Annotated in this window: 53 protein-coding genes and 2 pseudogenes (2 of these 55 running past the window's edge); 20 read left to right on the top strand and 35 right to left on the bottom strand. The window is 60.0% G+C overall.

Going from position 1 to position 56641, the window contains the following annotated elements; all coding sequences use genetic code 11:
- Positions 1-565 carry the 3' portion of a universal stress protein gene (locus PSAKL28_RS12700; protein WP_038610802.1) on the top strand. The gene continues 335 nt to the left of window position 1, outside the view, so only the last 565 of its 900 coding nucleotides appear in the window; its start codon lies beyond the left edge, outside the window; it ends in the stop codon at positions 563-565.
- Positions 566-575: 10 nt separating this feature from the next.
- Here PSAKL28_RS12700 and PSAKL28_RS12695 read toward each other — a convergent pair whose 3' ends face one another.
- Positions 576-1136: a phosphoribosyltransferase family protein gene (locus PSAKL28_RS12695; protein WP_038610799.1), complete on the bottom strand. Its 561-nt coding sequence runs from the start codon at positions 1134-1136 to the stop codon at positions 576-578.
- Between the two features lie 306 nt (positions 1137-1442).
- Here PSAKL28_RS12695 and PSAKL28_RS12690 point away from each other — a divergent pair, with 306 nt between their 5' ends.
- Positions 1443-2132 (top strand): phosphoribosyltransferase, encoded by a 690-nt coding sequence (locus PSAKL28_RS12690; RefSeq protein ID WP_038610796.1) that lies wholly within the window; start codon positions 1443-1445, stop codon positions 2130-2132.
- 166 nt (positions 2133-2298) lie between these two features.
- On the opposite strand, the gene PSAKL28_RS28545 is transcribed toward PSAKL28_RS12690, so the two are convergent.
- The 7 genes and pseudogenes from PSAKL28_RS28545 to PSAKL28_RS12670 all read right to left on the bottom strand — a co-directional run bounded on the left by PSAKL28_RS28545 (position 2299) and on the right by PSAKL28_RS12670 (position 5738).
- The gene (locus PSAKL28_RS28545; protein ID WP_075226509.1) at positions 2299-2748 is read right to left on the bottom strand and encodes a YHS domain-containing protein; all 450 of its coding nucleotides are present in this window, start codon (positions 2746-2748) and stop codon (positions 2299-2301) included.
- A 3-nt stretch (positions 2749-2751) separates the two neighbouring features.
- On the bottom strand, positions 2752-3000 hold the full coding sequence (locus tag PSAKL28_RS12685) for a DUF2933 domain-containing protein (RefSeq protein WP_038610793.1): 249 nt from the start codon (positions 2998-3000) through the stop codon (positions 2752-2754).
- Positions 3001-3081: 81 nt separating this feature from the next.
- On the bottom strand, positions 3082-3531 hold the full coding sequence (locus PSAKL28_RS12680; protein ID WP_038610790.1) for a hypothetical protein: 450 nt from the start codon (positions 3529-3531) through the stop codon (positions 3082-3084).
- A 105-nt stretch (positions 3532-3636) separates the two neighbouring features.
- Positions 3637-3936, bottom strand: a complete 300-nt coding sequence (locus PSAKL28_RS28160) for a hypothetical protein (protein WP_503328006.1) — start codon at positions 3934-3936, stop codon at positions 3637-3639.
- Positions 3917-3997, bottom strand: a pseudogene (locus PSAKL28_RS28765) (hypothetical protein); the annotation flags it as partial. The pseudogene PSAKL28_RS28765 and the gene PSAKL28_RS28160, both read right to left, overlap by 20 nt.
- Positions 3998-4124: 127 nt before the next feature.
- Complete coding sequence (locus PSAKL28_RS27660; protein WP_157687024.1) at positions 4125-4304, bottom strand: hypothetical protein; 180 nt, start codon at positions 4302-4304, stop codon at positions 4125-4127.
- A 306-nt stretch (positions 4305-4610) separates the two neighbouring features.
- Positions 4611-5738 carry an IS481 family transposase gene (locus PSAKL28_RS12670; protein ID WP_038608658.1) on the bottom strand — a complete coding sequence of 376 codons (1128 nt, stop codon included), beginning with the start codon at positions 5736-5738 and terminating at the stop codon, positions 4611-4613.
- Between the two features lie 441 nt (positions 5739-6179).
- On the opposite strand from PSAKL28_RS12670, the pseudogene PSAKL28_RS28155 reads away from it, so the two are divergent.
- A pseudogene (locus PSAKL28_RS28155) lies at positions 6180-6421 on the top strand (serine--tRNA ligase); the annotation flags it as partial.
- Positions 6422-6512: 91 nt separating this feature from the next.
- Here the strand turns inward: PSAKL28_RS28155 and PSAKL28_RS12665 are convergent.
- Positions 6513-7675, bottom strand: a protein-coding gene (locus PSAKL28_RS12665) for an IS3 family transposase (protein ID WP_096335665.1) whose coding sequence is annotated in 2 segments (ribosomal slippage) — positions 6513-7420 and positions 7420-7675 — 1164 coding nt in all. Because the reading frame shifts where the segments join, the coding sequence is not laid out codon by codon here.
- Between the two features lie 136 nt (positions 7676-7811).
- Between PSAKL28_RS12665 and PSAKL28_RS12655 the strand changes: the two genes are divergently transcribed.
- Positions 7812-8888, top strand: a complete 1077-nt coding sequence (locus PSAKL28_RS12655) for an ArsO family NAD(P)H-dependent flavin-containing monooxygenase (protein WP_038610778.1) — start codon at positions 7812-7814, stop codon at positions 8886-8888.
- A gap of 24 nt (positions 8889-8912) precedes the next feature.
- Here PSAKL28_RS12655 and arsJ read toward each other — a convergent pair whose 3' ends face one another.
- The 8 genes from arsJ to PSAKL28_RS12615 are packed head-to-tail and all read right to left on the bottom strand — an operon-like array spanning position 8913 to position 14776.
- On the bottom strand, positions 8913-10145 hold the full coding sequence (gene arsJ, locus PSAKL28_RS12650; protein WP_038610775.1) for an organoarsenical effux MFS transporter ArsJ: 1233 nt from the start codon (positions 10143-10145) through the stop codon (positions 8913-8915).
- Between the two features lie 9 nt (positions 10146-10154).
- Entirely contained in the window at positions 10155-11159 is a 1005-nt protein-coding gene (locus tag PSAKL28_RS12645) for an ArsJ-associated glyceraldehyde-3-phosphate dehydrogenase (RefSeq protein ID WP_038610773.1), read from the bottom strand.
- Positions 11160-11191: 32 nt separating this feature from the next.
- Positions 11192-11695, bottom strand: coding sequence for a cyclin-dependent kinase inhibitor 3 family protein (locus PSAKL28_RS12640; RefSeq protein WP_038610770.1), 504 nt, complete (start codon positions 11693-11695; stop codon positions 11192-11194).
- An 11-nt stretch (positions 11696-11706) separates the two neighbouring features.
- The gene (gene arsH / locus PSAKL28_RS12635; RefSeq protein ID WP_038610766.1) at positions 11707-12423 is read right to left on the bottom strand and encodes an arsenical resistance protein ArsH; all 717 of its coding nucleotides are present in this window, start codon (positions 12421-12423) and stop codon (positions 11707-11709) included.
- A gap of 4 nt (positions 12424-12427) precedes the next feature.
- Positions 12428-13489, bottom strand: coding sequence for an ACR3 family arsenite efflux transporter (gene arsB, locus PSAKL28_RS12630; RefSeq protein WP_038610763.1), 1062 nt, complete (start codon positions 13487-13489; stop codon positions 12428-12430).
- An 18-nt stretch (positions 13490-13507) separates the two neighbouring features.
- The gene (locus tag PSAKL28_RS12625; RefSeq protein WP_038610760.1) at positions 13508-13978 is read right to left on the bottom strand and encodes an arsenate reductase ArsC; all 471 of its coding nucleotides are present in this window, start codon (positions 13976-13978) and stop codon (positions 13508-13510) included.
- A 19-nt stretch (positions 13979-13997) separates the two neighbouring features.
- Positions 13998-14354, bottom strand: coding sequence for a metalloregulator ArsR/SmtB family transcription factor (locus tag PSAKL28_RS12620; RefSeq protein WP_028944961.1), 357 nt, complete (start codon positions 14352-14354; stop codon positions 13998-14000).
- An 8-nt stretch (positions 14355-14362) separates the two neighbouring features.
- Positions 14363-14776, bottom strand: a complete 414-nt coding sequence (locus PSAKL28_RS12615) for an arsenate reductase ArsC (RefSeq protein WP_038610755.1) — start codon at positions 14774-14776, stop codon at positions 14363-14365.
- Between the two features lie 115 nt (positions 14777-14891).
- Here PSAKL28_RS12615 and PSAKL28_RS12610 point away from each other — a divergent pair, with 115 nt between their 5' ends.
- From PSAKL28_RS12610 to istB, 4 genes are all read left to right on the top strand, one after another.
- Positions 14892-15230, top strand: coding sequence for an ArsR/SmtB family transcription factor (locus PSAKL28_RS12610; protein WP_084589153.1), 339 nt, complete (start codon positions 14892-14894; stop codon positions 15228-15230).
- Between the two features lie 41 nt (positions 15231-15271).
- Entirely contained in the window at positions 15272-16363 is a 1092-nt protein-coding gene (locus tag PSAKL28_RS12605; RefSeq protein ID WP_051939336.1) for a flavin-containing monooxygenase, read from the top strand.
- Between the two features lie 459 nt (positions 16364-16822).
- Positions 16823-18337, top strand: a complete 1515-nt coding sequence (gene istA / locus PSAKL28_RS12600; protein ID WP_019364253.1) for an IS21-like element IS1491 family transposase — start codon at positions 16823-16825, stop codon at positions 18335-18337.
- Between the two features lie 17 nt (positions 18338-18354).
- Complete coding sequence (gene istB, locus PSAKL28_RS12595; protein WP_003290589.1) at positions 18355-19110, top strand: IS21-like element ISPpu7 family helper ATPase IstB; 756 nt, start codon at positions 18355-18357, stop codon at positions 19108-19110.
- Here the strand turns inward: istB and PSAKL28_RS12590 are convergent.
- The 4 genes from PSAKL28_RS12590 to PSAKL28_RS12575 form a co-directional block, all read right to left on the bottom strand.
- The gene (locus tag PSAKL28_RS12590; RefSeq protein ID WP_167335123.1) at positions 19107-20393 is read right to left on the bottom strand and encodes an NAD(P)-binding domain-containing protein; all 1287 of its coding nucleotides are present in this window, start codon (positions 20391-20393) and stop codon (positions 19107-19109) included. The genes istB and PSAKL28_RS12590 overlap by 4 nt on opposite strands.
- Positions 20390-20905 (bottom strand): arsinothricin resistance N-acetyltransferase ArsN1 family A, encoded by a 516-nt coding sequence (locus PSAKL28_RS12585; RefSeq protein ID WP_038610749.1) that lies wholly within the window; start codon positions 20903-20905, stop codon positions 20390-20392. Before PSAKL28_RS12585 ends, PSAKL28_RS12590 begins: the two co-directional genes overlap by 4 nt.
- A gap of 59 nt (positions 20906-20964) precedes the next feature.
- Positions 20965-21462, bottom strand: coding sequence for a MarR family winged helix-turn-helix transcriptional regulator (locus PSAKL28_RS12580; protein ID WP_038610746.1), 498 nt, complete (start codon positions 21460-21462; stop codon positions 20965-20967).
- Between the two features lie 905 nt (positions 21463-22367).
- Complete coding sequence (locus tag PSAKL28_RS12575; RefSeq protein ID WP_038610743.1) at positions 22368-22946, bottom strand: hypothetical protein; 579 nt, start codon at positions 22944-22946, stop codon at positions 22368-22370.
- A 365-nt stretch (positions 22947-23311) separates the two neighbouring features.
- Here PSAKL28_RS12575 and PSAKL28_RS12570 point away from each other — a divergent pair, with 365 nt between their 5' ends.
- From PSAKL28_RS12570 to PSAKL28_RS12520, 11 genes are all read left to right on the top strand, one after another.
- Positions 23312-24457, top strand: a complete 1146-nt coding sequence (locus PSAKL28_RS12570; RefSeq protein WP_038610740.1) for an AI-2E family transporter — start codon at positions 23312-23314, stop codon at positions 24455-24457.
- Between the two features lie 14 nt (positions 24458-24471).
- On the top strand, positions 24472-25980 hold the full coding sequence (locus PSAKL28_RS12565) for an efflux transporter outer membrane subunit (protein ID WP_038610737.1): 1509 nt from the start codon (positions 24472-24474) through the stop codon (positions 25978-25980).
- A complete protein-coding gene (locus PSAKL28_RS12560; protein ID WP_038610735.1) occupies positions 25977-27095 on the top strand; it encodes an HlyD family secretion protein in 1119 nt (372 codons plus the stop codon). Before PSAKL28_RS12565 ends, PSAKL28_RS12560 begins: the two co-directional genes overlap by 4 nt.
- Positions 27085-28137, top strand: a complete 1053-nt coding sequence (locus PSAKL28_RS12555; protein WP_038610732.1) for a DUF2955 domain-containing protein — start codon at positions 27085-27087, stop codon at positions 28135-28137. Before PSAKL28_RS12560 ends, PSAKL28_RS12555 begins: the two co-directional genes overlap by 11 nt.
- The gene (locus tag PSAKL28_RS12550) at positions 28131-28571 is read left to right on the top strand and encodes a potassium channel family protein (protein ID WP_038610729.1); all 441 of its coding nucleotides are present in this window, start codon (positions 28131-28133) and stop codon (positions 28569-28571) included. The genes PSAKL28_RS12555 and PSAKL28_RS12550 overlap by 7 nt, the downstream gene beginning before the upstream one ends.
- A 111-nt stretch (positions 28572-28682) precedes the next feature.
- Positions 28683-30263 (top strand): peptidoglycan-binding protein, encoded by a 1581-nt coding sequence (locus PSAKL28_RS12545; protein ID WP_051939334.1) that lies wholly within the window; start codon positions 28683-28685, stop codon positions 30261-30263.
- A gap of 202 nt (positions 30264-30465) precedes the next feature.
- Positions 30466-31509, top strand: coding sequence for an AraC family transcriptional regulator (locus PSAKL28_RS12540; protein ID WP_038610726.1), 1044 nt, complete (start codon positions 30466-30468; stop codon positions 31507-31509).
- A 209-nt stretch (positions 31510-31718) separates the two neighbouring features.
- Positions 31719-33062: an MFS transporter gene (locus tag PSAKL28_RS12535; RefSeq protein WP_038610723.1), complete on the top strand. Its 1344-nt coding sequence runs from the start codon at positions 31719-31721 to the stop codon at positions 33060-33062.
- A 40-nt stretch (positions 33063-33102) separates the two neighbouring features.
- The gene (locus PSAKL28_RS12530) at positions 33103-33822 is read left to right on the top strand and encodes a nitroreductase (protein ID WP_038610721.1); all 720 of its coding nucleotides are present in this window, start codon (positions 33103-33105) and stop codon (positions 33820-33822) included.
- Between the two features lie 30 nt (positions 33823-33852).
- On the top strand, positions 33853-35115 hold the full coding sequence (locus tag PSAKL28_RS12525) for an OprD family porin (RefSeq protein WP_038610718.1): 1263 nt from the start codon (positions 33853-33855) through the stop codon (positions 35113-35115).
- Between the two features lie 234 nt (positions 35116-35349).
- Positions 35350-35691, top strand: a complete 342-nt coding sequence (locus PSAKL28_RS12520) for a winged helix-turn-helix transcriptional regulator (RefSeq protein WP_257011886.1) — start codon at positions 35350-35352, stop codon at positions 35689-35691.
- 17 nt (positions 35692-35708) lie between these two features.
- On the opposite strand, the gene PSAKL28_RS12515 is transcribed toward PSAKL28_RS12520, so the two are convergent.
- The 6 genes from PSAKL28_RS12515 to peaA form a co-directional block, all read right to left on the bottom strand.
- Entirely contained in the window at positions 35709-36326 is a 618-nt protein-coding gene (locus tag PSAKL28_RS12515; RefSeq protein ID WP_038616580.1) for a hypothetical protein, read from the bottom strand.
- Between the two features lie 443 nt (positions 36327-36769).
- Positions 36770-38440 (bottom strand): AMP-binding protein, encoded by a 1671-nt coding sequence (locus PSAKL28_RS12510; protein ID WP_038610715.1) that lies wholly within the window; start codon positions 38438-38440, stop codon positions 36770-36772.
- Positions 38441-38506: 66 nt separating this feature from the next.
- Positions 38507-39631, bottom strand: coding sequence for a quinohemoprotein amine dehydrogenase subunit beta (gene peaD / locus PSAKL28_RS12505; RefSeq protein ID WP_038610712.1), 1125 nt, complete (start codon positions 39629-39631; stop codon positions 38507-38509).
- Between the two features lie 31 nt (positions 39632-39662).
- On the bottom strand, positions 39663-39986 hold the full coding sequence (gene qhpC / locus PSAKL28_RS12500; protein WP_038610709.1) for a quinohemoprotein amine dehydrogenase subunit gamma: 324 nt from the start codon (positions 39984-39986) through the stop codon (positions 39663-39665).
- Between the two features lies 1 nt (position 39987).
- On the bottom strand, positions 39988-41418 hold the full coding sequence (gene peaB / locus PSAKL28_RS12495) for a quinohemoprotein amine dehydrogenase maturation protein (protein ID WP_038610706.1): 1431 nt from the start codon (positions 41416-41418) through the stop codon (positions 39988-39990).
- Between the two features lie 73 nt (positions 41419-41491).
- Positions 41492-43060 carry a quinohemoprotein amine dehydrogenase subunit alpha gene (gene peaA, locus PSAKL28_RS12490; RefSeq protein WP_038610703.1) on the bottom strand — a complete coding sequence of 523 codons (1569 nt, stop codon included), beginning with the start codon at positions 43058-43060 and terminating at the stop codon, positions 41492-41494.
- A gap of 325 nt (positions 43061-43385) precedes the next feature.
- Between peaA and PSAKL28_RS12485 the strand changes: the two genes are divergently transcribed.
- Complete coding sequence (locus PSAKL28_RS12485; RefSeq protein WP_038610700.1) at positions 43386-44879, top strand: aldehyde dehydrogenase family protein; 1494 nt, start codon at positions 43386-43388, stop codon at positions 44877-44879.
- Between the two features lie 89 nt (positions 44880-44968).
- On the opposite strand, the gene qhpG is transcribed toward PSAKL28_RS12485, so the two are convergent.
- The 8 genes from qhpG to PSAKL28_RS12445 all read right to left on the bottom strand — a co-directional run.
- Complete coding sequence (gene qhpG, locus PSAKL28_RS12480; protein ID WP_038610697.1) at positions 44969-46261, bottom strand: flavin-dependent monooxygenase QhpG; 1293 nt, start codon at positions 46259-46261, stop codon at positions 44969-44971.
- On the bottom strand, positions 46254-46934 hold the full coding sequence (qhpE, locus tag PSAKL28_RS12475) for a subtilisin-like serine protease QhpE (protein WP_038610694.1): 681 nt from the start codon (positions 46932-46934) through the stop codon (positions 46254-46256). The genes qhpG and qhpE overlap by 8 nt, the downstream gene beginning before the upstream one ends.
- On the bottom strand, positions 46924-48657 hold the full coding sequence (locus PSAKL28_RS12470; RefSeq protein ID WP_038610692.1) for an ABC transporter ATP-binding protein: 1734 nt from the start codon (positions 48655-48657) through the stop codon (positions 46924-46926). The genes qhpE and PSAKL28_RS12470 overlap by 11 nt, the downstream gene beginning before the upstream one ends.
- A 10-nt stretch (positions 48658-48667) precedes the next feature.
- Positions 48668-50575, bottom strand: a complete 1908-nt coding sequence (locus tag PSAKL28_RS12465) for a sigma-54-dependent Fis family transcriptional regulator (RefSeq protein WP_038610689.1) — start codon at positions 50573-50575, stop codon at positions 48668-48670.
- Positions 50576-50668: 93 nt separating this feature from the next.
- A complete protein-coding gene (locus PSAKL28_RS12460; RefSeq protein ID WP_038610686.1) occupies positions 50669-53203 on the bottom strand; it encodes a fused MFS/spermidine synthase in 2535 nt (844 codons plus the stop codon).
- A 131-nt stretch (positions 53204-53334) separates the two neighbouring features.
- Positions 53335-54870, bottom strand: a complete 1536-nt coding sequence (locus PSAKL28_RS12455) for an arylsulfatase (RefSeq protein WP_371261984.1) — start codon at positions 54868-54870, stop codon at positions 53335-53337.
- A gap of 130 nt (positions 54871-55000) precedes the next feature.
- On the bottom strand, positions 55001-56002 hold the full coding sequence (locus PSAKL28_RS12450) for an HAD family hydrolase (protein WP_038610681.1): 1002 nt from the start codon (positions 56000-56002) through the stop codon (positions 55001-55003).
- 412 nt (positions 56003-56414) lie between these two features.
- Positions 56415-56641: the final stretch of a hypothetical protein gene (locus PSAKL28_RS12445; RefSeq protein ID WP_038610678.1), read on the bottom strand. 589 nt of this gene lie beyond the right edge of the window; the window shows 227 of its 816 coding nt (coding positions 590-816); its start codon lies beyond the right edge, outside the window; the stop codon is at positions 56415-56417.

Here is a 56641-nt window from a genome sequence, read left to right as displayed (position 1 = left end):
ATGCCATCCAGCATCGTTGCTCGCGCGGGCCTTCCATTCATCGCTTGACAACACTTTATTACGTCACTATGACGGGCTGATCCACTTCGTTGCGCCCAATGCTCCAGCGATGCCGCGCAATATTATGATTGCCGTGGATGTCTCTGACCCTGGGGCGGAGCAGCAAGCATTCAATCAGCGACTGATTCGCACGGCCCAGAGCCTGGCATTGCAGTGCACGGGGGAACTTAATCTTATGTCCGTGTACGACCTGCCTGCTCCACTGCTGGCCAATGCCAGTCTCGCCAAACCCTGGATCGAGCCCTTGCGCGAAGCACTACAAGCGCCGTTTGATGCCTTGGCAGACGCACATGGTATTTCCCTTTCGCATCGGTACTTTCTGCAAGGTGCCCCCGTGCCCATCATTATGGAGCAAGTCGAGGCATTGGCGATCGATGTGCTGGTCATGGGTGTGGTGCAACCCAAGCGATGGGCAAAGCTGATTGGAGATACCACGGAGCGAGTGGTTGGCCAGGCAACATGTAGCGTGCTCGCCGTAAAGCTGTCGAAGGAAGCGCTTGCTTGATACCCGTGGTTCAGTAGACGACACCATGGCGCACTATTTCTATGCAGAATTCAGCCTCATAGGGAGGGACATTGCATTCGATGATGTCCTGGGGAGCCACCTGCAGGTGAATCCCGACAATATCGGCACGGATCGGCTGATGGCATACATGCCGGTCCACCAATACCGCCGTGTGCAAACGACGCACGCCGAGTTGCGCCAGATAAGCGCAGGTACGCAGCAGCGAATGACCTTCGTACAACACGTCATCAACTACCAACGCGGTGGTATGGGCAAGATCCAGCGTATTCAGGGCGGGATTTTCGGTAAGCTGCGCATGGTCGTGGAGCACGGTCAGATCATCGGCGTATCGCTTGACTTTGACCGGGTAGAGCGGCAGGGCTGGCCCGCCGGTCAGTTGCGCTAGGTAATGCTGTAACTGCTGCGCCAGCGGCTCACCACGGCGTTGGATACCAATCAATACAGTCTGTGTGGCTGGTAGCAATGCCGCAGCCTGGCGCGCCATCACTTGCAATACGCCCGCCAGTTCATCGCTGTCATAGACCCGCAGTCGTTGGGGAAGTGGCGACATGGCAATCTCCGGTAAGGTCGATACATAGCCGATGCCGCAGCTCCTGGCCCGACGAAGGGGGCAGGGGAGCCGGCGGAGTCGCCAATAAGCATAGCGAAGAGGCTGTGTGATTTTCTGACATAAGTTAAGTAGGCAACTTCTGCTGTAAACGTGCCTTGAGAACGAGGGCCTGTCATTCCACATTTGATCAAAATCAACCCTGAACGGATGAAACGGAGCAAGCTGGATTGTAATGACAGCCCATTCAGCCTGGTAAAAGGCTGGCAAAAGCCGTATGTAAGGGCAGCATCGCCGCAGGAGATTTCAATGACGAACAGTCCTTCCCCGCAAAGCACCTTTGTGAACCGGGTCGAGGCCGGACGCCGACTAGTTGAACCACTGCTTAAATACGCAAATCGAGACGACGTGATAATCCTCGCGTTGCCGCGTGGCGGTGTACCAGTGGCGTACGAAGTTGCCTGTGCACTGAATGTTCGCTTGGACCTGATGCTGGTCCGCAAGCTAGGCCTTCCATCACAACCTGAGTTCGCGATGGGCGCTATTGCCAGTGGCGGTGTGCAGATCATGAATGAAGAAGCGCTACGCGCTCACCCGATCGATGAAGCCAGTTTCGGTGCTGTTCTCGCCCGGGAAAAACAAGAGTTACTGCGTCGCGAGCAGGTATATCGAGGTAACCGGCCATCCTTGTATCTGAAAGATCAAGTCGTGATTCTCATTGACGATGGAGTGGCAACCGGCACCTCGATGCTAGCCGCAATTCATGCGGTACGTACCCATGCGCCGTGTCGTATTGTTGTTGCTGTTCCAGTGGCCCCGCTGGAGACGGTGGAGCAACTACGGGGTGAAGTTGATGAGATGATCTGTCCGCTGACACTTCAATGGCTGGTTTCAATCGGTTATTGGTATGCGGATTTTTCGCAAACCTCAGACGATGAAGTCACGAAGCTGTTGCAACGAGCCTGGCAGAAAGAAACCTTTGGCCAGCCTGGCTTATAAAAGCATTGCGGTGCTCGAGTCCGGTTGTAGTGCTTTGGTCCGTTACTGGTTCGTAGGAGCGTCCGGAGGAAAGCTCATGCAGAGCGCTTGTGGGATGGGGTCATAATCGGCGAGTAAAAGCGGAGGCATGAATCCCCCGAACGATGGGAGCTGGTCAGCTTGGCTGCTATCGGGCTAATCGAGCTGATCGGCTGCCAGGGATCGCGCCCATCGACCCTGGGGCTAAACTGGAGCACCGAGCGCACCGCGCACGTAGAATGGCCAACCCGCCCAGAGCACCACCGGGCTGGCAATCAACAGCTCGACCCAGTTCCGCGTGGAGCCATGGGACAACGGAGCTGACGTATCTCGGGGCGCATCGCGCAGGCGTACCAGCTTTCACCTGCAGCCGTCGGGAGGCTGTTCGTCTCCTCCGGCACAGAGCGCCATACCGCTCCGGTGCCGCCTTGAACTTCGACAGGCATTTTTCACTGCAGAACCGGTGGGACTCTCCGGCGTACTGCAGCAGTTGATGGGCACTGTCACTTTTGACCGTCATCCCGCAAACGGGGCCTTTCACTTCGCCGGAGGAGATTTCGGTTCCAGGTGATGAATGTGTGTCTTCATTACCGTGCATAAGTCAGCCTCTTTCATCATCCTTGGGGGCATTGTCCTTTCCGCCATGATGGCCGTGGCCGCCGTGGTGATGGCCGAACATGTGCATCAGGGGGCACAGCAACAAGATCGCGTACGGCAACAGCTGCGAGATATGACCGTAGTGCTCACGCGCTAGGTAGAACAAGGCAATGACCAGCAACATACCCAGGGCAATGCTGGGCTTAGTGCGCCAGAAAGATGGCGGCTGATGGGATGAAGACGAAACGTTCATGAGTATTCTCCAGGGCGGAGCCCCACCTTGGCCTGGGTATGCTTGCGCCCTACAGGCCAAGGCCGGAGCCGCGCCGTGTGATTACTGGGCTGGTTTCTGAGCCGGCTGGTCCATGCGTTGCTGCATGGGCATGCCCTTCATGTCCGAGTGCGAACCCATCATGCCGGCCTGCTGATCCATCATTTGCATCATCATGTTCATCATCTTCGAATCCATCATCTTCATGTGCTGGCCCATACCTTTTCCGGCGCAGCCGTTCTGCATCATGCCCAGGCCTTCCCTCATCGCCTGCATGCCGTCATGCATGGCCGCCTGGCGCTCCTCCGGGGTCTTGGCGGCAGCAAGCCTGTCGTGAATGGCCTGCATCTTTTGCATCTGTTCGGCCATGGCCTGCTCCTGGCCCTGGGTCGGCGCCGACGTGCTCTCGGCTTTCGCCGGAGCCTGCTCGGGGTGATGTTCGTCGACAGCCACGGCAAGCAGTGGACTGCCTATCAGTAGTGCGGCGACAAGTGATTTGATTGTGATGTGCATGGCGATCTCCAGGTGTTTCAAAGGGTGAAATGAAGCGCAGCCGCACCTGGTCGTGCAGGCGCAGCAAGGCTGTGTGCCCGGTAGCCCGGGTGCACGAGTGGTGGGTCAATCGTTGAAGCGGACGAAGCTCAGGCGTGCCGGCGGCCGGGGCGGCGCAATCCGTTGCATGGCGAGTGTGCCGAAGCGCGGAGGGATGACGGCAGGCAGGAAGAGAACGGGAAGCGTGAGCAGAAGCACCCTGAGGACCTGGCCGAACGGAAGGTACCTCGGCGCCAGATTGAGCGCGGATACGCTGTCGTCACAGCATTGTAAACAGCCGCTGGCATGCAACTGGTGCGTATGCCCCTCCAGACTGGCTGAGACGTCCGTATGGGCTAGTGCGTGGTCATGCTCTGAGTAGGACAGGCAGCAATGGCTGGCCGCAACCCCGAACGCCAGTACCCACAGCACCAAGGCCATGCGTAGCAACGTGCGTTGATGGTTCCGGAACCTGGTCATCTGCTCAACCCGTAGCAAAAGTAAGCTAGACACTAGCGCTGGCAGCTTTGCGACAGTTGACCTGGATCAAAAAAAGCTACTGGCTTAGCGACAGTCTAGTTACCTGCATGGATTTCCGCTTTTGGCCGATTGATGCCTATCGCGAAGGGCAGCAATCGACAACCCATAGCTGCCGGTGAGGACCGGCAGAAAACGGCCAGAAACAGCCGTTCATTTTTATTCTCTTGATTGACCGCTTGGATTTTGAATTCTTCGGGGTAACGCGGGTTGCTCATGGCACCTCCTAATTGGCCTCAGTTTAAGGCAAAGAGGTGTCTACGAAACCCGGGGCGATTCAACCTGTCGACGTACCAGATGTTGATGAAGGGATGGGCTGCCAAGTCTATCTGGGCTAGCCGATCAGCCACAGCTAGATTCGTAGGAAAGGATCGAAGCTGATTTGGCCTCCAGTAAACGTAGGGAGGGAAAATCGGGAATGGGATGAACGGCCGAGTCATGACGAATGAGTGATGGCTCCTTTAACCTGTAGCTGTACGGACCGGAGACATGCTTTACACACGTGCGGAGACATGGTTTATACATTATCGACCAGAATCAGGCTGATTCACGTCGATGGTTCGTACCAGGTGATGGCAGAAATAGACGTTGAACAGATCTTCGCTACCAGGAAGTGAGCGTACTGCCAAAAGATAACCAGTTAGGCCCTTGGCTATCTTGAAGTAACGTTTTCGGAAGCGGAATCGACAGTGATAGGCCTTTACAAGCACGTCGTCCGGGCCGTATTCAAACTCCGATAGTTTTTCCGGAAAAGCCCAAGGGCTTACACGGTAATGCTCCATGGGCACTTCATACTCGAGGGCCTCATGAGGGCGCTGGTGGTTGTAAATCTCACGCCAGTGGTCAAAGGCATTCTGGGTCTCAGCAATGCTGCGAAAATGCCGCCCGTTGAGCACTTCAGCTTTGAGTGCACGATGGAAGCGTTCGATCTTGCCGTTAGTTTGTGGGTGGTGGGGACGACTGAAGCTGACCCTGATGCCCAGGCGAATCAACCATATGCTCAACATCGCAATTTCCCCCGGATTACGCGGCGAGCCCCACGGTGGGCCGTTATCCACATTGATCCGGGCCGGCAGCCCGTAGCGACGGAAAACTTCGGTCAATCTCTCCTGTACCGTAACTGTGCGCTCATTCGCACAGGCCTGAATCGCCAAGTTGAAGCGCGAGTGGTCATCTAGCACAGTCAGAGGGTGGCATCGACCTTCTTGAGTCGGAAAATTCCCCTTGAAGTCCATCTGCCAAAGATCATTGGGGGCATCGTGTACAAAGCGCTTCGCAAACAGCTGCACCTCCTTTTCGGGAGGCTGAATGAGTCCGTGGCGATGCAAAACATTGGTAACGGTACTCGGAGCAATACGGCAATCAAGCTTGTGACTGATCTTGCGTCCACCCCACTCAGGATGTTGCTGGCGAAGCTCTAGCACGGACGACTCCAGTGCGGGTGGCGTCTGATCAGGGCTTGTAATCGGGCGGCGGGACTTCTCCAAAAGCCCCTGACTCCCATGCGCTGCGTAGCGCTTAAGCCATTTGTATCCCGTTGGGGCGCTGATGCCAAAGCGTTGGCACAACTCTCTTCTGTTGCAGCCGGGTTGCTGGGCCAAGACAACGAACTCTTCTTTCAGGCTCATGGCGTCTCTCGTATTCCAAGGCATGATGGCTTCCCGGCAAAGTTGGCTCGCCAGGAAGTGTTAACCATGTCCCCGTACACGTGTAAACCATGTCTCCGGTCCGTACACCTGTAGCAGAAAGCTGCAGCATTGCCATGGTGGATGTCATGGTCGAATGGGGTTGAGGGTCGGATAGGGTCAACCGGAGGTTAGTGAAGGGCCATGCGCAGAGATAGGATTATGAATGGAACCCAAGCTTTTGATTTTCTGGAAAACGGGGGTTTGTGGGGATTTGACCGGAGGTATGTGGGATTGGACACGAAACTCATGAACATTTTTAACATGGCACCTAATTTAACAAGTGGGCGATGTCAGATGTTCATAAGTCGCTTGCAAGCCTATTTTTACTGGTTAAATAGTGTCGAAATAGATGTGGTTGTTCATCGTTCTATGTTCATAGACTTCGGTTTCCGCGGCCGTCTTAGCCTCGCCGATCCGACCTGCTTCCACGGCGAATCTAGCTCGCGCCGCGACACGCTTACGACGATCCAACAACACCAGTTAGCCACGGTCGGATGGTACAGGTGGTTGAGCCGTCCAGGTCGATGGAAGCCCTGGAAAGCTTGACCGCCAACGTTGAGCGTGTGCTGCAGCTGCTAGAGTCGCCATACCGCGTCCTATCCCTGTCCACCTCCAACATGCGCTTCAGCGCTATGAAACCTATGGACTGGAAATAGGTACCCGCACCCACAGCACATTTCGGTGGACACGCCGCTTTTTTGCTGATGCTAGCCGAGTATTAATGAAATGCTGTAGTGGTCAACTAGTCCCGGACACTGCGTTAAGTTTTTCCTCGGCCACCGCGGGCGCCAGCCCGCTGTTAAATTGATGTGGCCGTTGCCAGTTGTAGCGCTGCATCAAAAACCGGCCGATATCCTGCTGTGCTAGCGAAGCGCTCATGTAGCCCACGGTCGGTACCCATTCCGTTTTTAGGCTGCGGAACAACCGTTCCATCGGTGTATTGTCGTGGCAGTTGCCACGCCGACTCATGCTCTGCTTGAAGCGATAGCGCCACAGTCGCTGACGGAAACTTCGGCTGCCGTATTGGCTTCCTTGGTCGCTGTGAAACAGCACGTTCTGAGGCCGGCCACGCTGCTCATAGGCCATGTCCAAGGCCTTGATTACCAGGTCGGCATCGGGCTTCGATGAAAACGCCCAGCCCACCACGCGGCGGGCGAACAGATCGATTACAGCCGCTAAATAGTGCCAGCAACCTTGAGCCCAGATATACGTGATATCACCGCACCAGACCTCATTTGGCGCCGACACGGTGAACTCCCGATCCAGTACGTTCGGAATGTCCGGCCGTTCAACCGTCGCTTTTTTGTAGGCGTGTGAGCCGGGTTGCTTGCTGATCAGTTTCATCTCGCTCATCAGCTTGCGCACCTTGAATCGCCCAATCGCTATGCCGTTCTCGCGCATCATCAGCATGATGCTTCGGCTGCCCGCCGCGCTGCGGCTTTGAGTGAACAGCTCATTCACGCGGCTGCGCAAAACCAGCCGCTCAACGTCTGGAAATCGACGTTTGCGGCAGTACGTGTAATAGCAAGATCGGGTGACTTCAAATACCGAGCACAACAGATCAACAGGCTCCTCAGAACGAAGTTGATCAATTAACGCGAACGCTCGTGTTCCTCGGCCATCAAGAGCGCGGTGGCCTTTTTTAGGATCGATTTTTCCCGTTCCAGCCGATTGATTCGGGCTTCTAATTCCTGGATTTTTTGCTGCTCGGGCGTCAGCGCCTTGCTGGTCGGAGTGACACCGACTCGTTCTTGCTGGAGCTGGTTGACCCAGCGCCGCAGGGCTGATTCAACCAACCCAAGCGACCTGGCGGCTTCGATATGGCTGTAGCCCTGATCGAGCACCAGGCTGGCAGCTTCGCGCTTGAACTCGGGCGTAAAGGTACGGCGTTGCTTGGTCATCAGACACCTCTCTGTGGCGAGCATTCTCGCCTAAATGGGTGTCCGGTTTCATTAGACCACTACATTCCTGCTCTATGTCACACCCTCAGATTCGTGAAAAGATAGACTCCCATTACTGGTTCGTAGGAGCGTCTGGATGAAAGCTCATGCAGAGCACTTGTGGGATGTGGTCGTCATCGGCGGTGGGCAAGCGGCCCTGGCTACAGCGTATTTCTTACGTCGCACCGAGCTCTCGTTCATTATTCTTGATGCCGAGCAGGGGGGCGGAGGGGCCTGGCGTCATGGCTGGGAGTCCCTGCGATTGTTCTCTCCGGCCACTTGGAGTTCCATTCCCGGCTGGATGATGCCGTCGGTACAGGATGGCTATCCCTCTCGCGAGCATGTCATTGATTACCTGACCCAGTATGAAGCGCGTTATCAGTTCCCCATCGAACGGCCCGTGCGGGTTACCTCTGTCGAGCGCGTCGCCGGCGCGTTGCGTGTGCATTCGGAGCAGGGGCATTGGGATGCCAAAGCCGTTGTCAGTGCCACAGGAACCTGGAGCAACCCCAATATTCCCGCGTACCCCGGTGCCGAGTTGTTCCATGGCCAACAGCTGCATTCCGCCCACTATGTTGAACCTCAGGCCTTCTCGGGGAAGCGTGTGCTGGTTGTCGGGGGCGGCAACTCTGGGGCTCAGATCCTGGCTGAAGTGTCGAAAGTGGCGGACGCGACCTGGGTGACGCCAAGCGATCCGCTTTTCTTGCCTGACGATGTGGACGGCCGTGTGCTGTTCGAGAGAGCCACGGAACGCTGGAGAGCCCAGATGGAAGGGCGAGTCATTGATCAGCCTGTCGGAGGGTTGGGTGATGTCGTGATGGTGCCGCCTGTGGTCGAGGCGCGTGAACGGGACGTACTGCACGCAGTGCGTCCCTTTGTGCGCTTTACGCATGATGGAGTGGTCTGGGCCGATGGTTCGGAGACGGCAGTCGATGCGGTGATTTGGTGCACCGGATTCAAACCGGCGTTGGGGCACCTGGCCAGCCTTGGGGTAGTTACCGAGGAAGGGCGCGTGGCGGTGGAGGGGACTCACGCTGTGAACGAACCCAGGCTGTGGCTGGTGGGCTATGGCGAATGGACGGGATCGGCGTCGGCGACTTTGATCGGGGTTACCCGTACAGCCCGCAGTACAGTCGCTGAAATCGAGCAGTTACTGGTAAAGGCGGAGGCATGAGAGCCCCCGCCTGATGGTCGCTGGTCAGCTTGGCTGCTGTGGAGTCTCGCCGTGCCTGGGCAAGGCGATTGATATGAGTGCGGCAGCCAGTACAAATACGCTCGATACCCACAAGCAGGCTTCCAGGCCATAAGCTTGGAACACCCAGCCGGAAAGCAGCGTGCCGACCAGCCGTCCCAGAGCGTTGGACATGTAGTAGAAACCGACGTCCAGTGATACCCCATCCTCCTTGGCATAACTGACGATCAGGTAGCTGTGCAGCGATGAATTCACGGCGAACAGCACGCCGAACAGCATCAGCCCACCAAGTAGCACCACCTGAGCTGACCAACCTGAAGACAGGCCCATAGCGATGAGCGCGGGTAGTCCGGCTAGGGCGATAGCCCAGGAAAAGGCAGCTCGCCCGTCGGGCACATGACCGCGCTTCTTGCCGGTGATGCTGGGGGCAAACGACTGCACGATACCGTAGCCGATGATCCAGGCGGCAAGAAAGCCGCCGACCAACCAGAAGTCCCAACCAAATGTGGTGCTCAGGTAGACCGGCAGCGCTACGACGAACCAGACGTCGCGAGCGCCAAAGAGAAATAATCGTGCGGCCGAGAGGATGTTGATCGCCCGGCTTTTGGACAGCATGTCGCGGAATTTTGGTTTGGCCTTGGCCTTGCCCAGGTCTTTCTTTAGCAGCAGCAAGCTGCCTATCCAGATCAATGCCAGCACCGCCGCCATGGCCAGCACCGCCATGGAGAAGCCGAGCAGCGCGAGCAGTGCACCGCCTAGGAAGAAGCCCACGCCTTTGAGCGCGTTCTTCGAGCCGGTGAGGATGGCTACCCACTTGTAGAGGGTGCCTTGCTGGCTATCTGGCACCAAGAGCTTGATAGAACTCTTGGCACTCATCTTGTTGAGGTCCTTGGCGATGCCGGACAAGGCTTGGGCTGCCATCACCCAAGGCACCGTCAGCCAGGCCGCTGGCACCGTGAGCATCAGCAAGGCCAGGACCTGCATGCCCAAGCCGATGTTCATGGTGCGATTGAGACCCAGGCGGGCGCCGAGGTAGCCGCCCACCAGGTTGGTGATCACGCCGAACACTTCGTAGAACAGGAACAATGCCGCGATCTGCAGCGGCGTATAGCCCAGCGAATGAAAGTGCAGCACCACCAACATGCGCAATGCGCCGTCGGTGAGGGTGAAGGCCCAGTAGTTGCCGGTAACCAGCAGGTACTGACGCACTTCCGTAGACAGGGCTGACAACGCCTTCATGATCGCCGTTTACTCCGCCGTGCCGACCAGTCGGGCCAGCTCCGCTGCACGATTGGCGTAACCCCACTCGTTGTCGTACCAGGCGTAGATCTTCACCTGGGTGCCGTTGACCACCAGGGTCGACAGCGCATCGATGATCGAAGACCGCGGATCGGTGCGGTAGTCGATGGACACCAGTGGGCGTTCTTCGTAACCCAAGATGTCCTTCAGCGGGCCTTCGGCAGCCGCCTTCAGCAGCAAGTTGACCTCTTCAGCCGTAGTTTCACGCGCCACCTCGAACACGCAGTCGGTCAGCGAGGCGTTGGCCAGCGGTACGCGCACGGCGTGACCATTCAGCTTGCCGCGCAGTTCGGGGAAGATCTCGGCGATCGCTGTGGCCGAACCGGTGGTGGTCGGGATCAGGCTCATGCCTGAGGCACGGGCGCGGCGCAGGTCCTTGTGCGGGGTATCAAGGATGCTCTGGGTATTGGTCAGGTCGTGGATGGTGGTGATCGAGCCGTGGCGGATGCCCAGGTTCTCGTGGATCACTTTGACCACCGGAGCCAAGCAGTTGGTGGTGCAGGAAGCGGCGGTGACAATGCGGTGCTGAGCCGGCTCGAACAGGTGCTGGTTTACGCCCATCACCACGTTCAGCGCGCCTTTTTCCTTCACTGGGGCACAGACCACCACGCGTTTGACGCCCTGATCCAGGTAAGCCTGGAGCACGGCTACCGACTTCATCTTGCCGCTGGCCTCGATGACCAGGTCGCAGCCCGACCAGTCGGTGTCGGCGATGGTCTTGTTCGCGGTGACCTTGATGCGTTTGCCATCGATCACCACAGAGTCGCCTTCTGCACCTGCTTCGCGGTGCCAGCGTCCGTGGATCGAGTCGAAGTTGATCAGGTGGGCGTGGGTCTCAGCGTCCCCGGCCGGGTCATTGATCTGTACGAATTCGAATTCCGGCCAGTCCCAGGATGCGCGCAGCGCCAAGCGTCCGATACGGCCAAACCCATTGATGCCTACTTTGATTGCCATGTTCTTGTTCTCTAGTCGCGGATCGCGAGCGGTCAGAGGGTGTTGATGAACTGATTGATGTAGCTGACGTGTGCAGGGTTTTGAATCGCTCGCGGGCGCAGGGCCTGAACCTGAGCGATGGCCTCGTGCACAGGGACACCGCACTCGATCATCAGGCGGGCTGCGAACAAGCCGGTACGGCCCGAGCCACCCTTGCAGTGAATAGCGATCGATTTGCCAGCCATCACCAGCTCTTTCAGGCGCTCGCGATGGGTTTCCCAGGCGGCAGCAAAGGGCTCGCCGGGAGCCTGATCATCCTCCACCGGCAGGTGGAACCATTCGAGGCCCAACAGCTGGCATTCCTCAGGCAGTAGATCGACCTCGTTCTGCAGCAGCTCTTCATCCGGCATCAGGGTTACCAGTGCGCTCGCACCGGCATCGCGCAGTGTCGCTAGAGCCTGGGAGACCGACGTGTCCTTGGTGCCAGGGCACGGGGTGAAGATCAGTTGGCCGATCAACTGTGGAGTAGTCAGCACGGAATACGGGTGCAGTTGCATGCTCAAAAGCCTCAGATGGAGCGTTGATTGACGCGCTTCGACAGTTCTTCAGCGGACTCTTTACGTTCGGAATAGCGATCAACCATGTAGTCGGCACGATCACGCAGAAGCAGGGTGAACTTCACCAGCTCCTCCATCACGTCGACGACGCGGTCATAGTACGCAGAAGGCTTCATGCGGCCCGCTTCGTCGAACTCCAGATAGGCCTTCGGCACTGACGACTGGTTAGGGATAGTGAACATGCGCATCCAGCGGCCGAGCACGCGCAGCTGGTTGACCACGTTGAACGACTGCGAGCCACCGCAAACCTGCATCACCGCGAGGGTCTTGCCCTGCGTCGGGCGCACGGCCCCCATGCTCAGCGGAATCCAGTCGATCTGCGACTTGAACACACCGGTCATCGCACCGTGGCGTTCTGGCGAACACCAGACCATGCCTTCCGACCAGAGCACCAGGTCGCGCAGCTCTTTGACCATGGGGTGGTCGTCGGGTACGTCATCCGGCAGCGGCAGGCCGGACGGATTGAATATCCGCGTCTCGGCACCGAAGTGCTCTAGCAGGCGGGCTGCTTCCTCGGTCAGAAGGCGGCTGAAAGAGCGTTCTCGGGTCGATCCATACAGCAGCAGGATTCGCGGTTTGTGAGTGGACTGCTTCTCGATAGCCAGCTTTTCGGAAGACGGCAGATCGATCAGATCACTGTCGATGTTGGGGATATGGTGTTCGGTCATGATTTCACTCCTGGGACAAGGCACCAGATGGCTGATCGAACCAGCGACGCTTGAGCCACAAGGCAACGCCGACCAGGGAGATCAGTACCGGTACTTCCACCAATGGCCCGATGACGGTGGCAAACGCTACCGGCGAGGCAAGGCCGAAAGTGGCAATGGCCACGGCAATGGCCAGTTCGAAGTTGTTACTGGCAGCGGTAAATGCCAGCGCGGTGGTGCGTGGGTAGTCGGCCTCCAGCAGCTTGCCCATCCAGAAGCTGATGAAGAACATCACCACGAAGTAGATGGTCAGTGGGATGGCGATGCGCAGCACATCCAGAGGCAGTTGCAGCACCATGTCGCCTTTCAGGCTGAACATAGCGACGATGGTCAGCAGCAACGCTACGAGCGTCAGCGGGCTGATCTTCGGAATGAAGCGCTCCTCGTACCATGCGAAGCCCTTACGGCTGATCAGGATCTTGCGGGTCAGGAAGCCAGCCAGGAATGGGATACCCAGATAGATCAGTACTGATTGGGCAATTTCGATGAAGCTGGTTTCGATGATGCTACCTTCCAGGCCGAACAGCGGCGGCAGAAGGCCCAGGAAGATCCAGGCATACACGCTGAAGAACAGGATTTGGAAAATGCTGTTGAAGGCGACCAAGCCCGCAACGTACTGGTTATTGCCGCCCGCGATCTGGTTCCACACCAGCACCATGGCGATGCAGCGTGCCAAGCCGATGAGGATCAGGCCGGTCATGTACTCGGGCTTGTCGGAGAGGAATACGACAGCCAGCCCGAACATCAGCACCGGGCCAATCACCCAGTTCTGAATCAGCGACAAGGCGAGGATGCGCTTGTCTTTGAAGACCTGTGGCAGCTCCTCGTATTTCACCTTCGCCAATGGTGGGTACATCATGACGATCAGGCCAATGGCAATGGGGATGTTTGTTGAGCCAACCGACAGGCTGTTCAGCCATGCAGGCAGTCCCTGGAAGAGACTGCCGAGGCCAATGCCAAGGCCCATGGCCAAAAAGATCCAGACCGTTAGGTAGCGATCGAGGAATGAAAGGCGGCTCTTGCTCATGATGAATCTCCCTTAACGTCAGAGCGTTCCGATGCGCGCCAGCTCGGCCTTGAGCTGGGCGGCATCCAGTTGTTCGAAAGGCAATGCGAGAAATGCCGTAATGCGGCGCTTGATGTGTTCAAACGTGGCGTCGAAAGCCTCATCCAGTTCGGCGGCGCTACCTTGTAGGTCCGACGGATCGGAAAGCCCCCAATGAGCTTTTACTGCCGGCCCGAAGAACACGGGGCATGCTTCGCCAGCGGCCTTGTCGCAGACGGTGATGACAAAGTCCGGGGCTAACTCGGCGTGTGAATCACTGGACTTGCTGCTGAGACCATCGGTGGAAATACCGGCGCGCTGCAACGCGGCGATGGACAACGGATGCACCTCGCCCTTGGGCTGGCTGCCGGCGCTGAAGGCCTTCATACCGGTCGGGGCCAGGTGGTTGAACACGGCTTCGGACAGGATGCTGCGGCAGCTATTGGCGGTGCAGAGGAACAGAACTTTCATCGGCTTTTCTCGGCAGTGATCAGCAGCAGGAGGCCACGCGCTGCGGGCGGTCACCCATGGTGTCCAGTCGTTTGGAGCTGGTGCTCAGCCATTCGCGATTGGCCTCCAGCGTCGTTGCCAGGACCTCGCGTACCCAGGCGGGCAGCTCGGGATGTAGCCGGTAGTAAACCCATTGACCCTGGCGGCGGTCTTCCAGCAGGTCACACGTGCGCAATTGCGCCAGGTGGCGGGAAACCTTGGGCTGGCTTTCTTCCAGCGCACAGGTCAGTTCACAGACGCAGAGCTCTTCCTCGCGAGCAATCAGCAACATCATCCGAATGCGGGTCTCGTCGGCGAGGCATTTGAAAACCTTGGTAGGGGTCAGCGAGTCAGTCATAGCGGTTCTCAGTGTTTGGTTTTCACGAGGACGAACATCTTGATGCGCTCATGAATCTCGTGAAGCGTGTGGCGGAAGGCGTCGTGTTTTTCGCTGGTGACAGGGTCTTCGAAGCTCCATACCAGCTGCTCGCCAAATGCCGGAAGCGCTTGGCATTCCTGGGCGGCCTTGTCACAGAGGGTAATGACGTAGTCGAAGTGTTCACCGGCGAACTCGTCGATGGACTTGCTATGCAGGGCGCTGGAGTCGATGGCGAGGTGCTCAAGGGCGGCATAGGTTCGCGGGTCGACTTCGCCAGGCTGAGTACCTGCGCTGAAAGCCTCGAAGCGCACAGGGTCTGTGTGTCGGAGCAATGCTTCGGCGAGCTGGGAGCGAGCAGCGTTGGTGGTGCAAACAAACAGGACGCGGATCTTGCCAGTCATCACTAGGTACTCTGCATGTATATGGTTTTCCGAATATACGCTTTTCCGAATGTATCGCAAGCTTGCGATGATGGGTGGCTTTACATGTGCGTCTTCATGCACATATATTGCGCTCATGATGACTACCGATAATCTCCGCGCCCAAGCTATCGATGCTGCCATCGAGTCGCTGGATGAAGCCTTCTTCAAAGCTCTCTGCGAACCCTCTAGGGTCGCGGTGTTCAAGCGCGTGCTTCAGCTAGGGAGGGCGGATGTCGGCGAAATCGCCAAAGCCTTGCCGCAGGAGCGCTCCGTGATCTCAAGGCACTTACAGGTGCTGCACGACGCTCACATAGTGAAAGCCACCAAAGTGGGCAGACAGGTTTTCTATGAAGTGAATGGCGGGGCGATCGTTGAACGTTTGGAGATACTCCTCCAGCGAACCAAGGGTCTTGTTTCGCTGTGCTGCCCGTAGTTTGGCTTTTTTTCTCTTGATATATGCATGAGTGTGCACATATGAATGAATCGAGTCGTACTTTGGATGTAATTGTCATTGGGGGAGGCCAAGCAGGTTTGGCGCTTGGTTGGCACTTGCAGCAACACGGCTTGGATTTTCTCATCATCGATGAGCAGACACTCCCAGGCGGAAACTGGCGTAACTATTACGACAGCTTGCAGTTGTTCTCGCCGGCGGAATACTCAGCGCTGCCAGGACTGCCGTTTCCTGGCGACCCCAAGAGCTATCCGCTACGGGACGAGGTGGTGAGGTACCTGGAGGCCTACGCTGGCGAGTTTCGACTGCCTTTTCAGGGCGGAACCCGAGTGATGGGCGTAGCGCAGAAGGAAAAGGTATTTGAGGTTCGCTGCGACACTGGGGCGACCTTCTGCGCACGTTCTGTGGTCGTCGCATCGGGAGGATTTAGCCGTCCGTTCACGCCCAGTATTCTAGGGCTGGAGAGCTTTTCGGGGACTTGTCTGCACAGTTCGGCTTATCGAACGCCAGAGCCCTTTGCTGGCCAGCGCGTTGTAGTGGTTGGAGCTGCGAACTCAGCTGTTCAGATCGCCTATGAGCTTGCAGGCGTCGCTGAGGTAGTGCTGGCTACCCGCGAGAAAATCCGTTTCTTCCCGCAGCGAATCCTCGGGCTCGATTTTCATACCTGGCTGAAATTCACCAAGCTAGAGCAAACACGATGGTTGAGTGACCAGAGCACGCCCGTACTCGACACCGGTAAGTACCGGAAGGCTCTCAACTCCGTTCGATTCCGGCGCAGGCCAATGTTCCAGGAAGTGCTATCCGATGCTGTTGTCTGGCCGGACAGAAGCACGACCCAGGTCGATGCGCTGATCTTTGCGACGGGCTTCCAAACAAACCTGGAGTTTCTGTCACAGCTCCCAGTCGCTGACGAGCAAGGACGTGTGCTGCAGAGAAACGGCGTGGCAAATCAGGTGCCTGGCTTGTACTTCGTAGGTCTACCTAAGCAAAGAAATTTCGCCTCGGCGACACTACGGGGGGTAGGGGCCGATGCGGCTTACCTGATGCCCAGACTCCTTGAACACCTGAATGGATGGCGTTTGCCTCACCCGTCAGCTTCGCCCCGCCAGGTTTGAATTTGGGCAGGGCGAAGGAGCAGGTGCAGGGGTCTTGCCTAGGTGAGGCTTACCGGCGTGCAGCAGCTCGCCTGCTGGGCTGAAGGCGCTGTCAAAGGTTCCGTTGATCCACAGCAACTGGCCTGAGTAGCGGGTTCGGGCGCGCAGCAGCTGGAAGTTTGATCTTGCTCCTCGAACTGAAGGCTGCAGACACCGGTTTCAGGAAGTTCAAGCTCAACACGCCGTGCAGCATCCCAGTCGCCCGCAAGCCCAGCCTGCGGATTCCACGGTCATCTGGCCACCCATTCCATGAGCATCTGACCACCGATTCCACGCTGATCCGGCCACCCATTCCACGCGCATCCGGCCACTGATTCCACGGCCATCCGGCCACTCAACCGGGCAGGCAGCTACGCAGGATTTCTTCACTACCATCGACCTCTTTTTCGAAGCAGAGAGGTCGTCGTGGAGCGTTTATCCATGCGTAAGATTCGCGAAGTACTACGTCTCAAGTTCGAGGTCGGACTATCAGCTCGCCAGATTGCGGTCAGCGTGCAGGTCGGTCGTGTCACCGTCGGCGACTACCTCAATCGTTTTGCCGCCAGTGGTCTCAGTTGGCCCTGTTCGTTGTCCGATGCCGAGTTGGAGCAGCAACTGTTCCCGCCGGCCCCGGCGGTTGCCAGCGAGAAGCGGCCTTTACCCGATTGGGCATGGGTGCATGCCGAACTGCGCCGCCCCGGGGTGACCCTGGCGCTGCTCTGGCAGGAGTACCGCCTGAGCCAGCCGCAGGGCTTTCAGTACAGCTGGTTCTGTGAGCACTACCGGGCCTGGCAGGGCAAGCTGGACGTGGTGATGCGTCAGGAGCACCGCGTCGGCGAGAAGCTGTTCGTCGACTATGCCGGCCAGACGGTGCCGGTTATCGACCGCCACAGCGGCGAGATCCGCCAGGCGCAGGTGTTCGTCGCGGTGCTCGGCGCGTCCAGCTACACCTTCGCCGAAGCCACCTGGTCGCAGCAGCTGCCGGACTGGCTAGGCTCGCATACCCGTTGCTTCGCCTTCCTCGGCGGCGTGCCGGAGATCGTGGTGCCGGACAACCTGCGCAGCGCGGTGAGCAAGGCCCATCGTTACGAGCCGGACATCAACCCCAGCTACCGCGACCTTGCCGAGCACTACGGAGTGGCGGTGGTGCCGGCGCGGGCACGCAAACCGCGCGACAAGGCCAAGGCCGAAGTCGGCGTGCAGGTGGTCGAGCGTTGGATCCTCGCGGCCCTGCGCAACCGTCAGTTCTTCTCCTTGGACGAACTCAACAGCGCCATCTCCGTGTTGCTGGAGCGGCTCAACCAACGCCCGTTCAAGAAGCTGCCGGGCTCGCGCCAGACGGCCTTCGACAGCCTGGATCGTCCGGCGCTGCGCCCCCTGCCGGAGCAACCCTACGTCTACGCCGAGTGGAAGAAAGCGCGGGTGCACATCGACTACCACGTCGAGGTCGATGGGCATTACTACTCGGTGCCGTATCAACTGGTGAAGAAGCAGCTGGAGGTGCGCCTGACGGCGCGCACCGTCGAGTGTTTCCACGCCAACCAGCGAGTGGCCAGCCACCTGCGCTCAATGCACAAGGGCCGGCACAGCACGCAGGCCGAGCACATGCCCAAGAGCCATCGCGAGCATGCCGAGTGGACGCCACAACGGCTGATCCGCTGGGCCGAGCAGACCGGGCCGAACACCGCCGGCGTGATCCGGCACATCCTCGAACGGCGCATCCATCCGCAGCAGGGCTACCGGGCCTGCCTGGGCATCCTGCGCCTGGGCAAAACCCACGGCGAAGTGCGCCTGGAGTTGGCCTGCCGTCGCGCCATCAGCCTCGGCACGTGCAGCTACAAGAGCCTCGAATCGATCCTGCGCCAGGGGCTGGAGAACCTGCCGCTGGCCCAGCAGCACCTGCCCCTGCTGCCGGACGACCACGCCAACCTGCGCGGCCCCGGCTACTACCACTGAACACAAGGAATCCCACCATGCTGCCCCATCCGACCCTGGACAAGCTGCAAACCCTGCGCCTGCACGGCATGCTCAAGGCGCTGAACGAACAACTGAAAACCCCGGACATCGACAGCCTGAGCTTCGAGGAACGCCTCGGCCTGCTGGTCGACCGCGAGCTGACTGAACGCGACGACAAGCGCCTGAGCAGCCGCCTGCGCCAGGCCCGGCTCAAGCACAACGCCTGCCTCGAAGACATCGACTACCGCAGCCCGCGCGGGCTGGATAAGGCGCTGATCCTGCAACTGAGCGGCGGCCAGTGGCTACGCGACGGCCTCAACCTGATCATCGGCGGCCCCACCGGTGTCGGTAAAACCTGGCTGGCCTGCGCCCTGGCCCACCAGGCCTGCCGAGAAGGCTACAGCGTGCGTTACCTGCGCTTGCCGCGTTTGCTGGAAGAACTGGGTCTGGCCCATGGCGACGGGCGCTTCGCCAAGCTGATGAGCAGCTACGCCAAGACCGACCTGCTGATCCTCGATGACTGGGGCTTGGCCCCGTTCACCGCCGAACAGCGGCGCGACATGCTGGAGCTACTGGACGACCGCTACGGCCAGCGCTCGACCATCGTTACCAGCCAGATGCCGGTGGACAACTGGCACGAACTGATCGGCGATCCGACCCTGGCCGACGCTATCCTCGACCGCCTGGTGCACAACGCTTACCGGATCAATCTGAAGGGTGAATCAATGCGCAAACGGACGCAGAAATTGACGACGCCAGCCAACCCGGACTAACAATGCCACCCCTGCGTCGCTGCGCTCCGACTGCCCGGCCGGATGGCCGTGGAACAGGTGGCCAGATGGCCCTGGAATGCCTGGCCAGATGAGAGCGGACTGGGTGGCCGGATGGCGTGGAATCCGCACCCAGCCACGATTGAGCGGACCTGCTCATACCCGGTAATCATCAAGAAAGTCGGAGCACGACCGTAGCTCTTCATGCCCACGATAAAGATGCCTTCGTCAGGATGGGATAGCTCATCGATGCCATGGGGGCGAACGGTACCGCAGCTGTGCTCGTTCGGGTCGATCAACGGAGCCAACTGAACAGGGCTTTGAGTGGCGGGGTCAATTGCCAGTCGTAGTTCGCCTAGAAGCTGCAGATTTGGTCGGAAGCCAGTGGCCACGATGATTTCATCCACCTCTGGCAGAGGTTGGCCATTGCTGTGCACGACGAGACCCTGTTCGGTGGTGTCGACCTGGCTGATGGAAATATCCTGGTACAGCGAGATCTTTCCTTGTTCGAGCAATGCACGAATTCGCAGACCCAGGCTGCCACGTTCGGCCAATTTGTCATTGGCACCACCCCCTAGAATTTTGTCTAGTGAGTGTCCGCGGATCGCCCACGAAACCTGAGTACCGGGCAGTTGGACCAGATCCTGAAGAGCGTTGAATGCCGAGTGTCCGCCGCCGACAACCAGTACTCGGCGCCCGAGGTAACGATTGCGTGCCTTGCCACTCACATCTGGAAGGCCATAGGCAATTCGCGCTTTAGCGCTCAGCTCTCCCAATGCCGGAATGCCAGAGGCGCCCATCCAGTTGGGGGTCTCGTACGTGCCCGAGGCATCGATGACTGCGCGAGCCTGGATGTCTTGCTCGCCCTTCGGCCCCTGAACACGCACCAGGAACGGGGCAACTGCGCGGCCTTTGGTTTTCTGTACGTCGGCGCCGACTTTCGTGACAGCAGTGACACGGGTGTTCAAATGAAGTCGTTCCTTGATAACCGGCAGCGCAGCTAGCGGAAGCAGGTAGTAATCCAGCAGTTCACGTCCTGTGGGGTACGTGTCGGATTTAGGCGCTTGCCAGCCCGTTGCCGCCAGTAACTTTGCGGCCTCCTTGTCCACGTTGTACTCCCAGGGTGAGAACATACTGACGTGGCCCCATTGGCTGATGCTTTCTCCAGCCTGGCTGCCTGCTTCAAAAATGATTGGGTCCATGCCCCGAGCCAATGCGTGCGCAGCAGCCGCCAGCCCCACGGGGCCGGCGCCGATGATTACGATGGGAAGATTAGATTGGCTCATGCTCGTTCTCCTGTGTCAGGTTGGTTGGAGGGGAAGACTCGTTCAACGATGGCGCAATCCAACCAGCGGCCTTCAAGGCGGGCGTGCTTTTCGTAAACGCCGACCTTTCGGAAACCACAGGATTGGCAGAGCGCCAGGCTCGCTTCGTTGAACGTGAAAATGCGGGAGAGGACTTTCCAGAATCCACGTGCCTCTGCCTCGCTCAGTAATGCGTTTAGTAATGCTTTACCGATGCCGCGCCTCCGGGCATCACGCCGCAGATAGATCGAGAAGTCGGCGATCCCGTCATAGCAAGACCGCGCTCGATAGCTGCTCAGGTTTGCCCAGGCCACCACAGCACCGTCGAGCTCCGCGACCAGTACCGGATGGCGAGACATATCGGTAACCCAGGGCAGCACATCCTTGGCGGTACGCGGTTGGGTCTCAAAGGTGGAACTGCGGTCTTCGATCCCCTGGTTGTAAATGTCGGCGATGGTCTGAACATCACCGAGTTGAGCGAGGCGGATATGCATCTAGCTTCCTTTTCTGTTGGTAGTAACAACAATATGGGTAAAAAAAGGGGTTTCCCCCTTCATTTTTCTTTCGGTTGGACTGGGCAACAGTCGTTAGCCAAGCCACAACGGATCTCAGCGGCGCGGGTCAATTGACGCAGAAGCGTCAATGCTCCCTGCCGTACCTCGGGTGCCATGCTGCTGATCATTGCTTTCTCTTCAGCGATCAGATCAGCTCGAATTCGCTCATACAAGTCGGCGCCGGCGTCAGTGGCTTGGACGCGGACGGCCCGACGGTCTTCCGGATCTTCTACGCGAGAGACGTAACCTTTGCGCTCCAGCGTATCGACAACACGACTGGCGGTGCTCTTGTCCAAGAACATCTCTTCTGCCAACGCCTGGAGGCGTAGCGGTCCCTGCTTCACTAACGTTTCAACGGCGTAGCACTGAGTGACGGAAACGTCGTAGCAGCAGATGCGGTCGCGATCCCTGAATTGGTAGACCCGCACCAACTGGTTCACCGCTTCATAAAGGGCTTCCGCATCTTGGCTCAGATCGTCGTCAAGTTTGTTGGACATGTCTTTTCCAATTGGTTGTTACCTGCAACAATATGGGCGCTGATTGATTTCGTCAACTCTCCGACCATCAGATTGACCTACCCACGCCTGGTCGACCATCTTGGTTGTCACTAACAACTATTAAAATGGACTGCCGTGATTCGACTTGAATCGCACCTGCCCGTTAGCGTGAACCGCATACGGTTGGTGTTCGCTTTGGGCATCACCCAAATCTTGGCGTGGGGGTCGACGTTCTACCTGCCGGCAGTACTGGCTGGCCCCATTGCACGTGACATGGGCTGGTCTCTATCGTCCGTCGTAGGTGGCCTGTCCTGGGGCATGCTGGTTGCTGGCATTTGCTCACCTCTTGCCGGTCGATTGATTGATCGGCGCGGAGGGCGTGCTGTACTTGTCTTCAGCTCTTTGATGCTGAGTGCAGGGCTCTTGGTGATGTCTGTGGCAAGCACCTTGTGGCTCTACTACCTAGCTTGGTCGCTACTTGGCCTGGCCATAGCCTCCGGCGCTGGGAGAACGGGCTAGGGGAGCGATCACGGGACTGACGTTGATTGGAGGGTTTGCCAGCACCGTCGGGTGGCCCGCAGTGGCCGCCTTGGAGTCCTGGATCGGCTGGAGAGAAACCTGCTTGGTGCTGGTCGCGGTACATGTACTGGTCGGCCTGCCCACTCATTGGTTGGCAATACCGAAGCCGCACGAGATGCGTCGTGTGGGTCAGGTTCGAGATTTCCGGGCTAAGCCTCTGAGCGGAAACGGGTTCGGCGATATTTGAACCAAGGGTCGGCGATAGGTGAACGGGGATAGCGGCTTATGAACATCTATGACATAGCACCTCGTTTAACATAATATACATTATGCGAAGCTTCCTATAGAAGCCCGGGGCCGGTGGCGGGTCAGATTTTAAGCTCTGCTCACAGGGTCTCTGGCTCCAGATTGGAATCCGGTAGCTCCAGCGGCGGCATTCCATGAAAAACGATGAACACGTCTTGGCTGCCCAGCTCGCGGTACCAATCCACGACGTTATCAACCAGCTCATCCAGGATCCCGATCAGAATATCGTCGGAACCTTTCGGCGCACCATTTTCGTATCGATAACGCGCATTGGTGAAAACGTCGCGGTATCTCTCGATCCAATGCTCATGACGATCAAGGCGAACACGTTGCCTGATCGGTTCAGGGATCGCATAGAACAGCGTCAACAGATCATGCTTATTAGGTGGCCTGTCTTTCCGATAAGCCGGAATTTTCTCTGCGGCTTTCAAATGCTCGTGAGCGGCCTTGATCGCGTTGTAGTCGAGTTCATAGGTTTCATTGGCCTGGCCAAGATTGCCGCTGGGCTTTGAAACGAAGCTTTTAAGCAAGATTTCCATGCCAAGTGCAGCATTAATCTGCGCCGTATCCAGCATGTCATGTCCGCGTCTAAGGTGTTTTGCGGCCGTTAAATAACGGTAGGCGCTTTCGATCATCCAAGGTGTAAGGTGCTGCTGCATCAAAATTCTCCGTCATTTGAGCTATCCCTAGCTCATTCTTGAACGCTAGCGTGCAGGCGTGAACGTTAGAGATCACGCATGAGCTACCCTGCCCTTATTTTTATCACCAAAAGGAATAACTATGCTAAATAGTCATTTAGTTGAGTTATATGTGTTCGCTCGCGACTACGCAACCAGAAGTTGTATTCCCTACCCCTCTCGTGCCCGCACTGCCCATTTCGCGGGCTTTCCTCGAAGACACGGCTGAGCCTGCGCGGCGCAGTGGTTCATAACTTCGTTGCATCAGCTTGGATCTCCCGGCAAATCTACGTCTATGCTGCCTAAGCGTATCCCGATGCTGGTGACGAATCGCGAGGTGCTAGACAATGTTGCGCACAAACATTTCTGCAAGGGCGCTGTCCGGTGGGTTACTCGATGTTTTGATTCGCGCCGGACTGATCACGGTGCTGGTGCTGTTCTGCTTCGAGATATTCCGTCCCTTCCTCAATCTGATGCTCTGGGCAGTGATCCTGGCCATTACCCTGTACCCGCTGCACAACATGCTTAAGCGCAAGCTGGGCAACAAGGACGGTCGCACCGCTACCCTGATCGTAGTTGTCGCCCTTGCCTTGCTGATGGTACCGATTTACCTGCTGGGCACTTCGATCAGTGATTCGATCGAAGGCACCCTGGCCGTGCTCAAGTCCGACAGCCTGGAAATCCCGCTGCCGAACGAAAAGATCGCCACCCTGCCCCTCATTGGCAAACCGCTCTACACCTTCTGGATGCAGTCGGCGACCGACATGAGCAGCGTGCTGATGAAGTTGATGCCTTACATCAAGACGGTCGGCTTGACCTTGCTGGGCAAGATGGCCGGTGTTGGCGTGGGCTTTCTGCTATTCATCGGCGCCCTGATCATTGCCGGTGTGCTCATGGCCTACGGCGAAAACGGCGAACGCAGCGCCATCGCTATCGCCACCCGCCTCTCCGGCCCCAAGCGCGGCCCGCGCATCATTGAACTGTGCACCGCGACCATCCGCGCGGTCGCCCAGGGCGTGGTGGGTATCGCCTTTATCCAGATGCTGCTGGTGGGGGTCGGTTTCGTGCTCATGGGGGTGCCCGGTGCCGGGTTGCTGGCCATGCTCGCGTTGTTGATGGGGATCATGCAGTTGCCGGTGATTCTCGTGAGTTTGCCGGTAATCGCTTATGTCTTTGCCACTGAAGGCACCTCGCTTGCCACCATCGTGTTCACCATCTACAGCCTGATTGCCGGCATGGCCGACAACATCCTCAAGCCATTGATGCTGGGCCGCGGCGTCGATGTGCCTATGCCGGTGATCCTGATTGGCGCCTTGGGCGGGATGGTCAGCGGCGGTTTCATCGGCCTGTTCATCGGGCCGGTGGCACTGGCGGTCGCCTATCAACTGTTCTGGCAATGGGTCGAGGACCAACCGCAAATCGACGTGCTGGATGAACAACCGCGCGATGAGCAACCGCGACTTGAGACACCGAACGAGCATCCACCAGGCTGAGGAGAGTGCGCTTGATGTCGTGTCCTGCGCGCATGAGCCGGCTGCTGCTGTGTGGCGCCCTGAGCCTGGGCGGCTGTGTGCGCCTGGGCCCGGACTTCCAGTCACCGACCCAGGCCTGGGTCGAGCACTGGAACACTCAGGCCCTGGAACTTGCCAGCCAGCAACGTGTGCAACCCGATAGCCGCCAGTGGTGGCAAGTGTTTACCGACCCAGTGCTCGACCACCTGATCGCCGAGGCCGACGCCCACAACGCCGACCTGGAAATCGCCGGCCTGCGGGTGATGGAAGCCCGCGCGCAATTGGGCATCGCGTTAAGTAACCGCTACCCGCAATTCCAGCAGATCAGCGCCGACAGCGTCTACCTCAAGCGTCGCCAATGGGGCGGCGACAACCCGCAGGACAGCCATCTGTGGCAACACAGCGCGGGTTTCGACATCGGCTGGGAACTGGATTTCTGGGGCCGCTTCAGCCGCGCCATCGAATCGGCCGATGCAGCCTGGTTCGCCGCCCAGAGCAACTATGAAAACGTTCTGGTGCTGCTTCACGCTCAGGTGGCGCAAACCTACTACGCGCTGCGTACCGCAGAGGCGCGCCTGCTCATCGCCAAGAACAACGCCAAACTGCAGAAGCGCAGCTATGAGATCACCGAACGCCTTTTCACCAGCGGTGATAATGCCGAGCTCGATCTGCAACAGGCCAAGACCCAGTACCTGGGAACCCTGAGCACCATCCCCGATTTCGAGGCGCAGGTCGCAAGCACACGCAATGCCTTGTCCACCTTGATAGGTCGCCCGCCCGGCGCGATGCCGGAACTCCATACCAACACCGGTATGGTGCCCTTGGTCGACCGCGCCGTGCTGCAGGGGGTACCGGCCGACCTGCTGTTACGCCGCCCGGATGTTCGTACTGCAGAAGCGCAAGTCGCGGCCCAGTCAGCGCTGATCGGTGTTGCCGAGGCCGACCTTTACCCCTCCATCAGCCTGTTGGGCAGTATCGTCTGGTCCGCGAGCTCTCTGGACGGCACGTCCAACACCCTGGACCTGGTCGGCGGGCCGAGCCTGCGCTGGGACGTGTTCGACCATGGCCGGATCACCAACAACGTGCGCATCCAGGATGCCCGCCTGCAACAATTGATCGTCGTCTACCAGGACAGCGTTCGCCAGGCGGCGCGTGAGGCCGACGATGCCGCGACCGGTCTGGTCAAGGCCCTGGAGCGCGACCGTATCCTCAGCGAAGCGTCGATTGCAGCCGAGCGTTCGGTATCCCTGGCCAATGCCCAGTACCGTGAAGGCTATTCGGATTTCCAGCGGGTACTCGATGCCCAGGCTGCCCTGTTCGCCCAACAGGATAACTACCTGGTCAATCGCAACACCGCCGTCAACAGCCTGATCGCTCTGTACAAGGCCCTCGGCGGCGGTTGGTACAGTGACCGTCCGCTGCTCGATCCCGCCACCCGCCAACAGATGCAGCAACGCACCGACTGGGGCAACCTGCTCGATGAAGCGAAGGAAGGTGTCAATTGAGTGACCGCCAACAAGAACAGGAAGTAACCGCACCGCCGCCTGCGGCCGATCCGACAAAAAAAGCGGTGAATGGGGTTGCTGTGCTGATTGTCCTCAGCCTGGTCTGGTACCTGTTGGCCGACCGCTATACCCCCTACACGCAACAGGCACGGGTGCAGACATTTGTCGTTCCGGTGGCGGCGGAGGTCGCGGGCAGGGTCACCAAAGTCAACGTGCGCAACAATCAGGACGTCAAGGCCGGCGAAGTGCTGTTCGAAGTGAACCCGCAGCAATACCAGATCGCTGTCGACCGCGCGCGTGCCGACTTGCAGACCACCCGCAAGCAGATCGGCGCCAACACCGCAGGCATCGACTCGAAGATGGCGTCCCTGAAAGCCGCCCAGGCCAACGAGGTCATGTCGCGCAAGGACCTGCAACGCCTCGAGCGCCTGTACAAGGAAGACCCTGGAACCATCTCCCTGCGGCGGCTGGAAATTTCCCGCTCCACCCTCGATGCAGCCGTCGCCAACGTTGCTGCAGCGCGGGCAGAAGTAGAACGCGCCCGTGAAACCCAAGGTGGCAGCGACGAAAATAATGCCCAGTTGCTCAGCGCCATCGCCAATGTAGACAAGGCCGAACTGGACCTGGCCAACAGTACGGTTCGTGCCCGCTCGGCCGGCCTGGTCACCGACCTGCGCACCGATGTCGGCCAGTTCGCCGCAGCCGGGGCGCCATTGATGACCTTGATCGCCATCCACGATGTGTGGGTCACCGCCGACATGACCGAGAACAACCTGGGCAAGGTCAGGCCCGGGACCCCGGTACGCATCGTCTTGGATAGTCTTCCCGGTACGGTATTCGAAGGCCATGTGCGCAGCATCGGCTATGGCGTCAGTACCGGCCAGAGCACACCAGCCGGTACCTTGCCCACAGTACAGAACAGCCGTGACTGGCTGCGCCCGGCCCAGCGTTTCCCCGTGATCATCGAGCTTGCGCCCGGCCAGTTGGCCGACATCAGCGGCATCCGTGTCGGTGGCCAGGCCGAGGTCATGGCGTTCCCCAGCGAAGGCAACCCGCTGAACCTGCTCGGCCGGCTGTTCCTGCGCGTAATGAGCTGGATGTCGTATGCCTACTGAGCAACAAGTCCGTGCCAGGCGAGCCCTGCGCCTGGCCACTGGCACTGCGCTGTGTCTGGCCGCGAGCTTCGGCCTGGCCCTGCCGATCCCTTTCATCGCACCGATGCTGGCGCTGACGATGCTGGCGGCGATGAATCGACCACTGCCGTTCAAGGCCAGCCTGGGCCTGGCCGTGGTGCTGATGGTGACCACCGGCAGCGGCTTGCTGTTGATACCGCTGTTGCATTACTACGCGGTGACCGGCGTGATGCTGGTCGGCCTGTGCCTGTTTCTGGTCTTCCGCTATGGCATGAGTGGCGGCAATTCGCTGGTCGCCACCTTCATGGTGGTTGGCTTGACGATGATCAGCGCGGCCGGCACCACCGAATTCGACCTGGCACTGCAGGTGATCGTATCGCTGGTCAAGGGCTTGCTCCTGGCCGTCACGGCGGTGTCGATCAGCCACTGGCTGCTCCCTGACCCGGTCGGCACCCAGCCGCCCGCCCCCCCACCTGCCCTGTCGGCCGATGACATCAGCTGGCTGGCATTGCGCGCCGCGCTGGTGGTAATGCCCGCCTTCCTGTTGGCGCTGATCGATCCGGCCAGCTACATGCCGATCATCATGAAGTCGGTCAACCTCGGCCAGCAGAGCACCGCCACCAGTGCGCGCACTGCCGGGCGGGAGCTGCTCGGCTCGACCCTGCTCGGCGGCCTGATGGCGATTCTCTTCTGGTTCGCCCTGGGTCTGTTCGTCAACCTGTGGATGTTCTTCCTGTGGATGCTGCTGTTCGGGCTGGTGCTGGCCCGAAAGCTCTACGGGCTGAGCCCTGGCAACTACAAGCCGGGCTTCTGGCTCAACAGCCTGACGACCATGATCATTCTGCTCGGCCAGTCGGTGCAGGACAGCGCCGCCGGCAAGGATGTCTACACCGCCTTCGCCATCCGCATGGGGCTGTTCATTCTGGTCACCCTGTATGCCTGTGCGATGGTTCATCTGCTCGATAAGCGCCGGCAACGCCGAAATGCGTCCAACCCAACCGCTGAAGAGGCTCGCCCATGCTGATCAATTTTCTGGTAGGCCTACCGGTGATCGTGCTCTGTGTTGTGTTGCAGGCATTGTTTCTAGCCCTGTGTGCGCGTCGCTATGTGTCGCTGCGACACAAGATGAACCTGAGCCCTTCCTGGAGCGATGACGTGCGTTTGCTGTCGATGGTCATGGTGGTGATGCTCATCGGCAACTATGTGCAAATGGCGCTGTGGGCCCTGCTGTTCCTGCTGCTGGGTGAATTCGAGGACTTCATCACCGCGCTGTACTTTTCCGGAGTGACCTTCGCCACCCTGGGCTATGGCGACGTGGTCCTGAGCCAGCAATGGCGTCTGCTCAGTCCCCTGGAGGCGGCCAATGGCATTCTCATGTTCGGCGTTTCCACCGCAATCATGACTGCTGCGGTAATGGACATCATCAAACAACACGCGTCTGGCGAGCATGGAAAATGATAACGGCAAGCGTTTGTCTGCATCGCGCTATCACAACTGGATCAGGTATCGCTGGCGGGCAACTATTCTTAACGGGCAGTTATTTCAATTTCTCGTTTCGAGGAACCCGTCATGCCAAATCTCAGCCCCGACGAAGTCAAACAGATACTCGTCGATACCCCTCCTGGTATGTGGATCTGGCGCCTGGCCAAAATCGATCGTGATTACCTGAATCGACTGGCCGAGGTAGGCTGCAAACGTGTCTATCTGAAAGTATTCGACGACCTGCACGACAGCAGCGCCGACGATTTTTTCTGGGATTTTCAATGCACCGCTGCGGTCGTTCAGGCCTTTAACGCTAAAGGCATCAGTGTTGTCGGTTGGGGCTATCACTTCGATCAGCGCACCTCGATCCCTGTCGCCGAAGAAGTAAAAGCCGTGGCCTTGGCCATGGCGTGTGGCCTGGACGGCTATATCGTCGATGTCGAAGCAGAGGTGAAATCGCCTAAAGCCAAAGCGCCCCTGGATGATTTACTCACCTCTTTACGCGAAGCTACGGCCAGCAAGTTCCTCGGGTATACGTCCTTTGGCCACCCAGGGTTTCATAGCGAGGTACCCTGGAAGCTGCTCGATAGCAAAACCGATATCGCCTTTCCGCAGATTTACTTTGAAAAGTTCAGGTATGGCGCCACCGATGCGCAGGAAGTCAAAGAGGCACTGGCCGCACATAAAAGCCTCGGTCTGAAAAACCCTATCCTGCCTATCTGGGGTAGCGAAGAAGATGCCAAGCACCCCGCTACTGCGGCCACCTTGCAGAGTTTCCTGAATGCATTTCCTGGGTCTTCGATATTTCGCGCGCCAACGCAGGGCCTCGCAGGCCAGGCCTGGAACCTTGATTACTCCAGCACGGCTGCGCTGATTACCGGGCCCGACCCGGCGCCTGCGCCCGTCAGCCTGGGCGACTTCCCCGGGGAGCTGCGCAACGGCGCCAAAGGCAAGGCCGTTACAGCGCTGCAGACAGCATTGGCCGCCAAAGGCTTTGACCCCGGGAAAATCGACGGCGAGTTTGGCCCCTTGACCGAACAGGCACTCAGGCAATTTCAACGCATCAACGAATTGACCGTAGACGGCATTGCCGGCCCGGTCAGCTGGACTGCGTTGGGCGGCAGGCCACAACCCAAAGCCGCGACCGTTGTGTTTTCCAGCGGCAGCCGCGAACGCCTGGCGAGCATTGCTGAAACGGAAGCCTCGATGGGCCTGTCCTGGACCGACGCATCATCAGTAGCTGAGCGCTATCTGAAGCCGTTGCGCGCACCTATGCAAAAGCTCGGGCATATCGGCAGCAAACCGGTTTTCTACAACTGGTGCGCCGCCTTCGTGACCTACTGTGCGCGTCAGGCCGGCTATACCATCCCCGATCAGCCTCCGGGCCACAAGGCAACCATGGCGCTTGTAGAAATGTGGAAGGCCTGGGCCAAAGACCAGGGGGTTTGGCACGCTGTTGACGATTTGACACCCGAACGCGGCGACATCGTTTGCTTCGAGTGGCTCGATGGTGACAAGACCCTGGACCACATTGGCATCGTGCGCCAAGGGCCGGGTAACGGCACAACCCTGCAGACCGCCGAAGGCAACCGCAACAACCAGAGTGTCAACGGCACTCGACAGATGAAGAATGTAGCGGGGATTATTCGATTGCGGCCCGAAGTCTAGTACCGCCAAACACCCTCAACTAGCCGGGCGTGCGCTGGGACACCGCCCGGCGCTCGATCGAATCGGCGTTGCAGTGATAAGTCGGTGGCGCTGCAAACCTAGCCCTAAAACGCCTTTGGCATATGCAAAAATGCGCGCTCCGCCGGTTGTAACCATCTGGTAAGTTTCCTTCCAGGTTCTACCACCGGATGGAGATGACCAGATGCTCGCAGCCTATAAAGGAACCACCTCCATCAGCCTGGTGCGAGAAGCCCTTTACGGCGCAACCCAGCGCGGCCTGGACATATCCCTTCCGCTGCAGCAGGCGCACATCGACCCGCAACTGCTCAGCTCCGCGAATGCTCGCGTGTGCGCCTCGGCGTTTTCACGGCTGTGGGTAGCCCTGTCGGACATGCTCGACGATGAGTTCTTCGCAATCGACAGCCACCCGCTACGCCGCGGCAGCTTTCGGCTCATGTGCCACGCAACCATCGGTTGTGAGTCGCTGGAACAGGCGCTGCGGCGAATTCTGGCGTTCCTGCGCCTGGGGCTCGATGACCTCTACGGTGAGCTGCACCTGGACGGCGACACGGCGTCGATCATCATCCACGACCATGGCGTGCAGCGCAGGCTGTTCAGCTATGGCACCTGGCTGATTCTGGTGCATGGGCTGCTGTGCTGGCTCGGCAACCGCAGAATTCCGTTGCAGGCCCTGAGCTTCCGCTCACCGCGTCCGGATGATGACAGCGACTACCGCATGCGCTTCTGTGAGCACATCGAGTTTGCCGCCCCGGTGACCAGGGTCTGCTTTGACGCGTGCTTTTTGAACCTCAAGGTAGCCCAGACGCCCGAGAGCCTGGCCACTTTCCTTAGAGACTCGCCGGCAAGTCTGTTGGTCAAGTACCGCAACGACGCCAGTTTAAGTGCCCAGATCAGGCAGCGGCTGCGCAACCATACGCCGGAAAACTGGCCGGCGCTGGATGAAGTGGCCAATCAGTTGAGCATGTCCAGCTCCACCCTGCAGCGGCGCTTGCAAGCTGAGGGCATCAGTTACCAGGGACTCAAGGACAACCTCAGGCGTGACATGGCCATCAACTTTCTCGGTCAGTCGGACCTGACCGTCTGCGAGGTTGCCGCCCAGGCAGGCTTTCAGGAAACCAGCGCGTTTCACCGCGCTTTCAAGAAATGGACCGGCGTAAGCCCCGGCGCGTATCGCCGTTCGAGTACTGATGCGTCCAACCAGTCTCTGACTCAATCGGCAAGCTGATCCCCTTCTCCTTCTCTGCCGCTTGCCCCCTGCCCGCGTCAATGTGCCCAGATCGGTCAAACACATCGACGCCCACGGGCATGTGCCGCACCGCCAATCGGCCCTAGGATTCGCCACAGGTTGCGCTGTGGCCCTCACCTGCCCTGGCCAGCTTGCTGACATACGACTGTGCACTTCACAAACAAAAACAACAGCGAAGGAGACACGCTATGCAATCGGTGAACATCTACGCGCTAGTGGGGGATTCGAAGTTCAATCGTTTCCATGGGCGCATCCTCTTCTGGTGCATGCTCATCCTGATCATCGACGGCTATGACCTGGCCGTGGTGGGCGCGGCACTGCCCGCGATCATGCAAGACATGAACGTCGACCCTACCAGCGCCGGGATCATGGCCGGCTCGGCCCTGCTGGGTACGATGCTGGGCGCGATCTTCCTGGGCACGCTGGCTGACCGTATCGGTCGTCCGCGCATGATCGCCATTTGTGTGGCGCTGTTCAGCATTTTCACGGCGGTGGCGGGCCTGGCCGACGACCCGGTCAGTTTCAGCATTGCCCGCTTCATTGCCGGTCTCGGTATCGGCGGCGTACTGCCGGTATGTACCGCGCAGATGGGCGAGTACTCGCCACTGAAGTTGCGCACCCGCCTGATCACCCTGGTGTTTGCCGGTTACTCGGTGGGCGGCATCCTCGTGGCGTTGACCGCCAAGCAACTGATCGAGAGCTATGGCTGGCAGTGGGTGTTCTATGTCGCCGGGCTGCCGGTACTGCTGATTCCGTTCATTCTCAAGAGCATGCCGCAATCCATTGGCTACTTGCTCAGGAACGGCCGTCAGGACGAATTGCGTGAGATCGTCGGCAAGATCGAGCCAGGACGTGCGGTTGCCGATACGCTGGTGGTTACTGGCAATGCTGCCGTGCAGAACACTCAGGCAACCCCGGTTCGCGACCTGTTCAAGCAAGGGCGCGGGTTCAGCACAGTAATGATCTGGACCGCGTTCATGACCGGTCTGTTCATGGTTTATGCCCTCAACTCCTGGCTCACCAAACTCATGGCAATGGCCGGTTTCAGCCTCGGCTCGGCGCTCAATTTCGTCATCGTGTTCAACCTCGGTTCGATTGCCGGGGCCATGGTCGGCGGCTGGCTGAGCGACAAACTGAGCATCAAGCATGTGCTGGTGTGCTTCTACATCACCGGTGCCATCGCCCTCACCCTCCTCGGTTACACCCGCGATACCACGGCACTGTTCGCGGTGGTGTTCCTGGTCGGCGCCTCGACCCTGGGCACACAACTGCTGGCCTACGCCTATGCCGGTGACTTCTATCCGTCCGAGATCCGTTCCACCGGCGTCGGCTTTGCCTCCGGCGTGGGGCGCATCGGCGCCATTGTCGCCCCGGTACTGATTGGCTGGCTGGTCTCGTTGAGCCTGCCGCTGCAGCAAAACTTCATGGCCATCAGCCTGGCCGGCCTGATCGGTGCCCTGGCGGTCACCCTGATCAACCAGTCCCGGGCGCAATCGACCCAAGAGAAGAAGGCCCTCGCGCTTTCGCGCTGAACCCATGCCTTGACGCCAGACGCTGCCAGCAGGAACGAACATGAACCGATTATCGCCACCGCCAGCTTCCGCGCAGCTTGTGAGCCACGCAGTTGACTGGGCCATCACCACGCGACGCAGTATCAGGGCATTTCTTCCCACACCGGTGGCGCAGGAGGACATTGAGGCCATCCTCGATGTCGCACGCTTCAGTGCCACCGGGGTGAACATGCAGCCTTGGCATGTGCATGTGCTGACCGGCGAAGTGAAGGCGCGTCTGTCGCGCGCCATCACCCGCATCGACAACGATCCCGCGTCAGCAGCAAACCATGCAGACCCGTACGCCTACTATCCGCACCAATGGAAGGCGCCCTACCTCGAACGCCGACGGGCAGTGGGCTGGGCGCTCTACGGGTTGCTGGGGATCGACAAGAACGACAGGCCGCGCATGCATGCACAGCACGGTCGCAACTATCGGTTCTTCGACGCGCCGGTGGGCTTGCTGTTCACCATCGACCGCAGCCTTGGTGAGGGCAGCCTGCTCGATTACGGCATGTTCCTGCAAAGCGTGATGGTCGCTGCGCGCGGCCGCGGCCTGCATACCTGCCCGCAAGCCTCATTCCTCAAGTACCACACCCTCATCTCGGAGCAATTGGGGATTGCGCCTGAACAGATGCTGGTGTGTGGCATGAGCCTCGGTTACGCGGACCCTGCCAGCATCGAAAACACCTTGGTGACCGGTCGGGAGCCGGTCAGTGCGTTCGCAACCTTTCATCCCTGATCACAACAACAAAAATAAAAGGTGCCTGTAATGTCGAAACACCCAGTGAAGCTGCTGCTCGCCACCGCTGTCGCCGCTCAAGCCCCGATGGTAATGGCGGACTTTGTCAAGGATGCCAAGGCAAGCCTTGAACTGCGCAACTTCTATTACAACCGCGACTTTCGCAACGACGACGCACGCCAGAACAAACGCGACGAATGGGGTCAGGGTTTCATCCTCAACCTGCAGTCGGGCTTTACCGAAGGCACGGTCGGCTTTGGTGTCGATGCCCTCGGCCTGCTCGGGGTAAAGCTCGACTCAAGCCCCGATCGTACCGGCTCGGGCCTGCTGGCCTACGACTCGGAGCGCAATGTTGAAGACGCCTACAGCAAGATGACGCTGACCGCCAAGGCCCGCCTGGCGAAAAGCGAACTGCGCATCGGCGGTATCAACCCGGTCATGCCCCTGCTTGCAAGCAATAACAGCCGCCTGCTGCCGCAGGTGTTTCGCGGTGGGCTCCTGGTCTCCAACGACTTTGCGCCCCTGACTTTCTCGGCGCTGCGGGTAAATGCGGTCAAGCAACGCAACTCCACCGACTTCGAATCGCTGACCGCCACCGGCTATGCCCCGGTGGAGGCCGATCACTACTCCTACCTGGCATTCGACTACAAAGCACTGCCGACGCTGACCCTGAGCTATCACGTGGCCGAGCTTGAGGACCTGTACCGTAACAACTTTTTCGGTATGAAATTGAACCAGCCGTTGTCGACCGGCGCGGTGATCGCCGATGTACGCCTGTTCGATGCCAACGAGACCGGTGACAAGGGCGTGGGTGAAGTCGACAACCGCACCCTCACCAGTTACCTGGCCTACAGCCTCAAGGGTCATACCCTTGGCGGCGGCTACCAGAAAGCCTGGGGCGATACGCCGTTTGCATTCGTCAACGGCACCGATACCTACATTTTCGCTGAATCGCTGGTAAGTACCTTCACCGCCGCCAATGAGCGCGTCTGGTACGCCCGCTACGACTTCGACTTCACCGCGGTGGGCGTTCCCGGGCTGACCTTGGGGGTCAAATACGCCAAGGGTGAAGACGTCGATCCGACGATGGTCAAAACCGCACAAGCCGCAGGGCTTCGGGCCACCGGTGAATCGGGCGAGGAATGGGAACGCATGACCGACATCACTTATGTGGTCCAGGGCGGGCCGGTGAAGGGACTGGCAGTGCAGTGGCGCAACTCCACCAACCGCTCCACGTATGCCGACAGTGCCAACGAGAACCGGCTGATTCTGCGTTACACCTTCAACTACTAGAATCCCGCTGTCAGGGTCATCGCGGGCCTGGCCCGCGATTCGGTACGTGGGGCACCTTCGAGTGATGCTTCGCACATGTTACTTTCATTATGAAATTAACGGCGCGATAGTATGATCGCACTCTCCATCGACAGCGATCAGGTGAGCCCCGATGAAAAGAGCCAGCTTTCAACCCATGCCGTGCCCGATCGCTCATGCCCTTGAGTGCATTGGTGACGGCTGGAGCCTGCTGATGTGGCAGACGGTTTGCTTGAACGCCGCCCTTACCAGGACAACCCGCCACGCCATGAGTACCACCTCACCGAAGCAGGCCGGGACTTGCGACCGGTAATCCTCACGCTGATGAGTTGGGGCGCTCGCCACACCAGCGGTTCAGACAAGGTTGCGCTGATAGACCAAAGCACCGGCAAACCCGTGGCGCTGGCGTTGACGGATGCCAATACCGGCAAGCCCATTACCCGTGAAGAGCACCAGCTACAGGTGGCGGAAAACGCCGATGAGTTGACCCAATGGCGTTTGCGCACCGGCCAGTCTTACCGCCAGGCCGATGCGCAAGCCCATCTCATTGCCGATTAGGGTTCGCGAGCATCAGCTTAGCGTGTATGAATTCCCGCCAGCAGCCATGGACTCTCCTGAGCCGGCAGCGTCCTGCTACGGTTCCGTGCCCATTGGGTCAATGCCACCATCGACGCAAATCCGAGCACGATCAACACCGGATGCGCCATCAGCAACTCGCTGAGCGAATACTTCCAGGCCAGCGGCCGACCGACACCCAGCATCGCGGCATACAGCCAGGACACGCCGGACAGTGCTCCGGAGAACAGGGCAAACATTCGTACACCGATCTGCAAATCAAGTAGCGATCCGGCTTTCAGCAATGCAGGCAATATATAGCGATGCAACAACATGCCGTTGAACGTCAGCAACAAGACAATAATGACTTTGGCTTGAAGTTTCGGATTGGCAAAATAGTTAATACCTTTTTCCAGGTAATCAATACCTATCAGTGCGACGCCGCTAATCCACAAGAATATCAACGCACTGGCAACAGACTTCTGCAGACTCGTCATATGATCGTTATCGTGGCCCGTCGATACATGACCTTTCAATAAGCCCTTGACCATCGCAGCATCGCTGGCAAACACCAGGCCGATGGCGACGCAACAGGCTATCAGATGGACATAAACAACCGCCAACCGCAAAAGCTCCATGGATTCTTTCTGCCCGAACAGGCTAATAATTGTATTGATCTCCACGACGACTTCTCCACTTAATACGTTAGTGCCAGATGACCTTGCAACAGGCGTACGAACGACCTGATCGCAACTACAGGATCAAACTCACTTGAACAAACTGAATCAGTAAACCGGTATTTCAAGAATGCAGCGACTCGCCCAGCGAGTCATTGATGAGGGCATAGCGTTTCTCCAGGCTTCAGGTAAAAAAAATCCCCACGTGCATTCCATACGATGCAGATGAGGATGAACGTCCATTTTTTACGAGGGAGTGCACGGCGTGATCACTGAGGACCGGCCTGCTGGAAAATAAGAGAGCTGTATTGTCCGATCGTTCATTTTTAAGGAAGAACCACCGACCGGCGGTCCCGCATTCAATACCTATGGATACTTGCGGCTTTCGCTGAAACCTGCGGGGCCTACAGGTGCAGCTCCTGCATGCTGATCTCGCGCATACGAAACTTCTGGACCTTGCCGGTGACAGTCATCGGAAATTGCTCCACGAAGCGAAAATACCGCGGCACCTTGAAGTGCGCGATGCGTGCCCTGGCCCAGTCGCGCAATTGCTCTTCACCCGGGCTCTGGCCAGGGTGCAGGCGGATCCAGGCGACAATCTCCTCGCCGTATCGCGCGCACGGAATGCCGATCACCTGTACCTCGGCTACCGCCGGATGGCTTGCGAAGAATTCCTCCAGTTCGCGCGGATAGATATTCTCTCCGCCGCGAATGATCATGTCCTTGCTGCGTCCGACAATGCGCACATAGCCCTGTTCATCCATCGACGCCAGGTCCCCGGTGTGCATCCAGCCCTCCTCGTCAATGCTTTGGGCGCTGGCCGCCGGATTGTTCCAGTAACCGAGCATAACGCTGTAGCCTCGCGTGCACAGCTCACCGATTTCGCCACGTGGTACACACTGCCCGGCGCTGTCGATGATTTTGCTTTGCAGGTGCGGCTGGGTGCGGCCAACGGTGGTCACGCGCAGTTCGAGGTCATCGTCAGGGGCTGTCTGCAATGAAACCGGGCTGGTCTCGGTCATGCCGTAGGCGATCTGCACCTCGCTCATGTGCATTTCATCGATTACCCGGCGCATCACTTCGATGGGACAGTTGGCGCCGGCCATGATGCCGGTGCGCAGGCTCGAGAGGTCGAAGGTGTCGCGCTGCGGATGGTCAAGCTCGGCAATGAACATGGTCGGCACCCCATACAGCGCCGTTGCCCGCTCCTCGGCCACCGCACGCAGGGTGGTCAGGGGATCGAAGGCGTCGCCGGGGTAAATCAACGTCGAGCCGTGGGTCAGGCAGCCAAGGTTGGCCATGACCATGCCAAAACAATGGTAGAGCGGCACCGGTACCACCAGGCGGTCGTGCTCGGTCAGGCCGAGGCTCTCACCGACCATGTAGCCGTTGTTGAGGATGTTGTAATGGCTGAGGGTCGCGCCTTTGGGAAAGCCGGTGGTGCCTGAGGTGTACTGGATATTGATCGGCTCGGCGTAGTGCAGGCTGGCCTGGCGCGCCGCCAGCGCCGCAGCGCTGACCTCCTCGGCTCGCGCCTGCAGCGCCTGCCAGGCGAGAAAGCCCAGCGGCGGGTGGTCAGCCAGACTGACCACTCCACGCAGCTCAGGAAAACGCTCGCTGGCCAGTTCCCCAGGCGCGCTCGCGGCCAGCTCAGGTACCAGCTCCAGCAGCATGGCGTGGTAGTCGGAGGTTTTGAAGGCATCGGCACAGACGATCCAGCGGCAGCCCGACTGGCTCAATGCGTAAGCCAGTTCGTTACTGCGGTAGGCCGGGTTGATGTTGACGAGGATGGCGCCGATTTTTGCACTGGCAAACTGGGTGATGCACCACTGCGCGCAGTTGGGCGCCCAGATACCCAGGCGGTCACCGCGTTCAAGCCCCAGGGCCATCAGCGCGCGAGCCTGGCGCTCGACCGCATCCGCCAGGGTCCGCCAACTGTAGCGCAGCCCCTGGTGGCGGACCACCAGCGCTTCGCGCTCGGCAAAGCGCGACACGCTGAGGTCGAAGGCGTCCCCGATACACATTTGCAGCAGCTTGGTGTCCTGCCGCCCTTGGGTTTGGCTCAACGCGTTCATGGTGTTCTCTTGTTCTTGTTATTCCGGGGTTTAACGCCGCGCTGCCCGGCAGCGCGGCGGCCTTGCCTACCTGACGAACACCTGGGTGGTGGTGATCGACATGTCGCCACCGGGCAGCTTGATGTTCTTGACCTTCTCCAGGCTCTGCGGATCGAACACCGCGATATCGTTGAACGTCCCGGCAAGGTAGAGCTTGCTGCCTTGCTTGTTGAAGGCCACACAGTAGTAAGTGTGGTCGAGGTTGGCGGCCTTGATCAGCTTGCGTTCCTTGATGTCATAGCGCGCCAGGCGGTTGAGCACCCCATACATCTGGTTCGGGTCCTTTGGTGAACGCAGGCCGGTGAAGTACAGCTCGGTCAGCGAAGCGAACTCCTGGTAGCTGCTTTTACCGCTCTTGAGATCGATGCTCAGGTAGCCATACATCGGTTCAGCCGTGGCCGGGTCCTGCTTGTCGTCCTGGAAGCGCGACACGGTGTAGAGCATGGTGAAGTCATGCTGTGCGGTCTGGTGTGGCCAGAAGTACAGCACGTCCGGGGCGCTGAAACCCGGACGCTGCCAGTTGCGCAGTGGCAGCGCGACCTCATATTTGCCGGTGTTCACATCCATCTTGTAAATGTCAGGGCCAGCGACAAACAGGCTGCCGTCATCCGCTGCGCGCATCAGGAAGACCTGGCGCGGCATGGGAAAGCTGCGCACCGGCTTGGCGGCCAACCCGTCTGCGGTACGGAATACCTCCAGGCGCGGCGGTTTGACCACGTAGTGGTCGTTCAGGCGCTGGGTCGGATTGACCGTGGCGTAGACCTCCTTGCCATCCGGGCTGATGGCGAAGGAAAACATCGAGCGCGCCACCTCGCCCGGGGTGTTCGACAAGTTGGCGTGGAACACCGTCTTGCAGGTGTCCAGGTCAATGCCGTAGAGGTCACCGAAATGGTTGTTGAGCAAGTACGCGGTGCGGTTGTCCGGCGCCATCATCGCCGTGCCGGGGCCAAAGGCGTCCGGCAGCTTGCAGCTCTTGTAGAGCTCATCGCTGGCCAGGTCGACCACGTGCAGGTTGTTCGGGTAGTTGGTGGCGATCATGTACTCGTGACCCGCCTTCAGTGCGGGCCCGCTGCTGTCGGCGGCCCAGGCTGCGAAGGTGCTGGCACAGGCGGCGACGGTGAACGCCAGCTTGGCGAAAACTCCAGGTTTCATGCGGTTTCCCCTTGTTGTTCTTGTTGGCCGGTCACTTGTCTTTTGGAAACACAGTGCCGAGGTTGCGCCAATCGTCTTGGGAGTTGCTGGCCTGGGCGTTCCAGTCCTGGTAGGTGCTCATCATGTCGGGCACCTGGGCTGGCCACCAGCAAGGGTCCGAGCAGCCGTAGAGGTCGGCTTCCATTGGCTGGCACAGCGAGCTGACACCACCAAAGGCATCCACTTCCCAGCCCGGGTCGGTGGTGGCGGTGCAACCGGCGACCGCACTCATGGCCACGACTTCCTCGACCCGGTCCTGGGCGACCGCTTGCTCAAGAATTTGCGCTTTGTTGTTCAGCGGCTTGAGATGTTTCATATCAATGCGCCTTCCGCGGAGTGATGTAGCGGCTGATGAAGGCCGGATTGGCGGCCATGATGCGGCTGTAAACCTCGATGCCGAAGTCAATCCAGTCGCGCATCAACTCGCAGTAGTGGTAGGTCGGATGAGTAGGATCGCCGTAGCGGGCATAGCTCTCGTGGTAGCAGCCGCCGGAACACAGATTGCGGATACGGCAGCTGTCGCAGCCGGTGCCGCTACGGTCCAGGCGCTGGGACAGGAAGTCGTTCAACTCCACCTGCTTCACTCCGCTGTGCACGTTGCCGAAGGTCGGCAGGCTGGAGCCGGTGAAGCGATGGCACAGGTTCAGCTCGCCCTTGTGATCGACCGCCAGCATCTTCAAGCCGGCGCCGCACGGCAGGGCTTTCTTGTGCCCTTCATGGATGTCGGTGATCAGCTGATGGAGGTTGGAGAAGCCGATATTGCGGTGTTCCAGTGCGGCTTCCAGGTAACGCCGGCCAAGGGCCTTCATGTTGGCGAACACCTGCACCAGTTCATCGCTGGTGAGGTTGAAGCTGCTGATGTCACCGGAGGTCACTGGGGCGAAACCGACTTCGGCAAATCCCAGTTCGTTGAACAGGTGATCCCAGATGGTTTCGACATCGGTGACACCGGTGGTCAAGGTCACCCGTGCGCCCACCGGACGGCTGTTGTAACGCGACAGCAGCATCTGGGCCTTGCGCCGCACCACGTCGTAGGTGCCCTGGCCGCCGACGGTGATGCGGTTACGGTCATGTACGGTCTTGGGGCCGTCGATGCTCACCGACAGGCCAAAGCGGTGGGCATTGAGGTAGTCCACGGTCTCTTCGGTGAGCAGCGTGGCGTTGGTGGTCATCACGAACTCGACAAGCTTGCCGGCCTCGGCAAAGCGCTTCTCGCAATAGTCGACCATGTACTCGATCAGCTTGCGATTGCTCAGTGGTTCGCCGCCAAAAAACACCACGGTGAAACGCTCTTCGTCCGGGGACTCCTTGAGCAGCATCTCCACCGAAGCGATGGCCGTTTCCACGTCCATTTTCTTGCCCGCCGAGGGCTTGTCCAGGTCTTCCTTGTAGCAGTAGGTGCAGCTCAGGTTGCAGCCGGTATTGACGTTCAACACCACGGTATTGATCGCCGTATGCTCGACCCGCTTCAGGCCGATTTCCGGGGTCAGCGGCGAGCCGTCGCTGACCACTTCCAGGGCAATCAGCTCGCGCAAGGTGTCGATGATGTCCTCACCGCTGAAGCGTGATTGCAAGCGCTGCTGCAACTCTTCAGATGAACAGCCTTGCTCGCGCAAGGTGTCGATGATTCCGCCTGTTACTGCGTCGGTGGCAAACAGCGAACTGCTGGGGATATGGAACAGCATGCGGTCGGCATCCACCTGCACTTCATGCAGATTGCGTTCGACCAGATTCAAAAGTGCGCCCATGGCGACCTCCCGATGTGCATTGTGATCAACGTTGGAATCCGGGCAGCGCAGTGCCCGTAGGGTCAACGGCCGATCACGGCAGCGGTGGATTGTTCCAGCGTTGCACGGTGACGATCAGGTGGCCTTCGCCTTTCTGTCCGCCGTCCTCCAGCTGGGCGATCACTTTCAGATTGCCCGCGTTGTTGGTCATCATCCGTCGCTCGGGGTTAGGGCCGGCACCGCCGGGCATGAAGATGCCGTTCTCGAGCATCTGCCCGGCGAACTTGACGTCTTCGTCCTCCTTGGCCTTTTCGTTATATGGCTCGACCGACCACTGCGCCGGTAGATAGCCAATACGCAGCGGCTGGCCCTTGGCATCTTTGCCCCAGGCCTCGGCCTCGAAGCGTCCTTGTACCTTCGGCGTACTGCCGCCGTTCTCACCGATGCGGGCGATGGAGAACGCCGGCACCACTTTCACTTCCTCGACTTTGTCGTAGACCACCAGGCTCGGCCCTTTCAATCCGCCCTGGCTGACTTCACGCGCGCCAGGCGCCGCATCGGCCGCAGCCCGCACCTTGACCCGTACCTGGTTGGCGCTTGATTCCAGCACTTGGGTCACTTCGATACCCGGGCCAAGGTCCGGCTTGCCAGACAAGCCGCTGCCAACCAGTGTCAGCTCAGCCTCGCTGCCCGCCTTGATGAACGAAGGCTGTACGGCCAGCAAACGGGCCTTGCCCTCCTTCACCGCGGTGAAATCCAAGCCGCGTTCGTCATGCTCGGCCTCGAACATGCGCCCTTTCATCTCGCCATCGAGTGCGGCAAATACCTGACGCATCGTGGTATCGCCAATCCTGACGTTACCGCGCCATTCGAAGCCGTTGTAGAGAATGGCCGAGCCGCTGCCCTGGAACGGCGTGCCGTCGGCATAGCGGCCGTTGACTTCGACCTTGAAGGTACCATCGCCCTGAGCGCTGCCGAGGGTCATCTCGCCACGCACGTCACCCTTGCTCAGCATATGGCCACTAAAGGCCCAGCGCCCCACCAGCACCTCGGGCTTGGGCCGCGTTTTCTGCCAGTCGGTCCAGGCCGGGTTGTCCAGCGGGAAGCGCTTGGCCAGCTCTGGCACCATTTCGTTCAGGGCAATCTCTAACCAGTCGCGATCCCGTGACAGGGCCTGGTACTCGAGTGACGGCCATTGGCCAAGGTGGAAGTTGACCAGGTGTTCCCATTCCTTGGCCGGACGCCGCTGCAGGGCGACCCGGGCGCCGGAGTGGCAACGGCCGCAGGTCTGGCTGAGCTTCTCGTCAAACTGCTCAACCGTGTTCAGGCGGCGCTCCATGGCATACCGCACACCTTCGGTTTCGCTGGGTGCCAGGCCTTGCTTGTCGGCCAGGTACTTGACCAGGGTGCGGCGGTCATCATCACTGATCTGCAGACCATGCATGACCTGCATGCGGCCGATGCTCATCAACCAGCCTTCGGGGGTTTTGCGCTGGTGACTGATGCGGCTGTAGCTGTCGTTGCCTTCGGCTGTGTGACAGCCCATGCACTTGCTCTGCAGCAGGTCGGCGCCGGGCTCTTTGGCCTGGACCTGGGTGCATAGCAAGGCGGCGGCGATCAGCGCCAGGCTGCTGGTATGTCGCCGGAGTCGAGTCGTTCTCAAGGTCAGACCTCCACGGTATTGTTCTTATCGTTATTGCACGCTGGGTGCCGTAGGTGCTTCTGCGAATGACCAATACAGGAACTGTGCCAATCCAGGCAAAGCGTTTATTTTCAATGTGTTAAACACCTTCAAGGACGAATCGCAGTGGGTCGAACTGTTGCAGGGGTGTCTCATACTGTCTCAAAGTGCTACACCGTAATTCGTCTACAGTTTTCTGTAGGCGGGTAAAAAGACAAGCAATATCAATACGTTGATGACGGATCTCATGTTTGGCATGGTGGTTGCGAAAGCGCCCTGCACATCCAATGACAAGAGGCGCCGCCCCATGCTGTCGACCCTGCCGATCCTCCCCCGTACCCAGGCTTTTCTCGACCGCAAACTGAAGATGCGCATCGGCGCCGACTGGCAGGACGCGCAGAGTGGCAAGACCATGAGCTTTCGCAACCCGGCCACCGGCGAAGTGCTGGGCGAAGTACCCTGCGCTGACGGTGACGATGTCGACCGCGCCGTCAAGGCAGCGCGTGCTGCCTTCGATGACTCGGCCTGGAGCCGCATGCGTCCCCGTGAGCGGCAGAACCTGCTGTGGCGACTGGCCGAACTGATGGAGCGTGACGCGCAGGAGCTGGCCGAACTCGAGTGCTTGAACAACGGCAAGAGCGCTACGGTGGCCAAAGTCATGGACGTGCAACTGGCCATCGACTTTCTGCGCTACATGGCTGGCTGGGCCACCAAGATTGAAGGCACTACGGTGGAGCCTTCGCTGCCGTTGATGCCTGACGATCAGTTCCACGGTTTCATCCGCCGCGAAGCGATCGGCGTAGTCGGTGCCATCGTCGCCTGGAACTTTCCGCTGCTGCTGGCCTGCTGGAAGCTCGGGCCGGCGCTGGCCACCGGCTGCACCATGGTGCTCAAGCCTGCCGACGAAACCCCGCTGACCGCCTTGAAGCTGGCCGAACTGGTGCAGGAAGCCGGCTATCCGGATGGCGTATTCAACGTAATCACCGGCACCGGGCTGAATGCCGGTGCCGCTCTCACCCGCCACCCCGGCGTGGACAAACTGACCTTCACCGGCTCCACCGAAGTCGGTAAGCAGATCGGCAAGGCGGCCATGGAAAACATGACCCGCGTGACCCTGGAGCTGGGCGGCAAGTCGCCGACCATCGTCATGCCCGACGCCAACCTGCAGGAGGCCGCCGCGGGCGCCGCAACGGCGATTTTCTTCAACCAGGGCCAGGTGTGCTGCGCAGGTTCGCGCCTCTATGTGCACCGCAAGCATTTCGACAATGTAGTGGCCGACATCGCCTCGATTGCCAATGGCATGAAACTCGGCAACGGCCTTGATCCGCAGGTGCAGATGGGCCCGCTGATCTCCGCCAGGCAGCAGGACCGGGTGACCGGCTACATCAACCTTGGCCGCGAACTGGGTGCCACTATCGCTTGCGGCGGCGAAAGTTTTGGTCCGGGTTATTTCGTCAAACCGACGGTGATCGTTGACGTCGACCAGCGTCATCGTCTGGTGCAGGAAGAAATCTTCGGCCCGGTACTGGTCGCCATGCCCTTTGACGACATAGATGAAGTGGTGCGTCTGGCGAACGACAATCCTTATGGCCTGGGCGCGAGCATCTGGTCCAACGACCTGGCGGCGGTGCACCGGATGATCCCGCGGATCAAGTCTGGTTCGGTGTGGGTCAACTGTCACAGCGCGCTGGACCCGGCGCTGCCGTTCGGTGGCTACAAACTGTCTGGTGTCGGCCGGGAAATGGGGGCTGCCGCCATCGAGCACTACACCGAACTGAAATCGGTGCTGATCAAACTCTGAAGCGCCCCCCGGGTGGGAGCGGGCTTGCCCCGCGATTGCGGTATGTCAGTCACATCGCATCGCGGGACAAGCCCGCTCCCACCAGGTACTCAGCCATACCCCTGCTCGGCCAGCCAGCGCCGCACCATCATCTGCTGCTCCACCGAGCGATCGCTTAATACTTGCGCCAGTTCAAGCCCGTCTTGAACACCCCGCACCACCGGCGCCAGCTCGATCCCCTGCAAATGCCACACGCCCAACGGTTGATCCGCCGTCACCACGACTTCGGCTTCCTCGACCAGCCCTTCGCGCAACACCGGTCGCCGTTCAACACGCACCGCCTCCCAATCGGAGGCGCCATGTATCGGCTGCGCATCCGGCCACTGCCGCCTGCGCGCCCAGAACAGGCCAGCTGCCCGCGCCTGCTCCTGAGCATAAAAGTCCCGCCCGATCCGCGCGAAGCGCAGGAACAGCTGCTCGATCCGTTGCTGATGAAAACGCCGCGCCAGAGCCGCCCGCTGCGGGCAGCGCACAAGCGTGTTGATTACCGCCGGCGCCTGTAACGCTGAGGACAGCGACTGGAAAATCCCGTTCCCCGACAACGGGTCAACCGCCATCGCCGCATCGCCCACCCGCAGCCAATCCTCGCCTGCACACTCACCCGCCAGGATGGCGGTGCTGCTGCGGGCATGGACGATTGCCGGCGCCAGGGCCTGCGCATCGAACAGCTCGGCTACCAGCTCCGAGCGGCGCCGGCGTTCGGCGCAGTACTCGGCCAGTGCGGCCTTGCCCGGCAGGCCTTCGGCATTCTGGGTGATCTGCCAGTAGCAGCGGCCATCGGCCAAACGAGCCATCCACGCCCAGCCATCGTCGAGGCTCTCCACGGCCGAAGCCGGATTGCCAGGCTCGCCCTGCCACAGATTGAGCAGGCTGACCGTCTCCGGGCCACGCAAGCGGTCGGCCGCCAGCGGCGCCTGGCGGCCACGGGCTTCCACCAGAAACTCGGCTTCAAGCGTTTGCCCATCGTCAAGACGCACCTGATGGCCATCCTCGCCCAGCACCTCGCGTACCCGGCCCTCGACCAAGCTCACCCCGGCCCGCTGCAGATCATCGCGCAGGGCCCGGTCGAAGGCTTGCCGGTCGAGCAGATACTCTTGATTGAGCTGCAGATGCTGGCCATTCCAGCGCACTTGCCGCGTCGCGGGTGTGACGACTTCGTGCAGGGCACTACCCAGACCTGCGTGACGCAAGCCCTCAAGTACCCGCTGCGAAACCCCTTCAACGGCCGCGAAACGACGCCACTCGGACACCACCGTGACCGCATAGCCCAGGCGCCGCAGGCCGATGGCGGTGGCCGCACCGGCAGGGCCGGCGCCGAGGATCAGAATGCGCGGTTCAGGCATGCCCGCCTCCACGGCGCTCAGGGCCGAAGAAGGCGGCATTTTCGCGCAGGTACGCCAGCACCTGCTCGCGTGTCGCCCGCCGATGCTGGTGTAGATAGGCCGCAATCTGCCCGCTCAGGGCTGCACAGGCCAGGCTCGCACCGGCAGATCCTGCGCCCTCGCCGACCGCCGCGCCAAAGTCTGCCTGCGCGGTGTCCAGCCACGACCACTGCCCCGCTGCACAGCGGGCATCGCCAGTGATGCGCAGCACGCCCGGATAGCTGGCCGGATACACCGGCCCTCCGCGCGCGGGGCTGGACGCACAGAGCAGCACACCAGCTTCCACTGCTACGGCGCAGGCCTGGCGCAGAACCGTTCGATCCTGCGCCAGGCCCAGGCTCAGATTGACCAGGCTCACGCCTTGCTCCACCAGCCACAGCAACGCCGCACTGACTTGCAATACCGAGGTCGCCCCCCGGCTGTCGAACACCTGGGCCACCTTTACCGACAGCCCATCGGTCTGCGCCAGCAGGCGTTCAAGCACCGCACTGCCATGGCCGAGGGCATCGGCCTGCAACTCGCCTTCGCCCAGCGTTCCCTGCTCCAGCCAGAAGCGCCGCCCGCCGGTCAGATAGCGGGTCTGCTGCACAGAACAGCCGCTATCGATCACCCCCACGCACAGTTCATCGGCCATGGCGCAGTGGCTCCTGCCAGACCGCTTGCAAGCGGCCGTCTTCAAGGTGCAGGTGCAGGTCGGCGTCGGCCAGGGTACTGGTGCGGTGGCTGATGAGAATTCGCGTGCGCCCGGCGAACAGCTGGTCGATGGCGGCGATCACTTCGCGCTCGGTTGCCTCGTCCACCGCCGATGTCGCTTCGTCGAGCACCAGCACCCGTGGATCCTGAAGCAAGGCGCGGGCTATGGCGATGCGCTGTTTCTGCCCGCCAGACAGTTGCTGGCCACGTTCGCCCAATTGACCGTCCAGACCAAGCGGCAAGGCCTCGACCAGTGATTCCAGGCGAGTCAGGCGCACCACCTGTTCAAGCGCCTCGCGGCTGGCCTCGGGCACACTGTAGGCCAGGTTCTGCGCCAGGGTGCCGCGAAACAGTACGATGTCCTGGCTGACCACGGCTATGGACTTGCGTAGGGCCAGCAGATCCAGGTCACGCAGGTCGGCGCCATCGAGCAGGATGCGCCCCTGCTCAGGGTCATAAAAGCGCTGTAGCAGATCGATCAGGGTCGACTTGCCAACACCTGACGCGCCGCTGATCGCCACCTTCACCCCTGCCGGTATGCAGATATCGACGCCACCCAGCACCCTGCCCAGACGCTGCTCATGAGCGAAATGCACAGACTCCAGGCGCAACTCCCCAGGCCCTTGCGGCATGGGCAGCGGCGCTGTCGCCTGGTGCACGCCAACCGGCTCCTGCTGCAATTCCATCACCCGCCCGAGACTCACAGCCATGCGCTGCACCGCCACGTACAGGCCGAGCAGGCTCTGTACCGGCCCGACCGCCATGCCCAGGTAGGTGGAGAACGCGATCAGTGCGCCCAGTTGCCAGGTACCCTGAATCACCCAGTAGCCGCCGACCAGAAAAGCGCAGGCGCGACACAGCGAGGTCAGCGTACCCGGCACCGCCTGGGTGAAGAACTCAGTGACCTGCACCCGCAGCAACTGGCTCATGTAGCCCTGCCCCAGGTGCTCCAGGCGTTCGGATTCACGGCGCTGCTGCCCGGCCGCCTGGATGAATTTCATTGCCGGCAGGGTCTCGACCAGAAACGACGATACATCGGCAGAACGCTCGCGCAAGCTGCGCACCTCACGTTCAACCTTGCGGCGCATCCAGCGCAACCAGAGCACTTCGATGGGAATCAGCAACGCCAGCAACAACGACAGTTGCCAGGACAGCATGAGCATCAGGGTCACCGCGCCGATCAGGCCAATCACACTGGAAACCGCCGCGAACAGCGAGTCCACTGCAAAGCGCTGGATCTCGGCAACATCGCCATCGAGCCGCGAAAGAATGTCACCGATACGCTTACGCCCGTAGAACGCCGGCGACAGCTGCTGCAAGTGGCGATACAGGTCATCGCGCAGGGCAAACAGAATGCGTCCTGACAAGCGTGTATGCAGGTAGCGGTTGATGCCCGCCAGCAGCATGCCGACAACCCCGACGGCGATCATGACCAGCGCCACCTGCCAGAGCACCTGGAAGTCCTTGGCCAGCAGGCCTTGGTCGATCAGGGTTTTGACCAGCCAGGGTTGCACCAGCACCAGCAGCGAAGCCGCCAGGGACAGCCCGAGCAACACGGCGATCGCTCGCCGGTGCGGGCGCACGAAGCCGTACAACCAGGCCAGCGCGTGGCGCATCAGCTGCGGGTCGGAGCTGTTGATCAGCCTGAGAAAAATACCACCCATCAACAGCCCCTCATCCGCGCAGTTGCTTGAGTTTTCGGTACAGCGTGGCACGGCTGATACCCAGGGCATCGGCCGCTGCCGAGACATTGCCCTGATGGCGCGCCAAGGCGCCGCGGATCAACTCCACCTCGTTCTCACGAATGCTGCCGGTTTGCTGCGTACTGGCAGTCAGTTCATCGAGCAGGCAGTCGGTCAGGTGCTCCAGGCTCAGCACCTGCTCACCTGGCTCGCGCATGGCCAGCGCCGAGCGCAGGACCATTTCCAGCTGACGGATGTTGCCCGGCCAGTCGAAGTTGCCGAGCAACTCGCGCAGGCCCTTGTCCAGGCCGACACCTTCGGCGCCGAACTTGCCCAGCAGGCTGTCGATGACCTCGCTCAGGTCGTCACGGTCGCGCAACGCCGGCAACTGCACGCTTACGCCGTTGATGCGGTAGTAGAGGTCTTCACGAAAGTGCTGGTCGAGTACCAGGCGTTTCAAATCGCGGTGGGTGGCACAGATCACCGCCACGTCGATGTCCTGCTCGTCGCCGCCGCCAAGCGGCGCGACCCGGCGCTCCTGCAGCACCCTGAGCAGGCGCGCCTGCAGGGCCAGCGGCATGTCGCCGATTTCGTCGAGAAACAGGGTGCCGCCGTGAGCCTGCATCAGCCGGCCGACCATACCGCCACGGCGCGAGCCAGTGAAGGCGCCTTCGCGATAGCCGAACAGCTCGGACTCGATCAGACCTTCCGGGATGGCGGCGCAGTTGACCGCGACAAAGGGTTTGTCGGCACGCGGGCTGGACTGGTGCAAGGCGCGCGCCACGACCTCCTTGCCGGTACCGGTCTCGCCCAGCAACAGCACCGGCAGATCATTGTTCAGGCCCCGGCAAGCCATGCGCAGGGCCCGGGCCAGGCGTGCATCGCTGCCGGCCAGGCTTTCCGGTTGCGCAGGTTTAGGCGCGGGGATCGCCTTGCCAAGGGCTCGCGGCGTACTCATGGCGGCACGCTGCGGTAGGTGTACCGCGCGGAAGAAAAACTCGCCCTTGGCGGTCTGCACGCTGTTCACCCGGTCGCTCCACAGGCGGGTGAGGAAGGCTGATGTGCGTTCGCCCATCAGCTCACTGCAACGCCTGCCAAGCAGCGCCGGACGCGCCAGCTGGAGCAGTTCACAGGCGCGCTCGTTCGCCGCCAGCACCTCGCCGTCAAGGCTCAGCGCCAGCAGGCCGTGCCAGGCACTGCCAAGGTATTGCGCACGGTTGTGAAATGACAGCACCAGCTGATCGGGATAGCACAGGCCGAACATCCGGCTCTCGATATTGCTGGCCGCCATGATCAGTGTGGAGAGGTTGTCCTGAGGCTGGGCCATGATGCCTTCGCGGGTCAGGTCGAGAACGCCGATCACATGCCCCTGAGGATCGCGCAGCGGCACCGAGGTGCAGGAAAACGGGCTGAGTCGGTCCAGGTAATGCTCGCCGCAGTTGATCAGGGTCGGGCGGCCCTCGACCACAGCCGTACCGATGGCGTTGGTGCCACGGCTCGACTCGCTCCAGCAACTGCCTGGATGCAAGTCGCGCAGGCCGGCCTGGTTGAGCTCGGTCGTCTGGCCACCGATGGCCAGGATGTTGGCCTGCGCATCGCCGAGAATGATCATCCCGCTGTTGCCTTGGCGGGCAACCAGGTATTCCATTTCCGGTGTAGCGGCGTCGATCAGCAGACGGTTACCGTCGAGCAGCTCCTGCAAGCGCTGACGTACGCCCAGCTCGACCTCATCGGAGGCCAGGCAGCTCAGGCCATGGCCCAGGCTGCGCCGCCACGAGGCATCAATTTCCTCGCGTAGCATGCCCTGCGGCAAGGCGCCTTCACTGACAAGTTTCAGGCGGGCCATGCGCGATGTCTGCAATGGATCGGTAGCAATTGTTATTGGTATATGTCGCGCCATCTCTGACTCCAGCGTGATGCGATTGCTCCATCTGCGCTGACTTTACCCCAATATCTCCCTGCTTCCATACATTGCCGGCAAAACCCTGCAGTTTCATTGCCCTCCCGTGATAAACCAGCGGAAATACGGGTTGCGCCCGTCTGTCTGCATCAACTGCCGAACCTCCCGCGCCCAGGCCTGGCGATTGCCGTTGTAGGCCAGCAGGGTCAGCCCATAAAAGCCCCGCAACACCTGCCATTCGTCCTCAACAGAGGCCTGTAACGCCGTGCCGGCATTGACCAACGGCGGCGCGCTGCGCAGCACCAGCAACTCCGGCAATACCCGGGTGATTTCCCTGGAGCGTACCCAGGGCGCGTATTCGATCCGTGGATGGTTGTCGGTCACCGCCTCGGCATCCCCGGCAAAACGCTCAAGCCCCTGGCGGTCGGTGATCCAGGTAGCCAGCAAGGCGCTCATCGAGTCGACCCCGACCTCAGCCAGCGCAGCGGCCACTTCAGGTTGCGAAAAGCGCTGGCTGATCCGCGCCGCGTCGAGTTCCAGCGGCGCAGGTGAGCCGATCAGGAGCATTTCATGGAACTCCGTGGTCCACAGCGAGGCATGGGGAAACACGTTCAGAAAGCTGCGCACCAGCGAACGGCTGTCTTCAAGGTTCTGGGTCGGCAAGGGCAGCCATTGCGCGACTATGCCACCCTCCTCCAGGCGTGACGCCGCCAGCTCATAGAAGTCCTGCGAGTAGAGATTCACCACCCCGGCGGCGGAAGGCGGTGGCGGTTCGAGGGTGATCAGGTCGTAGCGCTCGGCACTGCGCAGCAATTCACGACGGCCATCGCGCAGACGGATGTCCAGACGCGGATCATTGACGGCATTGTAGTTACCCTTGAACAACGGCGCGGCCGCCAGCACCTCAGGCAGCAGTTCGGCCACCACCGGGCGCTGCAGGCCCTGATAGCGCAATATCGCCCCGGCGGTAATCCCGGTGCCGAAGCCGATCACCATGGCCGAGCGCGGTTCCTGGCGATGAATCAACAGTGGCAGCAGTGCCTGCAAGCGCATGTAGCGCAACGACGGCATGGCATCGCCCGTGTTGGATACGCCCTGGATGTACAGGCGGTTGAAGCTGCGCTCCTGACGCGGCTGGGCTACCACGGCAACGGTGCCGCCCCGGCCCTCTTCATAAAAAGTGATGCGACCGTTGCGTGCACCGGGCAGCAGCTCCGCCAGGCGTTGCGGCGGCGTCAACACCCCCACCACCACAGTCGCCAGCGTCACGCCGAGGATTGCTGCGCGCATCCCTCTGTGCAGTACTTTGCCGCGCCAGACCACCCAGCAACCGACTGCGGCAGCGACCAGCGCCAGCACCACCAAGGTACGCACCAGGCCAATGCCGGGAACCAGCACGAAACCGGTGAGCATGACGCCAATGATGCCGCCCACGGTGTTCAAGGCGACTACCGCGCCGACATCCCGGCCGACCTGCGTGCTGTCCACGCTTAAGCGCAAGGCCAACGGGAAGGCGGCGCCGAGGACGGTAGTGGGCAGGAACACCACACATAGCGCCGCTGTGGCAAAGCGCGCGCACATTCCGGCGAGCTCATTGCCGGTAAGGTGTAGCACCAGCGCTTCGACCTCGGTCTGGGCCATGATCAGCCAACGGCCCAGACCGGCGATCTGCACCAGTGCCAGCAAACCGGCCAGCGCGATCAACAGGCCGAACAGGCCCCAGGGGTCTCGAATCCGGTCAGCACGGCGCGCGTAAAGCGCGCTGCCCAGCACCAGCCCCGCCAGATAAGTGGCCAGCACCACGGAGAAGGCAAATGTGCGAGTGCTCATGAACTGTACGATCGACTGGGTCCACACCACCTCGTAACCCAGTGCTACCCCACCGGCCACGCAGTACAAGGCAATCGCCAGACGCGCCGCCGGCGAGCGTGGCGCCATGCTGATCGGCGTTTCGCAAGGGAGCTGTTCATCGCGCCGACGTGCCAGCCAGGCACCCGCTGCAGCCAGCAGGTTCAGTGACGCGGCCACCAGCGCGCTGCCAGTGACGCCGAATTGCGGCAGCAACACAAAGGCCGCCAGCAGCGTGCCGCCAATGGCACCTGCGGTATTGGCCGCATAAAGTCGCCCGCCGGCTTCGGCCAGTTGGCCTTGGGCGGGGGTCAATGCCCTTACCAGAACCGGAAGCGTGCCGCCCATCAGGAACGCTGGCGCGCCTACGAGAATGAAAGGGACCAGCCAGGCCAGCAAGCCGACGTGGCTTTCCAGGCGGGCGAACAATCCAGCTGAATTGGCCAGTGCCAGGGTGCTCAAGACACCCAATACCGCCACGGCCAGCTCCAGGCCGGCATACAGCCTGACCGGACGGCGCAGGCGATCGGCCCAGCGACCGAACACCAGGCCACCCAGTGCCAGCCCGGCGAAAAAAGCGCTGATGCCGGCGGTGATGGCATACACCTCAACCCCGACGACCAGCGACAGTTGCTTGACCCACAACACCTGATACACCAGCGCCGCTGCACCGGACACGCACAGCAGCAGTGCCGGCACCCGCATATGCAGGGGTAAGCGTTGACCGGCCTGATCAGGAACAGATGAGCGCACTTGAGGGGAACTGACAGCTGAGGGCATCGATTGACCTTATCGGTACATTGTGGGAGCGGGCTTGCCCCGCGATGCGATGTGGCTGATAGCCCGCAATCGCGGGGCAAGCCCGCTCCCACCTCAAGAAGCTGCTCCCACCTGAGGGAGCAGCGTTAGCCTTACTGCTTCATCTTCTCTGCAATCTTCTTGTCCACTTCCTCGCGGACCTGGTCAATGCTGAAACTGGCCGGGCGCTGGCTCGGCGGATAGTCGACGAAGGTCTGCAGGAATACTGCCGCCTTGCGGGTCCCCTGGAAGATCAGGTAGTCGTTCTTGGCCAGCCAATCGAAGTACTGGTCGGAGACGACATCTGCGCGTTCATACGGGTCCATACGCAGATTGAACATTTTCGGCACCCGCAAGCAGGTAAAGGGCTCGCTCCATACTTTGAAACCGCCCGGTGCACGCTGCTCACAGAACACCAGTTTCCAGTCGCCAAAGCGCATGGAGACCAGCTCGCCGTCGTCATTGAAGTAGTAGAACTCGTCACGCGCACTCTTGTTAGCCTTGCCAGTCAGGTAATCCAGCTGGTTGAAACCGTCCAGGTGCACTTTGAAGTTCTTGCCTCCAACATCAGTACCTTTGAGCAAGCGGTCCTTGATATCGGTGTCACCCGCCGCAGCGAGCAAGGTCGGGAACCAGTCCAGACCCGAGAACATCTGGGTAGAAATCGTGTCAGCCTTGACTTTGCCTGGCCAACGGACCATTGCCGGTACCCGGTAAGCGCCTTCCCAGTTGGAGTTCTTCTCGTTACGGAACGGTGTGGTGGCGGCATCCGGCCAGGACCACTGGTTCGGACCGTTGTCCGTGGTGTAGACGACAATGGTGTTGTCAGTAACCTTCAAGTCATCGAGGGTCTTGAGCAATTTGCCGACATCGCCATCGTGTTCCAGCATGCCATCGGCGTAGTCGTTACCGACCATGCCGCTTTGCCCCTGCATCGACTCGCGAATGTGGGTGAAGGCGTGCATGCGCGTGGTGTTCATCCACACGAAGAACGGTTTGTCGGCCTTGACCTGCTTGTCGATGAAGTTGATCGCCGCCTGGGTGGTTTCGTCGTCGATGGTTTCCATGCGCTTTTTGGTCAGCGCGCCGGTGTCTTCGATCTTGCCGTCGGCACTGGACTTGATCACGCCACGTGGCGAAGCCGCTTTGACAAACTCCGCATCATCCTTGGGCCAGTACGGCCGTTCCGGTTCTTCTTCGGCGTTCAAGTGGTAGAGGTTGCCGAAGAACTCGTCAAAACCGTGGTTGGTCGGCAGGTATTCATCACGGTCGCCGAGGTGGTTCTTGCCGAACTGGCCAGTGGCATAACCCTGGGCCTTGAGGGCCTGGGCGATGGTGACGTCACGTGCCTGCAAGCCGACCGGCACGCCGGGCATGCCGACCTTGGACAGGCCAGTACGCAATGCCGATTGCCCGGTAATGAAGGTCGAGCGGCCGGCGGTGCAGCTGTTCTCCGCATAGTAATCGGTGAACATCATGCCTTCTTTGGCAATCCGATCGATGTTGGGCGTCTGATAGCCCACCACGCCCTTGCCATAGGCACTGATGTTGGTCTGGCCGATGTCATCGCCGAAGATCACCAGAATGTTGGGTTTGTCTGCGGCATGCACGGGGTTCATCCCCATCGCCACGCCGGCGGCAAGAGACATTGTCGTTATCCACCTTCTACTGAGCTTCATATGGCCTGTTCTCCGTCTCACGTTACTGGCGTTGGCCACGACTACGTGCACGAGAGGTACCGGTTAGCGAAAGGGTCCCTGTGCGCCTGCGGTGTTTCATTTACTGGCTATCAATACTGTCGAAGGGATAAACACGCTGCCACTCGCGGGCCATATCGACCACGGTCCAGCCATTGCGGGTGGCGGTCGTCAGCGCCTTGTCCAGACGCCCGACTTTGCTGTCGCGGTCATAGGCCCATTCGCGCTTCGCGTCAGTGTGGTGCACCAGCCCGGCGAAACGCTTGCCGGGTCCGGCCTTGGTCCACTGCAGCATTTGCAGGTCGCCATCGGAATTACCGAAGGCCAGGATCGGACGACGGCCGATCAGCGCATCGATGCTCTCCGGTTTGCCCGGCCCATCATCGTTGTGTGCCAATTTGGGCAGGCGCTGGATCGACAGGCTGCCGTTGCGGTCTTCAAAGCGGGTATCCAGGGTGGTGCCGATGACCTGTTCCGGGGGAATGCCATAGACCTCTTCGGCGAAAGCGCGCATGAAAGCGACTTCGCCACCCGAGACAATGTAGGTCTTGAAACCATTGGCCCGCAGGTACTGCAACAACTCCAGCATCGATTGGTAGACCATTTCGGTGTAGGGCTTGCTGGTTTTGGGATGCACTGCGGTGGCGAGCCAGCGCCGGGTCTGGGCAATAAAGTCTTCGGTGCTGACTCCCGCATGGGTGGCCACAATGATTTTCATCATTCCGTCTTTACCGCTGGCGGCCAAGGCTTTCTGGTCGCCGTCAAGCACTGCCTTGAACGGTTGCTGGGTTTTCCACTCAGGGTGTTGCGGGGCCAGGCGCTTGACTTCATCCAGGGCAAACAACACCTCGAAGTACATCGGCTGCTCGCTCCACAAGGTGCCGTCATTGTCGAACACGGCAATGCGCTCGGCCGGCGCGACGTAGTCCTTGCTGCCCTCTGTGGTCACGGCAGCGACAAACTGTTCGATCGCCTGGCGCGAGGCGCCGTTGTACCAGGACGGCAGCGGGTCCGCAGCCTGGACCAGCAGCGGTAGCATCAGCAGCAGACTGAACAGCCAACGCATCGGGTGGACTTGAGGCATAGCGCATCCTTGAACAGTTACCTGGCTGGCACATGAACATCATTGGCGACTGGGGAATAGCGAATTCTCAGCAAGTCTAGTGAACGATTTACAGCTGCGTCGGATAATTTTCAGAAAATGCTGATAGCTTCACGCGGGCGCGATGGACGCTCAGGAAATGCCGCCGCGACCATTACTCAAAGCACTGACTTTTAGGGGATGTTATTTTGGTGGGGGTAATGCAAAACCGAAAAAGGCCTTGCCACCCTGTTTCTCGTTCAGGTTACTGCCGCGACGGTCTCGTTGGCTTGTTCTATGCGGTGGTGTGCGACACTTTTCCGTTCAGAGCCTAACACCGGGTATCGTTGAAATTTAACCAATTCCCGCAGTTGGTATCACTCGGTACCAACCGCGAAAATTAGCTGTATGGGATCTATATTTTTTGCACTGGCACCCTAACTGTATAAGGCATATTGATGTCGCCGTGATGTTGATAGCATCTAGCTTCAAATATCATCCCTTCAGCCAAATCACCCCTAAACACTATAGTTGATGTCGCGTGATCCACGCGGACCGCATCTACACCATTGAGTTTAAATGCAGTAGCCGTCCTACCGTAAGCGCGATAATAGAACCTTACAGCAACAGTACTATACGCCT

Origin of the sequence: Pseudomonas alkylphenolica (genome assembly GCF_000746525.1) — a bacterium.
Classification (GTDB): domain Bacteria; phylum Pseudomonadota; class Gammaproteobacteria; order Pseudomonadales; family Pseudomonadaceae; genus Aquipseudomonas; species Aquipseudomonas alkylphenolica.
Note: the sequence above shows the minus strand (reverse complement) of the source record. Positions and strands in the feature narration are given on the sequence as shown.

What these genes read in the sequence shown, in the direction of transcription:
- PSAKL28_RS12620 (WP_028944961.1), bottom strand. Translation starts at nt 14,354, where the DNA reads ATGACTGACTCGCTGACCCCTACCAAGGTTTTCAAATGCCTCGCCGAC.
- PSAKL28_RS12535 (WP_038610723.1), top strand. Translation starts at nt 31,719, where the DNA reads ATGCAATCGGTGAACATCTACGCGCTAGTGGGGGATTCGAAGTTCAAT.
- PSAKL28_RS12615 (WP_038610755.1), bottom strand. Translation starts at nt 14,776, where the DNA reads ATGACTGGCAAGATCCGCGTCCTGTTTGTTTGCACCACCAACGCTGCT.
- PSAKL28_RS12485 (WP_038610700.1), top strand. Translation starts at nt 43,386, where the DNA reads ATGCTGTCGACCCTGCCGATCCTCCCCCGTACCCAGGCTTTTCTCGAC.
- PSAKL28_RS27660 (WP_157687024.1), bottom strand. Translation starts at nt 4,304, where the DNA reads ATGAGCAACCCGCGTTACCCCGAAGAATTCAAAATCCAAGCGGTCAAT.
- istB (WP_003290589.1), top strand. Translation starts at nt 18,355, where the DNA reads ATGCTGCCCCATCCGACCCTGGACAAGCTGCAAACCCTGCGCCTGCAC.
- PSAKL28_RS12610 (WP_084589153.1), top strand. Translation starts at nt 14,892, where the DNA reads ATGATGACTACCGATAATCTCCGCGCCCAAGCTATCGATGCTGCCATC.
- PSAKL28_RS12605 (WP_051939336.1), top strand. Translation starts at nt 15,272, where the DNA reads ATGAATGAATCGAGTCGTACTTTGGATGTAATTGTCATTGGGGGAGGC.
- istA (WP_019364253.1), top strand. Translation starts at nt 16,823, where the DNA reads ATGCGTAAGATTCGCGAAGTACTACGTCTCAAGTTCGAGGTCGGACTA.
- PSAKL28_RS12690 (WP_038610796.1), top strand. Translation starts at nt 1,443, where the DNA reads ATGACGAACAGTCCTTCCCCGCAAAGCACCTTTGTGAACCGGGTCGAG.
- PSAKL28_RS12550 (WP_038610729.1), top strand. Translation starts at nt 28,131, where the DNA reads ATGCTGATCAATTTTCTGGTAGGCCTACCGGTGATCGTGCTCTGTGTT.
- PSAKL28_RS12655 (WP_038610778.1), top strand. Translation starts at nt 7,812, where the DNA reads ATGAAAGCTCATGCAGAGCACTTGTGGGATGTGGTCGTCATCGGCGGT.
- PSAKL28_RS12540 (WP_038610726.1), top strand. Translation starts at nt 30,466, where the DNA reads ATGCTCGCAGCCTATAAAGGAACCACCTCCATCAGCCTGGTGCGAGAA.
- PSAKL28_RS12510 (WP_038610715.1), bottom strand. Translation starts at nt 38,440, where the DNA reads ATGAACGCGTTGAGCCAAACCCAAGGGCGGCAGGACACCAAGCTGCTG.
- PSAKL28_RS12645 (WP_038610773.1), bottom strand. Translation starts at nt 11,159, where the DNA reads ATGGCAATCAAAGTAGGCATCAATGGGTTTGGCCGTATCGGACGCTTG.
- arsB (WP_038610763.1), bottom strand. Translation starts at nt 13,489, where the DNA reads ATGAGCAAGAGCCGCCTTTCATTCCTCGATCGCTACCTAACGGTCTGG.
- qhpE (WP_038610694.1), bottom strand. Translation starts at nt 46,934, where the DNA reads ATGGCCGATGAACTGTGCGTGGGGGTGATCGATAGCGGCTGTTCTGTG.
- arsJ (WP_038610775.1), bottom strand. Translation starts at nt 10,145, where the DNA reads ATGAAGGCGTTGTCAGCCCTGTCTACGGAAGTGCGTCAGTACCTGCTG.
- PSAKL28_RS12465 (WP_038610689.1), bottom strand. Translation starts at nt 50,575, where the DNA reads ATGGCGCGACATATACCAATAACAATTGCTACCGATCCATTGCAGACA.
- PSAKL28_RS12680 (WP_038610790.1), bottom strand. Translation starts at nt 3,531, where the DNA reads ATGCACATCACAATCAAATCACTTGTCGCCGCACTACTGATAGGCAGT.
- peaD (WP_038610712.1), bottom strand. Translation starts at nt 39,631, where the DNA reads ATGAAACCTGGAGTTTTCGCCAAGCTGGCGTTCACCGTCGCCGCCTGT.
- PSAKL28_RS12590 (WP_167335123.1), bottom strand. Translation starts at nt 20,393, where the DNA reads ATGAGCCAATCTAATCTTCCCATCGTAATCATCGGCGCCGGCCCCGTG.
- PSAKL28_RS12525 (WP_038610718.1), top strand. Translation starts at nt 33,853, where the DNA reads ATGTCGAAACACCCAGTGAAGCTGCTGCTCGCCACCGCTGTCGCCGCT.
- PSAKL28_RS12695 (WP_038610799.1), bottom strand. Translation starts at nt 1,136, where the DNA reads ATGTCGCCACTTCCCCAACGACTGCGGGTCTATGACAGCGATGAACTG.
- PSAKL28_RS12570 (WP_038610740.1), top strand. Translation starts at nt 23,312, where the DNA reads ATGTTGCGCACAAACATTTCTGCAAGGGCGCTGTCCGGTGGGTTACTC.
- PSAKL28_RS12625 (WP_038610760.1), bottom strand. Translation starts at nt 13,978, where the DNA reads ATGAAAGTTCTGTTCCTCTGCACCGCCAATAGCTGCCGCAGCATCCTG.
- PSAKL28_RS12555 (WP_038610732.1), top strand. Translation starts at nt 27,085, where the DNA reads ATGCCTACTGAGCAACAAGTCCGTGCCAGGCGAGCCCTGCGCCTGGCC.
- PSAKL28_RS12470 (WP_038610692.1), bottom strand. Translation starts at nt 48,657, where the DNA reads ATGGGTGGTATTTTTCTCAGGCTGATCAACAGCTCCGACCCGCAGCTG.
- PSAKL28_RS12530 (WP_038610721.1), top strand. Translation starts at nt 33,103, where the DNA reads ATGAACCGATTATCGCCACCGCCAGCTTCCGCGCAGCTTGTGAGCCAC.
- PSAKL28_RS12455 (WP_371261984.1), bottom strand. Translation starts at nt 54,870, where the DNA reads ATGTCTCTTGCCGCCGGCGTGGCGATGGGGATGAACCCCGTGCATGCC.
- PSAKL28_RS12575 (WP_038610743.1), bottom strand. Translation starts at nt 22,946, where the DNA reads ATGCAGCAGCACCTTACACCTTGGATGATCGAAAGCGCCTACCGTTAT.
- PSAKL28_RS12515 (WP_038616580.1), bottom strand. Translation starts at nt 36,326, where the DNA reads ATGGAGCTTTTGCGGTTGGCGGTTGTTTATGTCCATCTGATAGCCTGT.
- PSAKL28_RS12565 (WP_038610737.1), top strand. Translation starts at nt 24,472, where the DNA reads ATGTCGTGTCCTGCGCGCATGAGCCGGCTGCTGCTGTGTGGCGCCCTG.
- peaB (WP_038610706.1), bottom strand. Translation starts at nt 41,418, where the DNA reads ATGGGCGCACTTTTGAATCTGGTCGAACGCAATCTGCATGAAGTGCAG.
- PSAKL28_RS12545 (WP_051939334.1), top strand. Translation starts at nt 28,683, where the DNA reads ATGCCAAATCTCAGCCCCGACGAAGTCAAACAGATACTCGTCGATACC.
- arsH (WP_038610766.1), bottom strand. Translation starts at nt 12,423, where the DNA reads ATGACCGAACACCATATCCCCAACATCGACAGTGATCTGATCGATCTG.
- PSAKL28_RS12585 (WP_038610749.1), bottom strand. Translation starts at nt 20,905, where the DNA reads ATGCATATCCGCCTCGCTCAACTCGGTGATGTTCAGACCATCGCCGAC.
- PSAKL28_RS28545 (WP_075226509.1), bottom strand. Translation starts at nt 2,748, where the DNA reads ATGCACGGTAATGAAGACACACATTCATCACCTGGAACCGAAATCTCC.
- PSAKL28_RS12460 (WP_038610686.1), bottom strand. Translation starts at nt 53,203, where the DNA reads ATGCCCTCAGCTGTCAGTTCCCCTCAAGTGCGCTCATCTGTTCCTGAT.
- qhpC (WP_038610709.1), bottom strand. Translation starts at nt 39,986, where the DNA reads ATGAAACATCTCAAGCCGCTGAACAACAAAGCGCAAATTCTTGAGCAA.
- PSAKL28_RS12580 (WP_038610746.1), bottom strand. Translation starts at nt 21,462, where the DNA reads ATGTCCAACAAACTTGACGACGATCTGAGCCAAGATGCGGAAGCCCTT.
- PSAKL28_RS12685 (WP_038610793.1), bottom strand. Translation starts at nt 3,000, where the DNA reads ATGAACGTTTCGTCTTCATCCCATCAGCCGCCATCTTTCTGGCGCACT.
- PSAKL28_RS12670 (WP_038608658.1), bottom strand. Translation starts at nt 5,738, where the DNA reads ATGCCTTGGAATACGAGAGACGCCATGAGCCTGAAAGAAGAGTTCGTT.
- PSAKL28_RS12450 (WP_038610681.1), bottom strand. Translation starts at nt 56,002, where the DNA reads ATGCCTCAAGTCCACCCGATGCGTTGGCTGTTCAGTCTGCTGCTGATG.
- qhpG (WP_038610697.1), bottom strand. Translation starts at nt 46,261, where the DNA reads ATGCCTGAACCGCGCATTCTGATCCTCGGCGCCGGCCCTGCCGGTGCG.
- PSAKL28_RS12640 (WP_038610770.1), bottom strand. Translation starts at nt 11,695, where the DNA reads ATGCAACTGCACCCGTATTCCGTGCTGACTACTCCACAGTTGATCGGC.